The sequence below is a fragment of the Rhodovulum euryhalinum genome (genome assembly GCF_004342445.1).
Lineage (GTDB): Bacteria > Pseudomonadota > Alphaproteobacteria > Rhodobacterales > Rhodobacteraceae > Rhodovulum > Rhodovulum euryhalinum.
Genome location: NZ_SLWW01000016.1, coordinates 1 through 56,150 on the forward strand (window position 1 = coordinate 1; position 56,150 = coordinate 56,150).

General features: G+C 66.5%; 52 protein-coding genes and 1 tRNA gene (1 of these 53 running past the window's edge). 24 read left to right on the forward strand and 29 right to left on the reverse strand.

The annotated features are described in order from the left end of the window. Window positions 1–205 precede the first annotated feature (205 nt). The gene (locus EV655_RS16170) at window positions 206–910 is read left to right on the forward strand and encodes a DUF1194 domain-containing protein (protein WP_132546452.1); all 705 of its coding nucleotides are present in this window, start codon (window positions 206–208) and stop codon (window positions 908–910) included. A 54-nt stretch (window positions 911–964) separates the two neighbouring features. Beyond that, on the forward strand, window positions 965–1,675 hold the full coding sequence (locus EV655_RS16175) for a DUF5765 domain-containing protein (protein WP_165905377.1): 711 nt from the start codon (window positions 965–967) through the stop codon (window positions 1,673–1,675). Here EV655_RS16175 and EV655_RS16180 read toward each other — a convergent pair. After that, entirely contained in the window at window positions 1,672–2,061 is a 390-nt protein-coding gene (locus EV655_RS16180; protein ID WP_165905378.1) for a c-type cytochrome, read from the reverse strand. The genes EV655_RS16175 and EV655_RS16180 overlap by 4 nt on opposite strands. A gap of 115 nt (window positions 2,062–2,176) precedes the next feature. On the opposite strand from EV655_RS16180, the gene EV655_RS16185 reads away from it, so the two are divergent. After that, on the forward strand, window positions 2,177–3,136 hold the full coding sequence (locus EV655_RS16185) for a phosphotransferase (RefSeq protein WP_132546399.1): 960 nt from the start codon (window positions 2,177–2,179) through the stop codon (window positions 3,134–3,136). 30 nt (window positions 3,137–3,166) lie between these two features. On the opposite strand, the gene EV655_RS16190 is transcribed toward EV655_RS16185, so the two are convergent. From EV655_RS16190 to proS, 3 genes are all read right to left on the reverse strand, one after another. Then, window positions 3,167–3,844: an ABC transporter ATP-binding protein gene (locus EV655_RS16190; RefSeq protein ID WP_132546400.1), complete on the reverse strand. Its 678-nt coding sequence runs from the start codon at window positions 3,842–3,844 to the stop codon at window positions 3,167–3,169. After that, complete coding sequence (locus EV655_RS16195) at window positions 3,837–5,123, reverse strand: lipoprotein-releasing ABC transporter permease subunit (protein WP_132546401.1); 1,287 nt, start codon at window positions 5,121–5,123, stop codon at window positions 3,837–3,839. Before EV655_RS16195 ends, EV655_RS16190 begins: the two co-directional genes overlap by 8 nt. 139 nt (window positions 5,124–5,262) lie before the next feature. Then, window positions 5,263–6,654, reverse strand: a complete 1,392-nt coding sequence (gene proS / locus EV655_RS16200) for a proline--tRNA ligase (RefSeq protein ID WP_132546402.1) — start codon at window positions 6,652–6,654, stop codon at window positions 5,263–5,265. Between the two features lie 129 nt (window positions 6,655–6,783). On the opposite strand from proS, the gene EV655_RS16205 reads away from it, so the two are divergent. Genes EV655_RS16205 through EV655_RS16220 form a run of 4 tightly spaced genes read left to right on the forward strand, consistent with a single transcriptional unit; the run spans window position 6,784 to window position 12,385 of the window. Next, window positions 6,784–7,884 (forward strand): AI-2E family transporter, encoded by a 1,101-nt coding sequence (locus tag EV655_RS16205; protein ID WP_132546403.1) that lies wholly within the window; start codon window positions 6,784–6,786, stop codon window positions 7,882–7,884. Window position 7,885: 1 nt separating this feature from the next. Next, window positions 7,886–8,572 (forward strand): P-loop NTPase family protein, encoded by a 687-nt coding sequence (locus tag EV655_RS16210; protein ID WP_132546404.1) that lies wholly within the window; start codon window positions 7,886–7,888, stop codon window positions 8,570–8,572. A gap of 42 nt (window positions 8,573–8,614) precedes the next feature. Continuing rightward, window positions 8,615–10,783 (forward strand): RNA degradosome polyphosphate kinase, encoded by a 2,169-nt coding sequence (locus tag EV655_RS16215; RefSeq protein ID WP_132546405.1) that lies wholly within the window; start codon window positions 8,615–8,617, stop codon window positions 10,781–10,783. Between the two features lie 54 nt (window positions 10,784–10,837). Then, window positions 10,838–12,385: a Ppx/GppA family phosphatase gene (locus tag EV655_RS16220; protein WP_132546406.1), complete on the forward strand. Its 1,548-nt coding sequence runs from the start codon at window positions 10,838–10,840 to the stop codon at window positions 12,383–12,385. 16 nt (window positions 12,386–12,401) lie between these two features. Here EV655_RS16220 and EV655_RS16225 read toward each other — a convergent pair whose 3' ends face one another. Further along, window positions 12,402–12,743, reverse strand: coding sequence for an AAA+ family ATPase (locus EV655_RS16225; RefSeq protein WP_132546407.1), 342 nt, complete (start codon window positions 12,741–12,743; stop codon window positions 12,402–12,404). 137 nt (window positions 12,744–12,880) lie between these two features. On the opposite strand from EV655_RS16225, the gene EV655_RS16230 reads away from it, so the two are divergent. Beyond that, entirely contained in the window at window positions 12,881–15,184 is a 2,304-nt protein-coding gene (locus EV655_RS16230; protein WP_132546408.1) for a Tex family protein, read from the forward strand. Between the two features lie 316 nt (window positions 15,185–15,500). Beyond that, window positions 15,501–16,742, forward strand: coding sequence for a PAS domain-containing protein (locus EV655_RS16235; RefSeq protein ID WP_132546409.1), 1,242 nt, complete (start codon window positions 15,501–15,503; stop codon window positions 16,740–16,742). Window positions 16,743–16,763: 21 nt separating this feature from the next. On the opposite strand, the gene EV655_RS16240 is transcribed toward EV655_RS16235, so the two are convergent. The 5 genes from EV655_RS16240 to scpA all read right to left on the reverse strand — a co-directional run bounded on the left by EV655_RS16240 (window position 16,764) and on the right by scpA (window position 21,889). Then, window positions 16,764–17,795 (reverse strand): endonuclease/exonuclease/phosphatase family protein, encoded by a 1,032-nt coding sequence (locus EV655_RS16240; protein ID WP_132546410.1) that lies wholly within the window; start codon window positions 17,793–17,795, stop codon window positions 16,764–16,766. After that, on the reverse strand, window positions 17,792–18,475 hold the full coding sequence (locus EV655_RS16245; RefSeq protein WP_132546411.1) for a molecular chaperone DjiA: 684 nt from the start codon (window positions 18,473–18,475) through the stop codon (window positions 17,792–17,794). The genes EV655_RS16240 and EV655_RS16245 overlap by 4 nt, the downstream gene beginning before the upstream one ends. Before the next feature lie 9 nt (window positions 18,476–18,484). Next, entirely contained in the window at window positions 18,485–19,003 is a 519-nt protein-coding gene (locus tag EV655_RS16250) for a GNAT family N-acetyltransferase (RefSeq protein ID WP_132546412.1), read from the reverse strand. Continuing rightward, the gene (locus tag EV655_RS16255) at window positions 19,003–19,620 is read right to left on the reverse strand and encodes a VOC family protein (protein WP_132546413.1); all 618 of its coding nucleotides are present in this window, start codon (window positions 19,618–19,620) and stop codon (window positions 19,003–19,005) included. The genes EV655_RS16250 and EV655_RS16255 overlap by 1 nt, the downstream gene beginning before the upstream one ends. A 136-nt stretch (window positions 19,621–19,756) precedes the next feature. Beyond that, window positions 19,757–21,889 (reverse strand): methylmalonyl-CoA mutase, encoded by a 2,133-nt coding sequence (scpA, locus tag EV655_RS16260; protein WP_132546414.1) that lies wholly within the window; start codon window positions 21,887–21,889, stop codon window positions 19,757–19,759. A gap of 101 nt (window positions 21,890–21,990) precedes the next feature. On the opposite strand from scpA, the gene EV655_RS16265 reads away from it, so the two are divergent. Further along, on the forward strand, window positions 21,991–22,467 hold the full coding sequence (locus tag EV655_RS16265) for a DUF4174 domain-containing protein (protein ID WP_132546415.1): 477 nt from the start codon (window positions 21,991–21,993) through the stop codon (window positions 22,465–22,467). Between the two features lie 55 nt (window positions 22,468–22,522). Here EV655_RS16265 and EV655_RS16270 read toward each other — a convergent pair whose 3' ends face one another. From EV655_RS16270 to EV655_RS16290, 6 genes are all read right to left on the reverse strand, one after another. Next, window positions 22,523–24,523, reverse strand: coding sequence for an acetyl-CoA carboxylase biotin carboxylase subunit (locus EV655_RS16270; RefSeq protein ID WP_132546416.1), 2,001 nt, complete (start codon window positions 24,521–24,523; stop codon window positions 22,523–22,525). Window positions 24,524–24,655: 132 nt separating this feature from the next. Then, on the reverse strand, window positions 24,656–24,859 hold the full coding sequence (locus EV655_RS16275; protein WP_132546417.1) for a hypothetical protein: 204 nt from the start codon (window positions 24,857–24,859) through the stop codon (window positions 24,656–24,658). Between the two features lie 313 nt (window positions 24,860–25,172). Further along, on the reverse strand, window positions 25,173–25,532 hold the full coding sequence (locus EV655_RS16280; RefSeq protein WP_132546418.1) for a hypothetical protein: 360 nt from the start codon (window positions 25,530–25,532) through the stop codon (window positions 25,173–25,175). 69 nt (window positions 25,533–25,601) lie between these two features. Beyond that, the gene (locus EV655_RS19045; RefSeq protein ID WP_279389348.1) at window positions 25,602–25,730 is read right to left on the reverse strand and encodes a hypothetical protein; all 129 of its coding nucleotides are present in this window, start codon (window positions 25,728–25,730) and stop codon (window positions 25,602–25,604) included. Window positions 25,731–25,929: 199 nt separating this feature from the next. Continuing rightward, complete coding sequence (locus EV655_RS16285) at window positions 25,930–26,397, reverse strand: DUF6497 family protein (RefSeq protein WP_243645112.1); 468 nt, start codon at window positions 26,395–26,397, stop codon at window positions 25,930–25,932. A gap of 51 nt (window positions 26,398–26,448) precedes the next feature. Next, window positions 26,449–27,981 (reverse strand): acyl-CoA carboxylase subunit beta, encoded by a 1,533-nt coding sequence (locus EV655_RS16290; protein WP_132546419.1) that lies wholly within the window; start codon window positions 27,979–27,981, stop codon window positions 26,449–26,451. A gap of 217 nt (window positions 27,982–28,198) precedes the next feature. Between EV655_RS16290 and EV655_RS16295 the strand changes: the two genes are divergently transcribed. The 3 genes from EV655_RS16295 to EV655_RS16305 all read left to right on the forward strand — a co-directional run bounded on the left by EV655_RS16295 (window position 28,199) and on the right by EV655_RS16305 (window position 31,470). Next, entirely contained in the window at window positions 28,199–29,455 is a 1,257-nt protein-coding gene (locus EV655_RS16295) for a multidrug effflux MFS transporter (RefSeq protein WP_132546420.1), read from the forward strand. Window positions 29,456–29,528: 73 nt separating this feature from the next. Then, window positions 29,529–30,932 (forward strand): helix-turn-helix domain-containing protein, encoded by a 1,404-nt coding sequence (locus EV655_RS16300; RefSeq protein WP_132546421.1) that lies wholly within the window; start codon window positions 29,529–29,531, stop codon window positions 30,930–30,932. A 58-nt stretch (window positions 30,933–30,990) separates the two neighbouring features. Next, complete coding sequence (locus EV655_RS16305; protein ID WP_132546422.1) at window positions 30,991–31,470, forward strand: SRPBCC family protein; 480 nt, start codon at window positions 30,991–30,993, stop codon at window positions 31,468–31,470. A gap of 10 nt (window positions 31,471–31,480) precedes the next feature. On the opposite strand, the gene EV655_RS16310 is transcribed toward EV655_RS16305, so the two are convergent. From EV655_RS16310 to EV655_RS16320, 3 genes are all read right to left on the reverse strand, one after another. Next, entirely contained in the window at window positions 31,481–31,726 is a 246-nt protein-coding gene (locus EV655_RS16310; protein ID WP_132546423.1) for an HP1242/YdcH family protein, read from the reverse strand. Between the two features lie 87 nt (window positions 31,727–31,813). Further along, window positions 31,814–32,380, reverse strand: coding sequence for a hemerythrin domain-containing protein (locus EV655_RS16315; RefSeq protein WP_132546424.1), 567 nt, complete (start codon window positions 32,378–32,380; stop codon window positions 31,814–31,816). Window positions 32,381–32,422: 42 nt separating this feature from the next. Continuing rightward, window positions 32,423–33,340, reverse strand: a complete 918-nt coding sequence (locus EV655_RS16320; RefSeq protein WP_132546425.1) for a DMT family transporter — start codon at window positions 33,338–33,340, stop codon at window positions 32,423–32,425. 165 nt (window positions 33,341–33,505) lie between these two features. Between EV655_RS16320 and EV655_RS16325 the strand changes: the two genes are divergently transcribed. Beyond that, a complete protein-coding gene (locus EV655_RS16325; protein ID WP_165905379.1) occupies window positions 33,506–34,906 on the forward strand; it encodes a GGDEF domain-containing protein in 1,401 nt (466 codons plus the stop codon). A 9-nt stretch (window positions 34,907–34,915) separates the two neighbouring features. Here the strand turns inward: EV655_RS16325 and EV655_RS16330 are convergent, their stop codons facing one another. Together EV655_RS16330 and EV655_RS16335 are read right to left on the reverse strand one after the other, a co-directional pair. Further along, window positions 34,916–35,656: a YebC/PmpR family DNA-binding transcriptional regulator gene (locus tag EV655_RS16330; protein ID WP_132546427.1), complete on the reverse strand. Its 741-nt coding sequence runs from the start codon at window positions 35,654–35,656 to the stop codon at window positions 34,916–34,918. A gap of 97 nt (window positions 35,657–35,753) precedes the next feature. Further along, a complete protein-coding gene (locus tag EV655_RS16335; RefSeq protein WP_132546428.1) occupies window positions 35,754–36,953 on the reverse strand; it encodes a pyridoxal-phosphate-dependent aminotransferase family protein in 1,200 nt (399 codons plus the stop codon). Between the two features lie 279 nt (window positions 36,954–37,232). Here EV655_RS16335 and EV655_RS16340 point away from each other — a divergent pair, with 279 nt between their 5' ends. Genes EV655_RS16340 through EV655_RS16350 form a run of 3 tightly spaced genes read left to right on the forward strand, consistent with a single transcriptional unit; the run spans window position 37,233 to window position 40,505 of the window. Continuing rightward, window positions 37,233–38,906 (forward strand): ABC transporter ATP-binding protein, encoded by a 1,674-nt coding sequence (locus tag EV655_RS16340; protein WP_243645115.1) that lies wholly within the window; start codon window positions 37,233–37,235, stop codon window positions 38,904–38,906. A gap of 47 nt (window positions 38,907–38,953) precedes the next feature. Further along, window positions 38,954–39,712 (forward strand): CAF17-like 4Fe-4S cluster assembly/insertion protein YgfZ, encoded by a 759-nt coding sequence (gene ygfZ, locus EV655_RS16345; protein ID WP_132546429.1) that lies wholly within the window; start codon window positions 38,954–38,956, stop codon window positions 39,710–39,712. Further along, the gene (locus tag EV655_RS16350; protein WP_132546430.1) at window positions 39,705–40,505 is read left to right on the forward strand and encodes a fructosamine kinase family protein; all 801 of its coding nucleotides are present in this window, start codon (window positions 39,705–39,707) and stop codon (window positions 40,503–40,505) included. The genes ygfZ and EV655_RS16350 overlap by 8 nt, the downstream gene beginning before the upstream one ends. 43 nt (window positions 40,506–40,548) lie before the next feature. On the opposite strand, the gene efp is transcribed toward EV655_RS16350, so the two are convergent. Beyond that, window positions 40,549–41,112, reverse strand: coding sequence for an elongation factor P (efp, locus tag EV655_RS16355; protein ID WP_132546431.1), 564 nt, complete (start codon window positions 41,110–41,112; stop codon window positions 40,549–40,551). A 214-nt stretch (window positions 41,113–41,326) separates the two neighbouring features. Between efp and EV655_RS16360 the strand changes: the two genes are divergently transcribed. Continuing rightward, on the forward strand, window positions 41,327–41,647 hold the full coding sequence (locus tag EV655_RS16360) for a DUF6280 family protein (RefSeq protein WP_132546432.1): 321 nt from the start codon (window positions 41,327–41,329) through the stop codon (window positions 41,645–41,647). A gap of 63 nt (window positions 41,648–41,710) precedes the next feature. Here EV655_RS16360 and EV655_RS16365 read toward each other — a convergent pair whose 3' ends face one another. The 3 genes from EV655_RS16365 to EV655_RS16375 all read right to left on the reverse strand — a co-directional run bounded on the left by EV655_RS16365 (window position 41,711) and on the right by EV655_RS16375 (window position 44,539). Next, complete coding sequence (locus EV655_RS16365; RefSeq protein ID WP_132546433.1) at window positions 41,711–42,358, reverse strand: hypothetical protein; 648 nt, start codon at window positions 42,356–42,358, stop codon at window positions 41,711–41,713. Between the two features lie 82 nt (window positions 42,359–42,440). Next, on the reverse strand, window positions 42,441–43,823 hold the full coding sequence (locus EV655_RS16370) for a TolC family outer membrane protein (RefSeq protein WP_132546434.1): 1,383 nt from the start codon (window positions 43,821–43,823) through the stop codon (window positions 42,441–42,443). Between the two features lie 62 nt (window positions 43,824–43,885). Continuing rightward, on the reverse strand, window positions 43,886–44,539 hold the full coding sequence (locus EV655_RS16375; protein ID WP_132546435.1) for a protein-L-isoaspartate O-methyltransferase family protein: 654 nt from the start codon (window positions 44,537–44,539) through the stop codon (window positions 43,886–43,888). A 155-nt stretch (window positions 44,540–44,694) separates the two neighbouring features. Between EV655_RS16375 and EV655_RS16380 the strand changes: the two genes are divergently transcribed. Together EV655_RS16380 and EV655_RS16385 are read left to right on the forward strand one after the other, a co-directional pair. Continuing rightward, a tRNA-Cys gene (locus EV655_RS16380) sits at window positions 44,695–44,768 on the forward strand. Between the two features lie 256 nt (window positions 44,769–45,024). Further along, window positions 45,025–46,416, forward strand: a complete 1,392-nt coding sequence (locus EV655_RS16385) for a site-specific integrase (RefSeq protein ID WP_243645113.1) — start codon at window positions 45,025–45,027, stop codon at window positions 46,414–46,416. A gap of 99 nt (window positions 46,417–46,515) precedes the next feature. Here EV655_RS16385 and EV655_RS16390 read toward each other — a convergent pair whose 3' ends face one another. Genes EV655_RS16390 through EV655_RS16405 form a run of 4 tightly spaced genes read right to left on the reverse strand, consistent with a single transcriptional unit; the run spans window position 46,516 to window position 52,175 of the window. Next, window positions 46,516–47,967 carry a hypothetical protein gene (locus EV655_RS16390; RefSeq protein WP_132546437.1) on the reverse strand — a complete coding sequence of 484 codons (1,452 nt, stop codon included), beginning with the start codon at window positions 47,965–47,967 and terminating at the stop codon, window positions 46,516–46,518. Window positions 47,968–47,989: 22 nt separating this feature from the next. Then, on the reverse strand, window positions 47,990–48,781 hold the full coding sequence (locus EV655_RS16395) for a hypothetical protein (protein WP_132546438.1): 792 nt from the start codon (window positions 48,779–48,781) through the stop codon (window positions 47,990–47,992). Further along, a complete protein-coding gene (locus tag EV655_RS16400) occupies window positions 48,781–50,196 on the reverse strand; it encodes a restriction endonuclease subunit S domain-containing protein (RefSeq protein WP_165905380.1) in 1,416 nt (471 codons plus the stop codon). The genes EV655_RS16395 and EV655_RS16400 overlap by 1 nt, the downstream gene beginning before the upstream one ends. 8 nt (window positions 50,197–50,204) lie before the next feature. Continuing rightward, window positions 50,205–52,175 (reverse strand): type I restriction-modification system subunit M, encoded by a 1,971-nt coding sequence (locus EV655_RS16405; protein WP_207902009.1) that lies wholly within the window; start codon window positions 52,173–52,175, stop codon window positions 50,205–50,207. An 877-nt stretch (window positions 52,176–53,052) separates the two neighbouring features. On the opposite strand from EV655_RS16405, the gene denD reads away from it, so the two are divergent. The 4 genes from denD to EV655_RS16425 form a co-directional block, all read left to right on the forward strand. Then, entirely contained in the window at window positions 53,053–54,039 is a 987-nt protein-coding gene (denD, locus tag EV655_RS16410; RefSeq protein WP_132546441.1) for a D-erythronate dehydrogenase, read from the forward strand. 37 nt (window positions 54,040–54,076) lie between these two features. Then, complete coding sequence (locus EV655_RS16415; RefSeq protein WP_132546442.1) at window positions 54,077–55,045, forward strand: TRAP transporter substrate-binding protein; 969 nt, start codon at window positions 54,077–54,079, stop codon at window positions 55,043–55,045. 68 nt (window positions 55,046–55,113) lie between these two features. Continuing rightward, window positions 55,114–55,611: a TRAP transporter small permease gene (locus tag EV655_RS16420; RefSeq protein ID WP_132546443.1), complete on the forward strand. Its 498-nt coding sequence runs from the start codon at window positions 55,114–55,116 to the stop codon at window positions 55,609–55,611. Further along, on the forward strand, window positions 55,608–56,150 hold the beginning of the coding sequence (locus EV655_RS16425) for a TRAP transporter large permease (RefSeq protein ID WP_132546444.1). Its footprint extends 741 nt past the window's final position; 543 of the gene's 1,284 nt are visible here — the first part of the coding sequence; the start codon lies at window positions 55,608–55,610; its stop codon lies beyond the right edge, outside the window. Before EV655_RS16420 ends, EV655_RS16425 begins: the two co-directional genes overlap by 4 nt.

Genomic DNA, 56,150 nt, shown 5'->3' on the forward strand with positions numbered 1-56,150 from the left:
GACGGTGATATGGCGGGGCTTCTCCCGCCTCGCCGACCTCGTCGAAGGTGCCCGCCTCGCAACGCCCCCGGCGGATACTTGTGGGTAACTGCAAGAGGGTCGGTGCCAACCCACCACCCCGCCTACCGTGGGTTCACACCCGCCCTACCCTCCCCCCATCCCCGCCCTACCTCCTGAGGGACACCGACCCGACGGAGCCCCCATGTTGCGCCCGCTTGCCCTTGCCCTGACCCTCGCCGCCCCGGCCCTGGCCGAGGACGTGGATCTGGAACTCGTGCTGCTGGCCGATGCCTCGGGCTCCATCGACATGGCGGAAATCCGGTTCCAGCGGCAGGGCTATGCCGAGGCGATCACCGACTCCGCCGTGCTGGCCGCCATCGCCAACACCGCCTATGGCCGGATCGCGGTCACCTACGTCGAATGGGCCAGCGCGGGCGAAGAGGATGTCGTCGTGCCCTGGACGATCATCGCCACCCCCGAGGACGCCGCGGCCTTTGCCGCCGCCCTGATCCCGCCGCCCCGCATGGCCTTTGGCCGCAACGCCATCGGCTCGGCGCTGCTCAAGGGCAAGGAGCTGATCGAGACCAACGAGATCGAGGGCTGGCGCAAGGTGATCGACTTTTCCGGCGACAGCGCGAACAGCTGGGGCGGCCCGCCGGTGGCCGAGGCGCGGGCAGAGGTGCTGGCCGCGGGGATCACCATCAACGGGCTGCCGATCCTCTGCCGGTCGTGCAACGGCCCCGCGCAGGGCGACCTGGAACGGCTTTACCGCGAGCGGATCATCGGCGGCCCCGGCGCCTTTGTCGTGGTGGCCGAGACCGATGCCGGGTTCGCCGAGGCGGTGCGGCGCAAGCTGATCCTGGAAATCTCGGGGCGGATGCCCCAGACCGAGATGGCGCGCGCCGAATAGCCCCTTGCCAGCGTCCGGGCCCCCGGCAAGATTGCACACAGGGAGGAACCGCCGATGTGCTGGAATACCGGGGTGACGGTGACGATGGTGGGCCTGGGCGCCGCGGCCACGGTGATCGCGGCGCGGCGCGGCGAACCCGCGGCGATCTGGGCGACGCTGGGCTATTTCACCTTGATGGAGACGTTGCAGGCGGCGGGCTACGCGGTGGTGGACCAGTGCGGCGACCCGGCGAACCGGACGGTGACCCTGCTGTCCTATCTGCATATCGCGTTCCAGCCGTTCTTCATCAACGCCTTTGCGATGGCACTGGTGGGCCATGCGGTGCCGCCCGCCACGCGGCGGGCGGTCTGGGCGATCTGCGCGGCCTCGGCGGCGGTGATGGTGTTTCAGTTGGTGCCGGTGCAGGCGCTGGGGCGGTGCATGCCGGGCGAGGTGCTGTGCGGACCGGGGCTCTGCACGATCTCGGGCGAGTGGCATATCGGCTGGGAAGTGCCGCTGAACGGGCTGTTCTCGCCGCTGTCGGATGCGCTGGGATTCTCGGCGAATTTCCCGACCTACCTGATCGCGGTCTTTCTGGTGCCGCTGGCCTATGGGGCCTGGCGCTTCGTGCTGTTCCACGCGGCGTTCGGGCCGTTCCTGGCCACGCTACTGACCGACAACCCAAACGAGATGCCGGCAGTGTGGTGCCTGTTCTCGATCGGGCTGGTGCTGGTGGGGATGTGCCCGCCGATCCGGCAGCGGATGGCGGGGCCGAGGGCGGCCTAGCGCTGGACGCTTTCCAGCCAGAGCGCGATGGCGGCGATCTCGGCGGTGGTGCGGATCTCGTCGCCGGTGGGCGCGGTCAGCGCCACGCCCTCGCCCCGCATCGAGAAGCCGTAGACCGGCATCGGCCCGCCATGGGCAGTCAGTTCGGTGCGCCCGTCGATCACCGCGACGACGCGGGCCAGCGGGAAGCCGTTCCCGTTCTGCGCGGCCAGCAGGGTGAGGTCGGGCATGGCCACCGTCAGGATCGAGGCCATCGGCCCGTCGCCGCGCGCGTCCAGCCCGTGACAGGTGGCGCAGGACTGCCGGAACAGCGCGATCCCCGAGGGCGGTTCGGCGGCGGCAGGCAGGGCAAGACACAGGGCGAGGGTGGCGGGCAGGATGCGCATGGCGGGCCTCCGTTTCGTTCGCGGACAGCCTAGCGCGCGTTCCGGGCGAAACACCTTGACCACGATCAACCAACGGCCCCTTGACGATCCCCCGGCCCCGGCAGAGAGTTCGCCCATGACGCGAGACCTGAGCGATCTGGAGCACCTTCTCGACGCGGCCGAGGTGTTGCGCGACATCCAGGCGCGGCGGCCCGCGATCGCCCTGTTTCACAGCGAGATCGCGCTGTCCGCGACCGGCCGGACGGCGGTGTTCCGCGGCCACTATGACGGGGCCCCGGCGGTGCTGACGCTGTTCCACGGCGAGGATCACGCAGAGCGGGCGCGGCGGCAGAAACGCGCGCTCGAAAGGCTGGAGGCGATGCTGGCGGACGGGCCGTTCCGGATCGCGCCGCTGGTCGGCTCGTGGCCCGGCGAGGGCGTGACGGTGACCGCCGATGTCGCGGGCGAAAGCCTTGAGGCGGCGATCGCGGCGGCGGCCACGCCCGGCGAGCGCGACGCGCTGCTGAGCGACGCCGGCGAATGGCTGGCCCGGATCGTGGCCGCGTCGCAGCGCCAGGTGGTCTTTGGCGGGCGGCACTGGGCCCAGGCCGCGACCCGCAAGCTGGGCCGGGTCGGTGCGCACCAAGGCCGGCCGCTGGCCGATGCACTGGCCACGCGGATCGAGGCGCTGTTGCCCACGGTGGCGGGCAAACCCGTGACCCAGGCCCAGTCCCATGGCGACTTCCGGCCCGCGACCCTGGTGCGCGCCGACGGGGCGCTGTGCGGGATCGGGCTGCAAAGCCTGCATGCGCTGCCGGTGGTGCGCGATCTCGCGCGGTTCCTGGTGGCCCTGCACCTGGCCCATCCCCGGCCCGGCGGGCGCCAGCGGTTCGGTGTCGGCGCCAAGGATATCGAGGCGCTGGCCGCGCCGCTGACGATCCTGGACCGGCGCGAGCGGGCGCTGCATCTGCCCTTTTTCATCGGGATCGAACTGGCGGACGTGCTGGGCCGCGGCGACTTGGGCCCGGCCGAGGAGGCGGCCGTGCAGGGCGCGGTTTCGCATTTCCTGAAAGGCGAGGCTGCCCCGTTGCTGTGACGGCGCGCCGGGACCGGGCCGCGCCGGGTCTCAGCCCAGCCGTCCATCCTGCAGGTGCAGCACGCGGTCCATCCGCGCGGCAAGGTCGAGGTTGTGGGTGGCGATCAGCGCGGCCAGCCCCGTGCCGCGGACCAGGTCCATCAACGCGGCAAAGACCCGGTCCGAGGTCGCGGGATCCAGGTTGCCGGTGGGCTCGTCTGCCAGCAGCAGGCGCGGGGTGTTGGCCAACGCCCGGCAGACCGCCACGCGCTGCTGTTCGCCGCCCGAAAGCGCGGCGGGCCGGTGATCGGCGCGAGCCGCGATGCCGACGCGCGCCAAAAGATCGCGCGCACGGGCCTCGGCCGCGGCGCGCGGGGTGCCGGCGGCAAGCTGGGGCAGCACGATGTTCTCGGCCGCGGTGAATTCGGGCAGCAGGTGGTGGAACTGGTAGACGAAGCCGATATCGGCGCGGCGCGCCGCGGTGCGCCGGCGGTCGGAGGCGCGGGCCATGTCCTGCCCCGCGATCCGGACGGTGCCCGCATCGGGCGTGTCCAGCAGCCCCGCAATATGCAGGAGCGTGGACTTACCCGCCCCCGAGGGGGCGACAAGGGCCACGACCTCGCCGGGCGCAAGCGTCAGCGAGGCGCCGCGCAGCACCCGCACCTCGCCGGGCTGGCCGAGGTTGTAGCCTTTCTCCACTCCGTCCAGAACGAGGACCGGCTCATTCATAGCGCAGCGCCTCGACCGGGTTCATCCGCGCTGCACGCCGGGCGGGAAAGATGGTGACGACGAAGGACAGGCCAAGCGACAGCAGGACGGCAGACAGCACGTCGCGCGCTTGGAGCTTGGCCGGCAATTCGTAGATGCCGCGGATCGACGGATCCCAGACCCCGCCGCCCGACAGGTAGTTCACCGCCGAGAAGATCGGGTCGATCCAGATCGCGAAGAGGCAGCCGAGGATCACCCCGAAGGCGGTGCCGATCAGCCCGACAAAGGCGCCGCAGATGAAGAAGACGCGCAGCACCGCGCCCTCGGTCAGGCCCATGGTGCGCAGGATGCCGATGTCGCGGCCCTTGTTCTTGACCAGCATGATCAGCCCCGAGACGATGTTCATCGCGGCGATCAGCACGAGGATCGACAGGATGATGAACATCACGTTGTCCTCGATGTCGAGCGCGCGAAGGAACGATCCCGAAGCGTCGCGCCAGGACCAGAGCAGCGCCCGCTCGCCGCCCGCGGCGAGCAGTTGCGGGGTCAGATCGTCCACCCGCTCGGGGTCGTCGACCATGACCTCGAACTCGTCGGCCACGCCCTCGCGGTTGAAATAGCTCTGCGCCTCGGCAAACGGCATGTAGACCCGCGTGCGGTCGATGTCGTAGCGCCCGGCGCTAAAGACATAGACGATTTCATAGGCGTTCACGCGGGGGCTGGTGCCGAAGGGCGTCTTGACGCCATCGGGCGAGATCAGCCGGATGCGGTCGCCCACCCCCACGCGGAGGTCCCGCGCGACGCCCGACCCGATGGCGATGCCCTCGGGGAACCGCGCGATGTCGCCCAGCGCGGTATCGGGATCGGCGATGCGCGGGATCGTGGCCAGATCCGCGGGAGCGATGCCGAAGACCTCGACCCCGGAATTGCCCGCGGTCGAGGCGGCCATGACCTGGCCCTTGACCAGCGGCGCCACCCGGGTGACGCCCGGCACCTGGCGCAGCCGCTCGGCCAGCGCCTCGTAATCCGGGATGGTGCGGGTGCTGAGCCCCTGGTCGGTGACGTAGGTCGAGGAATAGACGGTGACATGGGCGTTCGCGCCGAGGATCGTGTCGACGAACTCGGCCCGGAACCCGGCGCGGACGGACAGCGTGGCGATCAGCGCAAAGACGGCGAGCGTGATGCCGATCAGGCTGATCCAGGTCATCACGCTGACGCCGCCCTCGGCGCGGCGGGCGCGCAGGTAGCGCCAGGCGATCATCCATTCGAAGGGGGCGAAGGGGGCGGTGCCGTTGGCCAAGGGCATATCCTGTCGGTTGCGCGGGCGGACAGTGGGGCCGCGGACGGGTGGCGTCAAGCGGGGCGGCGCTGCGGGCGGCCGGGGGCGCTGCCCCCGGACCCCCGGGATATTTCCAGCCAGAAGAAGGGGGAAGCGGCGATCAGAGCCAGGTGTGGAAGCTGGATTTCGCCATCGGTTCCCAGTGGGGCGCGCCGTGATGCGGTGCGTAGATCCGGGCGACGCGGGCGACCGCGGCCTCGGGGCTCATCTCTTCGCTGGTGCCGGTGCGGCGGCAGGTGAGTTCGACCACGCCGGATTTCAGGCCGCGCGGGCCCACGGTGATGCGCCAGGGCAGACCGATCAGGTCCATCGTGGCGAATTTCGCGCCCGCGCGTTCCTCTCGGTCGTCGTAGAGCGGATCGAGCCCCTTTTCGGTCAGCGCCTTGTAGAGCCCGGCGCAGGCGGCGTCGGCCTCGGGGTCGCCCTGTTTCAGGTTGACGATGCCGCAGTGGAAGGGGGTCACGCCCTCGGGCCAGATAATGCCGTTCTCGTCATGGCTGGCCTCGATGATCGCGCCGACCAGGCGGCTGACGCCGATGCCGTGGCTGCCCATGTGGACGGGCAGGCGTTCGCCCTTGTCGTTCGTGACGACGGCACCCATCGGGTCGGAATACTTGGTGCCGAAATAGAAGATCTGGCCGACCTCGATGCCGCGCGAGGACTTGCGCCGCGCCTCGGGCACCTGGGCGAAGATCGCCTCGTCATGGGTTTCGTCGGTGCGGGCGTAGGGCGTGGTCCATTCCTTGACGATGGCGGCACATTCGGCGCGGTCGTCGTAGTTCACCTGCCGGTCGCCCAGCGTCAGGTCGAGGATCGCGCTGTCATAGAACACCTCGGACTCGCCGGTATCGGCGAGGACCAGGAATTCGTGGGTATCCTCGCCGCCGATCGGCCCGCTATCGGCGCGCATCGGGATCGCCTTCAGCCCCATGCGTTCATAGGTGCGCAGGTAGCTGACCATGTGGCGGTTGTAGGCGTGGATCGCGGCATCGCGGTCGATGTCGAAATTGTAGCCGTCCTTCATGTAGAACTCGCGCCCGCGCATCACGCCGAAGCGGGGGCGGATCTCGTCGCGGAACTTCCACTGGATGTGATAAAGCGTCAGCGGAAGATCCTTGTAGCTGCCGACATGGGCGCGGAAGATGTCGGTGATCAACTCTTCGTTGGTCGGCCCGTACAGCATGTCCCGCCCGTGCCGGTCGGTGATGCGCAGCATCTCTTCGCCGTAATCGTCGTAGCGGCCGGATTCGCGCCACAAATCCGCCGATTGCAGCGTCGGCATCAGCATCGGGATATGGCCCGCGCGGATCTGTTCCTCGTGCACGATGGCCTCGATCTTCTTGAGCACCTTGAAGCCCATGGGCAGCCAGGAATAGATGCCCGCCGACGCCTGCTTGATCATGCCGGCGCGGAGCATCAGGCGGTGGCTGGCGATCTGGGCCTCGGCGGGCGTCTCCTTCAGGACCGGCAGGAAGTAGCGGGACAGGCGCATTTTCGACCTTTTCCTCGTGAATTCGCGTCTCCGACCCCTTATGTCATCGCGCAGGGCCAGACAAGCGCCGCGCTTGCGCCGCCGCGCCCTGCGGGCAACGAGAGAGATTGACAAGAGAGGAGAGGCCCGATGGCCCTGCCGGTCCGGGAACAGGTGAAATACTGGGGCATCGCCGCGGCGGTGTTCCTGATCCTGTTGTGGTTCCTCGGCAATGTGATCATGCCCTTCATCGTGGGCATGGCGGTGGCCTATTTCCTGGACCCGGTGGCCGACCGGCTGGAGCGGGCGGGGCTGTCGCGCGCGGGGGCGACCGTGACGATCACCGCCGGGGCGCTGGTGGCCTTCGTGCTGGCGGCGCTGCTGGTGCTGCCGACGCTGATCCAGCAGGCGATATCGCTGGTCAATGAAGCGCCCGCGATCGCGCGCCAGTTCCAGACCTTCCTGGTCGAGCGGTTCCCCTCGCTGAACGACAATGGCTCGGCCGTTTCGAGGGCGCTGGCGGCGATCGGCGACACGGTGCAGTCGAAGGGCGGCGAGGTGCTGAACGGCGTCCTCGCATCGCTGGCCAGCGTGGTGAACGTGGTGGTGCTGGTGGTGCTGGTGCCGGTGATCACCTTCTACCTGCTGCTGGACTGGGACCGGATGGTGGCCGAGGTGGACAAGCTGTTGCCGCTGGATCACGCGCCGCAGGTGCGCAGGCTGGCGGGCGAGATCGACCGGACACTCGCGGGGTTCATCCGCGGCCAGGGCACGGTCTGTCTGATCCTGGGGATCTATTACGCCGTGGCGCTGAGCATGGTGGGGCTGAATTACGGGCTGATCGTGGGGTTCATCGCGGGCCTCATCTCGTTCATCCCCTATGTCGGCGCGCTGGTGGGCGGCGGGCTGGCGCTGGGGCTGGCGCTGTTCCAGTTCTGGGGCGAATGGGGCTTCATCGCCGCCACCGCCGGCGTCTTCGTCGCGGGGCAGGTGATCGAGGGCAACGTGCTGACACCGAAACTGGTGGGCGGCTCGGTCGGGCTGCACCCGGTCTGGCTGATCTTCGCGCTGTCCGCCTTCGGGTCGGTCTTCGGCTTTGTCGGCATGATGGTGGCGGTGCCGGTGGCGGCCGCGCTGGGAGTGCTGACCCGCTTTGCCATCGCGCAGTACAAGGACAGCCGCCTCTACAAGGGAATCGCCTGGCTGCGCGAGCCGGAGGCCGGGGCGGATGACGACGAGGACGCCGCCTGACATGATCCGCCAGCTTGCCTTCGACCTGCCCGTGCGACCGGCACGGGGGCGCGCCGCCTTCTTCGTGGCGCCCGCCAACGACCTTGCCGTGGCGCAGATCGAGGCGTGGCGCGACTGGCCGGGCGGCAAGCTTGCGCTGATCGGACCCGAGGCGTCGGGCAAGACCCATCTGGCACATGTCTGGGCCGAACTGACCGGCGCCCCGGTGGTTCAGGCCGCCGCCCTGGACGGGACCGACCTGCCCGCCCTGGCCGCAAGCGGCGCTGTTGCGGTCGAGAATGGGGACCGGATCGGCGGCGACGGCCCGGCCGAGGCAGCCCTGTTTCACCTGCACAACCTGATGCAGGCGGGCGGCGGGGCGCTGCTGCTGACCGCGCGGACTCCGCCCAGGGACTGGGCGATTGCGCTGCCCGACCTGGCCAGCCGGATGCAGGCCACCGCCACCGTCCACCTCAGCCCGCCCGACGACGCCCTGCTGGCGGCGGTCCTGGTCAAGCTGTTCGCCGACCGCCAGCTTGCGGTGAAGCCCGAGTTGATAGGCTATCTTGTCGAGCGGATGGAACGGTCCTTTGCGGCGGCCGCGGAAACCGTCGCCGCGATCGACCGCGAGGCGCTGGCGACCGGGCACCGGCCGGGCATCCGGCTGGCGCGCGCGGTGCTGGACAAGACCGGGCCCGAGGGCCGATAACCGTTCATAAAGCCGTCACATCCCCCTTTCATAAGCGCCGCCATGACCCAGGCCGATTTCCTGAAAGCTCCGTTTCCTGCCCCCGTCGAGATCCCCGAGGCCCAGCGCACGGGGCCCAGGCGCTTCTTCAACCGCGAGCTCAGCTGGCTGGGCTTCAACTGGCGCGTCCTGGAAGAGGCCGACAACCCGCGCGTGCCGCTGCTGGAACGGGTGCGCTTCGTGTCGATCTCGGCCACCAACCTGGACGAGTTCTATACCGTCCGGGTGGCGGGCCTGCGCGAACTGGCCAAGAAGGGCAACACCACGCCCGCCGCCGACGGGCTGACGCCGGCCGAGCAACTGGTGCTGATCGACCGCGACGCACGGCGGCTGTTGCAGGCGCAGCAGGCCAGCTGGAACCGGCTGAAGCGGCTGATGGAAGAGGCGGAGATCCACCTGCTGACACGCTCGCGGCTGACCAAGGGCGACCGGGCGCATCTGCACGATCATTTCCTGCAAAAGGTCTTTCCGGTGCTGTCGCCGCTGGCGATCGACCCGGCGCATCCCTTCCCCTTCATCCCGAACGAGGGGTTCTGCCTCGCGTTGCAGCTGGAACGCGAACGCGACAACCACCCGCTGCAGGCGCTGTTGCCGATCCCGCACCAGATCGACCGGTTCATCCGGCTGCCCGCGCGCGAGGGGCAGGCCCGTTTCCTCCCGCTGGAGGAACTGCTGCTGATCCACCTGTCCTCGCTGTTCCCGGGCTACCGTGTGCTGGGCAGTTGCACCTTCCGGGTGCTGCGCGACAGCGATCTGGAGGTCGAGGACGAGGCCGAGGACCTGGTGCGCGAGTTCGAGGTCGCGCTGAAGCGCCGCCGCCGGGGCGAGGTGGTGCGGATGAAGATGTCCTCGGGCGCGCCCGAGGAATTGCGCAGCGTCATCATGCGCGAACTGCATATCGGCGAGGAAGAGGTGATCGAGGTGCGCGGGCTGATCGGGCTGGCGGACCTTGCCGAACTGGTCATCGACGACCGCCGCGACCTGTTGTGGGAAAGCTTCACGCCGCGCGTGCCTGAACGGGTGCAGGACCATGACGGCGACATGTTCGCCGCGATCCGGCAGAAGGACATGCTGCTGCACCACCCCTACGAGACCTTCGACATGGTGGTGCGATTCCTGCAGCAGGCCGCGCGCGACCCGAACGTGGTGGCGATCAAGCAGACGCTCTACCGGACGTCCAAGAACTCGCCCATCGTCGAGGCGCTGTGCGAGGCGGCGGAGGACGGCAAGTCGGTGACGGCGCTGGTGGAACTGAAGGCCCGCTTCGACGAGGCCGCCAATATCCGCCAGTCGCGGCGGCTGGAACGGTCGGGCGCGCATGTGGTCTATGGCTTCATCAACTACAAGACGCACGCCAAGATCAGCACGGTGGTCAGGCGCGAGGGCGAGAACCTGGTGACCTATACCCATTACGGCACCGGCAACTATCACCCGATCACCGCGCGCATCTATACCGACCTGTCGCTGTTCACCTGCGATGCCGCACTGGGGCGCGATGCCACCAAGGTGTTCAACTATATCGGCGGATACGCGGAACCCGAGGGCATGGAGAACCTGTCGATCTCGCCATTGACGCTGAAATCGACGCTGCTGGAGCGGATCGCCCAGGAAGCCGAACACGCCAGGCAGGGCCGCCCGGCGCGGATCTGGGCCAAGATGAATTCGCTGATCGAGCCCGACGTGATCGACGCGCTGTATGCCGCGTCGACCGCGGGGGTGAAGATCGATCTGGTGGTGCGCGGCATCTGCGGCATCCGGCCTGGCATAAAGGGGCTGTCCGACACCATCCGGGTCAAGTCGATCATCGGCCGGTTCCTGGAACATTCCCGCATCGTCTGTTTCGGCAACGGCTATGGCCTGCCCTCGCCCAAGGCGCGGGTCTACATCTCGTCCGCGGACTGGATGGGGCGCAACCTGAACCGGCGGGTGGAAACGCTGGTGGAATGTACCAACCCCACGGTCAAGGCGCAGATCGTCGACCAGATCATGGCGGCAAACCTGGCCGACGAGGCCCAAAGCTGGGTGATGCAGGCCGACGGGCGGTTCGTGCGGGCCAAGGCGGCGCCCGACGCGTTCAATTGTCACAGATTCTTCATGGAAAACCCCTCGCTCTCGGGCCGCGGGACGGCCGGGGCGGCCGATGTGCCGCGGCTTGCCCACGTCGACGATTGACGGGGCTGGACCGGATTGGCAAACTGCCCGCGCGCCACGGGAAGTAAACTGCAGATGGACGGCAGCGCCGACAACCGCCCAGACGCATGGGACCCCTTCGGCCGCCCCCTTTTCGGCGGCCCCGAGGCGCGGGCCCTGTCGCGTGTCGGTGTGGTCGATATCGGGTCGAACTCGGTTCGGCTGGTGGTGTTCGACGGCGCGGCGCGCAGCCCGGCCTATTTCTTCAACGAAAAGCTGATGTGCGGACTCGGCGCGGGGCTGGGCGAAACCGGGCGCCTGTCGCCCGAGGGCAAGCGGCGGGCGCTTGGCGCGCTGAAGCGCTTTGCGCTGCTGGGCGAGGCGATGGGGGCGGCACCGCTGACGGTGGTGGCCACCGCAGCGATGCGCGATGCCGAGGACGGCCCCGAATTCCGCCGCCAGATCGAACGCGAGACCGGGCTGAAACCCTGGGTGATCGACGGCGCCGAGGAGGCGCGGCTGTCGGCGCAGGGGGTGCTGCTGGGCTGGCCGGGGGCCGAGGGGATCGTCTGCGACATCGGCGGGTCGTCGATGGAACTGGCCGAGTTGCGCGGCGGGCGGGTCGGCAAGCGGGGCACCTCGCCGCTGGGGCCGCTGAAACTGCGCGACGTCCCGGGCGGCCAGAAGGGGCTGGCGCGGTTCATCGCCGACGAGATCGAGACACTGGCCAGCGGGCTCGACTGCACGCCGGGGCGGCTGTACCTGGTGGGCGGGTCGTGGCGGGCGATTGCCCGGCTGGACATCGAGCGGCGAGGCTATCCGCTGACGGTGCTGCACGAATACCGGATGACGCGGAAATCGCTGGCCGCCACGATCGAGTGGATCGAGGCGAACGATATCGAGGCGCTGCGGCTGCGCACCGGAACCTCGGTCGAGCGGATGTCGCTCGTGCCGCTTGCGGTGCAGGTGCTGAAACGGCTCGTGGCCCATCTGAAACCGCGCGAGATCGCGGTATCGAGCTATGGCATCCGCGAGGGTCTGTTGTACGAACAGATGCCCGCAGATCTGCGCGCCCGCGACCCGCTGGTCGAGGCCTGCCGCTTTGCCGAGGCGAGTTCGGCGCGGTTCCCGGGCTTTGGCAAGAGGCTCTACAATTTCGTGCTGCCGCTGTTCGGCGCGGCGGGGCCCGAGAAACGCCGGCTGATCAAGGCGGCCTGCCTGCTGCACGATACCACCTGGCGGGCGCATCCGGATTACCGGCACGAGGTCTGTTTCGACACGGCGACCCAGGCCAATCTGGGCGGGCTGGAACATTGGGAACGGGTATTCCTGGGCGTGTCTCTGCTGCACCGCTACAAGAACAGCCGCGCGGGCAGCCGGTTCGAGCCGCTCTTCGCGCTGCTCGACCCCGAGCAGATGCGCCAGGCCGAGGTGCTGGGCAAGGCGATGCGCTTTGGCGCGATGTTCTCGTCCGACGCGCCCGACGCGCTGGCGGAACTGAGGCATTTCCCCAAGAAGAAGCGGCTGGAACTGATCCTGGACGCCCGGGCCGAGGCGCTGTTCGGCGAGGTCGCCGAGGCGCGGTTCCTGTCGCTCGCCAAGGCGCTGGGGGTGGAGACGGGCGTGCGGGTGCGCCGGCACTGACCGGCGGGTCCAGACTTCAGATCTCGATATCGCCTTCCGGCAGGGGCTGTGGCAGCGGGGCGTCAGGCTTGCGGCGGATGATGATGTCGCCGTTCGGCAGCCGTTCGGGCAGTTCGTAGGCGTCGAAATCATCGACGATCTCGATCAGCTTCTTCATCGCGGGCTGCATGTTCTGCGCAAGATCGCGCAACGCCGGTTCCAGCTCGTCCCCGAGACCGCGGAAGAACAGCCGCAACCCCTCGCCAAGAAGATCCATCCCCTCGCGCATGTCGCCATCCGGCGCGGGCGTGGGTTCCTGCGCGGCGGCGGGGCCGTGGGCGAGAAGACCGGCAAGAAGGAGGGCGGCGATCCGGGTCATGCATGGCAATATAGGATGACTTCGACGCCTTTTGAAGCGCGAGGGCCTGCCGGGCCATCCGGTGCCGGCGACAGCCCCTTGGCGGCCCCGTCGGCCCCCGCTATCAAGGCCGCCCGCCCCATCCGAGGAGCCCGCCCATGACCGCTGCCGAGACCCGCATCGCCCGCACCATCGCCGCCGAGATCGGGGCCCGGCCCCAGCAGGTCGATGCCGCGGCCGGGCTGCTGGACGGGGGTGCGACGGTGCCCTTCGTGGCACGGTATCGCAAGGAGGTCACCGGCGGGCTGGACGATACCCAGTTGCGCCTGCTGGCCGACCGGCTGGCCTATCTGCGCGAGATGGAGGCGCGGCGCGAAACGATCCTGAATTCGATCCGCGAGCAGGGCAAGCTGACCGACGCGCTGGCCCGCGCCATCGCGGGGGCCGAGACCAAGGCCACGCTGGAAGACATCTACCTGCCGTTCAAGCCCAAGCGCCGCACCAAGGCGATGATCGCCCGCGAAAACGGGCTGGAGCCGCTGTTGCGCGCGATCCTCGACGACCGGCGCGCGGTGCCCGAAACGCTGGCGGCGGGCTATCTGTCGGAGGCGGTGCCCGACGTCAAGGCGGCGCTGGCGGGCGCGCGCGACATCCTGGCCGAGGACCTGGCCGAGAACGCCGGACTTCTGGGCCGGCTGCGCGCCTTCATGCAGGACGAGGCGTTCATCGCCGCCAGCGTGGTACCCGGCAAGGAGGAGGCAGGCGCTAAGTTCTCGGACTATTTCGACCATCGCGAGAAATGGGCCGGCATCCCGGCGCACCGGGCGCTGGCCATCCTGCGCGCGTCCAGGGAAGAAATCGTCACCATCGAGATCGCCCCCGATCCCGAAACCGGCACCCCCCGTGCCATCGGCATGGTCGCGGCCGAGATCGGCATCACGGGCGATGGTCCCGGCGACAGATGGCTGCGCGAGGCGGCGGGCTGGACCTGGCGGGTCAAGCTGAGCCTTGCGATGTACATGGACCTGCTGGGCGAATTGCGCCGCCGCGCCCATGAAGAGGCGATCAACGTGTTCGCCCGGAACCTGAAGGACCTGCTGCTGGCCGCGCCTGCGGGCGCGCGCCCGACGCTGGGGCTGGACCCCGGCATCCGGACGGGGGTCAAGGCGGCGGTGGTGGATGCGACCGGCAAGCTGGTCGAGACCGCGACGCTTTACCCGTTCCAGCCGAAGAATGACCTGAAGGGCGTCCAGGCGAAGGTGATCGAGATGATCCGCCGCCATGGTGTCGAACTGGTCGCCATCGGCAACGGCACCGCCAGCCGCGAGACCGAACGGCTGGTCGCGGACACGCTGCGGCTGTTGCCCGAGGGCGGGCCACGGCCGGTGACGGTGGTGGTGTCCGAGGCGGGCGCCTCGGTCTATTCGGCCTCGGAACTGGCGGCGCGGGAATTTCCCGATCTGGACGTCAGCTTGCGCGGCGCCGTGTCCATCGCGCGGCGGCTTCAGGATCCGCTGGCGGAACTGGTCAAGATCGAGCCGAAATCCATCGGCGTCGGCCAGTACCAGCACGATGTCGACCAGCGCCGCCTTGCCCAGACGCTGGAGGCCGTGGTCGAGGACGCGGTGAACGCGGTGGGCGTGGACCTGAACACCGCGTCGGCGCCGCTGCTGGCGCATGTGGCGGGGCTGGGTCCGTCGCTGGCGCAGTCCATCGTCGCCCATCGCGATGCCAATGGCGCGTTCGCCTCGCGCAAGGCGCTGCTGAAGGTCGGCGGGCTGGGGCCGAAGGCATTCGAGCAGGCGGCGGGGTTTCTGCGCATTCAGGGCGGCGCCGAGCCGCTGGATGCCTCGTCCGTCCACCCCGAGGCCTATGGCGTGGCCCGCCGGATCGTGGCGGCCTGCGGGCGCGACCTGCGCGAGATCATGGGCAACGGCGCGGCACTGAAGGGATTGCGCGCCGAGGATTTCGTGGATGACCGGTTCGGCCTGCCCACGGTGCGCGACATCCTGGCGGAACTGGAGAAACCCGGCCGCGACCCGCGCCCGAGCTTCAGGACCGCCAGCTTTGCCGACGGGGTCGAGGACATCAAGGATCTGAAGCCCGGCATGGTGCTGGAAGGCACGGTGACCAATGTGGCGGCCTTTGGCGCCTTCGTCGATATCGGCGTGCATCAGGATGGGCTGGTGCATATCAGCCAACTGGCCGACCGGTTCGTCAAGGACCCCCACGAGGTCGTCAAGGCAGGCGACGTGGTGAAGGTGCGGGTGGTCGAGGTCGACATTCCGCGCAAGCGCATCGGCCTGTCCATGCGCAAGGACGCCGAGGCAGGCGAGAATCGGCCCGCCGGGCCCGACCGGCGCAGTACCCCGGCGCAGCGCGGCGAGCGGGGGCGGCCCGGGCGACCGGAGACCGGCGCCCTTGGCGACGCGCTGAAGGCCGCACTGAGGCGCAAGGACTGAGCGGCGGTGCCCCCCGCACCCTTTTGGCGAGTTCGAGACTTGAAATGCACGTCACGAGATTGACGTTACGCCGCGTAAACACGATGATCAAAGTCGCGTCGAATCGCGGGCAAGTGCCTTAGATTCGGCCGAATTTGCCGATACTCCCCGAGGGGTTGCCGCGTGATTCGATGACGATGCGACGCAATGGCCACGCCGGAACGACCTTTACCGGGCGGATCTGGAAGGGGTCCACAATGCGGATCGCCGATGTGGCGGGCGGTTCCTTTCGGGAAGTCTACAGGAATTGCATGTTGAAACGATCGAGGGCCGTGAAATGAACCTCGTGGCCAGGCGTGGCGATGCCGCGGACGAGAACGAGGTTCCGTTCGAGATCGACGAGATATTCTATTCGCGGACCGATTCACGGGGCGTGATCGTGGCGGGCAATTCGGTGTTCCGGCGCGTCTCGGGATATGACTGGCCGCGGCTGATCGGCGCGCCGCACAAGATCGTGCGCCACCCCGACATGCCAAAGGCGGTGTTCTGGCTGCTGTGGGAGACGATCCGCGCCGGACAGCCGGTGGGTGCCTATGTCAAGAACCGCGCGCAGGACGGGCGCCATTACTGGGTCTTCGCCGTGGTGATGCCGATGCAGGACGGGTTCCTGTCGGTGCGCATCAAGCCGAGCAGCCCGATCTTCGAGCGCATCCGCGAGGAATACGCGGCGCTGCGCCAGCGCGAGCTGGACGAGGATCTTTCGCCCCAAGCCAGCGCGCAGATCCTGCTTGCGCAGCTGGGCGAGCTTGGCTTCGGCAGCTATTCCGATTTCATGGCGCAGGCCCTGGGCCGCGAGATCGCCGCGCGGTCCGAGGTATCCGGGACGCGGGGCATGGGCGGGCTGCGCGACCTTGAAACGGTCGGCCAGAACCTGACATCCGCGGCGGTGGAGCAGCAGGCGCTTGGCCGCACCTATCGCGACCTTCAGTCGATCCCGACGAATATCCGCATCTTCGCGAACCGGGTCGAGCCCGCGGGCGGCCCGCTGACCGCGATCGCCGAGAACTACCGGACCGCATCCCAGGAAATCTTCGATCGGCTGCGGGCCTTTGCCGGGCAGGATGGCAATCTCTGCGAACGCATGTCCCGCGTGGTGAGCGACGGGATGTTCCTGCTGGGATGCGCCGAGGTCCAGTCCGAACTGGTGCGCCAGTTCGGGATCGAGGGCAATTCCGTTGGCCCGAACGACAAGGCGGCCGAGATGGCGCTTCTGAGCACCAAGGAGGCAGCATGCGCCGCCCGCGCCCGGGCGGGCCTGGCCGAGGCGATGCGGGTCGCCCACACCTTGTCGCAGACCTGCCAGGAGATCCGCCGGATCGTGCTGGGCCTCGACTCGATCCGGGTCATGGGCCAGGTCGAATGTGCGCGGCTGCGCGACAACGGAACCGGCCTTGTTGCCGCGATCGACGAGCTTGACCATTTTCACAGCGAGATCAAGGCGCGGCTGGACACGATCGCCAAGCTGTCCGATCAGATCCATGGCGGCGCCGGACGGTTCCTGGAACGGCTGTCCGCCTGACCGCGGCCGGCCCAGCCGGCGCTAGAGCGCAATGTCGAGGCTGACCGGGAAATGGTCCGAGGCGGCCAGCAGCGCCTCGCGCAGTTCGGGCACGCGGTAGAGGCCGGGGTCATCGAACGGGTGCCAGATGCGCCAGCGCGGGCCGAGCGCGCAAAGATCGGACGAGACCATCACGTAGTCGAGCAGCGCCGAAAGATAGCGCCCCTCGGTCGCAATGAAGAAGCGTGCGGTCGCGGGCTGGGCGGCAAACAGCCCCTGCAGCGCCTGCCTTGCATGGGGGTCATGCAGCCGCATCCCGGGCGGCGCGTCCAGCCCCATCACGATCTCGACCCCCGACCGGCCGAACAGTTTCTCGTATTCGTCAAGCCCGGGGCCGTCGTTGAAATCGCCGAGCACGATCAGGGGGTCGCTTGCGGCCAGATGCGCCTCGATCCGCTGGCGCAACCAGATGCATTGCGCCAACTGCTTGCGGCGGTTCTCGATCGAGATGCGGATGACCTCTTCGGGCGTGGTGGCGCCGTGGGGGGCCTTGGACTTGACGTGCACTCCGATCATGCGGAAGGCGAAACCGCCCGCGGTCCGGACCGCCAGTTCCAGCGGCGGCTTGGAAAACCGGATCAGTTCGGGCGCGGCATCCACGTCGACATCAAGCCGGAACACCCCGTCGAAGCGCGGCGCGCCGGTAGCCCCCTTCTTGCCGGTCGGATCGCCCTGCGGGTCGTGGCGGGCCGTCAGCCGGTCGGGGTCGTAGAGCAGCGCGATTTCCTGCTGGGTGTCGTTCGGAAAGCCGGTGAGGGCACGCCGTGCGCGCAGGTCCATCACACGGGCGAAGGTTTCAAGCGCCGTGGCGGTCGTGCGGCGGCCGTTATGGTCGGGGGCCTCGATGATCATCACCGCGTCGGCGTCGAGCGCAGTGAAGACGATGCCCAGCGCCTCGATCTGGGCGTGGCGGGTGACGTCCTGCCGGCCCGAAGGGTTGTCGTCGTCCAGCAGGTTGCCCGCATCGTCGAACAGGCTGTTGAACCATTCGACGTTGTAGGTCGCGATCCTCATGCGGCGCGCTCGGCGACGATCTGTTCCCAGGCGGCGTTGACCGCGATCAGCCGTTTCTCGGCCAGCCGGATCGCCTCTTCCGGCACGCCGCGGGCCTGCATCCGGTCGGGATGGGTCTCGCGCACCTCGGCCCGCCAGACCTTGCGGATGGTGTCCAGATCGTCGCCGGGCTCGACCCCCAGCACGGTATAGGGATCGGGCGCTGCGTCGGGCACGAAGCGGGCGCGGAGTGTACGGAACTGCCGCTCGGTCAGGCCGAAGATCTCGGCCACGCGTGCGAGGAAGGCATCCTCGGCCGGATGATAATCGCCATCTGCCAGCGCGATGAAGAACAGCCCTTCCATCAGGTCGCAGAGCGGGGCGCCCTCGCCCCGGAACATGCCAGCGATGCGCCCGGCATACTCCTCGAAGCCAGCCACATCCTGCCGGGCCAGGTCGAAGACGCGGGCGGCGTTCGATTCCTCGGCGCGGGGGATGGTGAACACCTCGCGGAAGGCGGCGACCTCGTTGCGCGTCACCCGGCCGTCGGCCTTGGCCATCTTGGCGCCCAGCGCGATCACCGCGATGGTGAAGGCAACCGTGCGTTCGGGTGGCGTGCGCAGCCGGTCGAAGACGACGGCCAGGCTTTCCCCCGTGGCGAGGGCCGATACGGCGGCGGCGATGCGGGACCAGAGCGACATGGCCCGATCCTAGCCCGCGGCGGGACCGGTGTCAGGTGCGGCGGAAAGCACCTTCTGCATCAGCACGAGATCGAGCCAGCGCCCGGCCTTGCGCCCCACCTGCGGCAGGCGCGCGAGTTGGGCATAGCCGATCGCGGCGTGAAAGGCGACGCCGTCCGGGTTGGCGGCGCTGACCCCCGCGATCATGCAATGGACACCGGCCGCGGCGGCATGGGTCTCCAGCCGGGCCATCAGCGCGCGGCCAAGCCCCCTGCCCCGGCCTTCGGGCGCCAGAAGGATCGTGTGCTCCATGCTATGGGCATAGCCCACGCCCGTGCGGAACTGACCATAGGTGGCAAAGCCGAGGGTCGCGCCACCCTCGACCGCCACCAGAAAGCCATGCCCGGCCATGGCCCGCGACTCGACCAGGGCGGCAACCTCGGCGGGGGTCTTCTCGGCGGAATTGAAGGTGACGAAGGTGTCGCGGATGAACGGGTTCCAGATCGCCGCGAGGGCAGAGGCATCCGCGGGGGTGGCGGGGCGGATCATCATTCCAGCACCCGCCGTCCCGAGGGCGTGTCGATCAGCGCGCGCAGCGCGGGCGCGGGGCCCTGGTGCAGCGCGATCAGCGGCTCGCCGATCAGGCCGGTCAGGGCCTGGCGCAGCGCGTCCGCGCGCGGATGGACCAGTTCGAGCCCCGCGAGGCGGCAACCAGTCTCGGGCAACAGCGCCGCCGGATGCGCGCGGCCCTGCCACGCGATCAGCGCCGGAAAGAGCCCGTCAAAGGGCAGGCGCCCGTCCTCGGGCACGGCCATCCGCCAGCGCAGATCGCCGCGTGCCAGATCCATCGGAACGCCCGCGCCGGGCGGCGCAAGGGCGAGGGCGGCATCCAGATCGTCGCACCGCGCGATCCAGGTGGTCAGCCGGGGCGGCCCGGCGAACCGGTCGAGATCGAACCAGCGCGGCCGGCCGGGTGCGGGGGCCGCGGGGTCGATCGCGATCACCTCGAGATAGAGGCCAGGCCCCAGCCGCAAGAGCCGGTTGTGGGTACCCATCGCCGGATGCTTGCCGCCGGGAGAAAGACGCACCTCAAGCCGGTCCTCGACCGCGGCGACGCCCGCTTCGAGGGTCTGGGCCGAAACGGCAAGATGATCGAGCGTCAGCATGGCCTGCGGCCCTCCTCCGGGTCATCGTCGATGGCATGACATCCCCGGCGGGGCCGGGCAGGCAATGGCGCGAAAGGCCCGTGACGCTGCGTCACGGGCCTCCGGGACAGGACCGGTCCGGCCCGGCGGCGTCGCGTCAGGCCCGGGCCTCGCGGATCAGGCGCAGGATGTCGTTGGCGGCGGCGGGAATGTTCGTCCCCGGCCCGAAGATCGCCTTGACACCAGCGGCCTTGAGGAACTCGTAATCCTGCTGCGGGATCACGCCCCCGCAGATCACGATGATGTCCTCGGCGCCCTGCGCCCTCAGCGCCTCGATCAGCTTGGGCGCCAGCGTCTTGTGCCCGGCGGCCAGCGAGGAAACGCCGATCACGTGCACGTCGTTGTCGATGGCGTCGCGCGCGGCCTCTTCGGGGGTCTGGAACAGCGTGCCCACATCGACGTCGAAGCCGATATCGGCAAAGGCCGTGGCGATCACCTTGGCGCCGCGATCATGGCCGTCCTGGCCCATCTTGACCACCAGCATCCGCGGGCGGCGCCCCTCTTCCTCGGCGAAATCCTCGACCGCCTTCTGGATCGCGGCAAAGCCCTCGTCGCCCTCGTAGGCCGCGCCGTAGACGCCCGACAGGGTCTTGACCTCGGCCCGGTGCCGTCCGAACACCTTTTCCATTGCCATGCTGATCTCTCCCACGGTTGCCCGCGCCCGGGCGGCCTCGACCGCGAGGCGCAACAAGTTCCCTTCTCCGCTGGAAGCGGCCTGTTCCAGCGCGGCGAGCGCGGCGTCGCAGGCCGCTTGGTCGCGGCTTGCGCGGATCGTGGCCAGCCGGGCGATCTGGCTGTCGCGCACCTTGACGTTGTCGATGTCGAGGATGTCGATCGGGTCTTCCTTGGCGAGGCGGAACTTGTTGACCCCCACCAGGACCTCTTCGCCGCGGTCGACAGCGGCCTGCCACCTGGCGGCGGCCTCTTCGATCCGAAGCTTGGGCATGCCGCTGGCCACCGCCTTGGTCATGCCGCCCATCTGGTCGACTTCCTCGATCAGCTTCCACGCGGCCTCGGCCAGGTCGGCGGTCAGCTTCTCGACGTAGTAGGACCCCGCCAGCGGATCGACGACCTTGGTCACCTTGGTCTCGTTCTGCAGGATCAGCTGGGTGTTGCGCGCGATCCGGGCCGAGAATTCGGTGGGCAGCGCGATCGCCTCGTCGAAGCTGTTGGTGTGCAGCGACTGGGTGCCGCCGAGCACCGCGCTCATCGCCTCATACGCCGTGCGCACGATGTTGTTGTAGGGGTCCTGCTCCTGCAACGACACACCCGAGGTCTGGCAATGGGTGCGCAGCATCAGAGAGCCGGGGTTCTTCGGCTCGAACTCCGACATGATGCGGTGCCACAGGAAGCGCGCGGCGCGGAGCTTGGCGATTTCCATGAAGAAGTTGGTGCCGATGGCGAAGAAGAACGACAGCCGCCCGGCAAAGGCGTCCACATCCAGCCCGCGCGCCAGCGCCGTCTTCACGTATTCCTTGCCGTCGGCCAGCGTGAAGGCCAGTTCCTGCACCAGGTTCGCGCCGGCCTCCTGCATGTGGTAGCCCGAGATCGAGATCGAGTTGAACCTGGGCATGTCGGTCGAGGTGTATTCGATGATGTCGGCCACGATCCGCATCGAGGGTTCGGGCGGATAGATATAGGTGTTCCGCACCATGAACTCTTTCAGGATGTCGTTCTGGATGGTGCCCGAGAGCAGCGCCCGGTCGACGCCCTGTTCCTCGCCCGCGACGATGAAGCTGGCCAGAACCGGGATCACCGCGCCGTTCATCGTCATCGAGACCGAGACCTGATCCAGCGGGATGCCGTCGAAGAGGATCTTCATGTCCTCGACGCTGTCGATCGCCACGCCCGCCTTACCCACGTCACCCACCACGCGCGGATGGTCGCTGTCATAACCGCGGTGGGTGGCGAGGTCGAAGGCAACGGACACGCCCTGCTGCCCGGCGGCCAGCGCCTTGCGGTAGAAGGCGTTACTCTCCTCGGCGGTGGAAAAGCCCGCATATTGCCGGATCGTCCAGGGCCGGCCGGCATACATCGTCGCGCGCACACCGCGGGTGAACGGCGCCTCGCCGGGGACGGATCCCATATGCGGCAGGTCAGCGATGTCGTCCTCGGTATAAAGCGGCTTGACGGCGATGCCCTCGGGCGAGTCCCAGGTCAGATCCTCCAGGCTGCGGCCCTTCAGTTCCTTGGCGGCCCTTTCGGCCCAGCGCGCGGTCTTGTCCGTCATCGGATCGTCCTTCTTTCCCGTTTCATCCCCGCGCATCCCGCACGGGTTCAATCTTCGCTTTCCGCTCCGAGGCGCCTATATGTGTCGCGTCAGGAGGGTTCATGAAATACCGTCTCGCATCCTTGGCCCTGGCGGCCATCACCGTCCTTGCCCTGCCCTCCGGCGCGGTCGAGGAGGCCTCGGCACTGGCACGCTGGCAGGAGGACCACAAGGTCGTGCTGGATGCGCGCGATGTCACGCTGGCAGAGTTCCAGTGGATCGCGCGGCCGGTCGTGGTGTTTGCCGACAGCCCGGCCGATCCGCGATTCCGCGAGCAGATGGAGTACCTGACCGCCCGGATGGACGAGCTGGCACTGCGCGACGTGGTGGTGATCGTCGACACCGACCCCGCCGCCAGAACCGAGTTGCGCCTCGCATTACGGCCACGGGGCTTCATGCTGGCGATCCTCGGCAAGGACGGCCGCGTGAACCTGCGCAAGCCGGCACCCTGGGACGTGCGCGAGATCTCGCGCTCGATCGACAAGATGCCGCTGCGGCAGCAGGAGATCCGCGACCGGCACGGCGCCCCGCCCGGCTGAGACCCGGCCACCCCGGCAGAGAGCCGGGGCGCGGGATGCGGGAGCGGGGCGTGGATCATTCGAACTCCATGATCACTTCGTCGACGGCGAGACTGTCGCCGGGCCCGGCCTTGATGCTCGCGACGATGCCCTTCTTCTCGGCGCGCAGGATGTTCTGCATCTTCATCGCCTCGACCACGCAGAGCGCCTGGCCTTCCTGCACCTCCTGCCCCTCTTCCACATCGATGGTCACGATCAGCCCGGGCATCGGGCAGAGCAGGAATTTCGACGTGTCGGGGGGCAGCTTCTCGGGCATCAGGGCGGCCAGTTCCGCCTGGCGGGGGGTGTAGACCGCCACCTTGATGTCGGCGCCGCGGGTGCGGATGCGGTAGCCGTTAGGCGACTTGCCGACCTTGAGAACCAGCGGTTCGCCATCGATCTCGAGCCGGGCCAGCGACTGGCCGGGCGTCCAGTCCGAGGTGACGCGATGGGAATCGCCCTCGGCAAAGCGGATGGTCGAACCCTGGCGGTCGGCATCGATGGCGATGCGGAACCGCTCGCCCTGGACCACGACCACCCACTCGGTGCCGACGGTGCGTTCGTGGTTGTCCATCGTGCCCGAGATCCGCGCGCGCCGGATCTCGGCCACGCGGAACATCGCGGCCGCGGCCGCCGCCACGCGGCGCAGTTCTTCCTTCGGCAGGCTCACGCCGCCGAAACCGTCGGGATATTCCTCGGCGATGAAGGCGGTGGTGATGTTGCCCGAACAGAACCGCGGGTGATCCATCACCGCCGAAAGGAACGGCAGGTTGTGGCCGATGCCCTCGACCTCGAAGGCGTCGAGCGCGGTGCGCATCTCTTCGATGGCCTGGTCGCGGGTCGGCGCCCAGGTGCAGAGCTTGGCGATCATCGGGTCGTAGTACATGCTGATCTCGCCGCCCTCGTAGACGCCGGTATCGTTGCGCACCACGGCCGCGTCATGCGCCGATTCCGCCGGGGGCCGATAGCGCGTCAGCCGCCCGATCGAGGGCAGGAAGTTGCGGTAGGGATCTTCGGCGTAAAGCCGGCTTTCCATGGCCCAGCCATTCAGCTTCACATCCGTCTGGCCGAAGGACAGCTTTTCGCCCGCCGCCACGCGGATCATCTGTTCGACAAGGTCGATGCCGGTGATCAGTTCGGTGACCGGATGTTCCACCTGAAGCCGGGTGTTCATTTCCAGGAAATAGAAGTTCCGGTCGCCGTCGACGATGAATTCGACGGTCCCCGCGCTGGTGTAGCCCACCGCGCGGGCCAGCGCGCAGGCCTGTTCGCCCATCGCGCGGCGGGTAGCGGCGTCGAGGAAGGGGCTCGGCGCCTCTTCGATGACCTTCTGATTGCGGCGCTGGATCGAACATTCCCGCTCGCCCAGGTAAAGACAGGTGCCGTGGGTGTCGGCCAGCACCTGAATCTCGATATGGCGCGGCTGGGTGACGAATTTCTCGATGAATATGCGGTCATCGCCAAAACTGTTGGCGGCCTCGTTCTTCGACGACTGGAAGCCCTCGCGCGCCTCCTGATCGGACCAGGCGATGCGCATGCCCTTGCCGCCGCCACCGGCGGATGCCTTGATCATCACCGGATAGCCGATCTGCTGGCTGATCTTGACCGCCTCGTCGGCATCCGCGATCAGCCCCATGTAGCCCGGCACGGTCGAAACACCGGCCTCGGCGGCCAGCTTCTTGGACGTGATCTTGTCGCCCATCGCCTCGATCGCGCTGGCGGGCGGGCCGATGAAGGCGACACCGGCCTTTTCGAGCGCCTCGGCGAAGAGCCTGTTCTCGGACAGGAAGCCATAGCCGGGATGCACGGCCTGCGCGCCGCTTTGGCGGATCGCCTCCATGATCCTGTCGATCACGATGTAGGACTGGTTCGCGGGCGGCGGTCCGATATGGATCGCCTCGTCTGCCATCGAGACATGCAGCGCGTGGCGATCCGCGTCGGAATAGACGGCCACCGTCTTGATGCCCATCTTGCGGGCGGTCTTGATGACCCGGCAGGCGATCTCCCCCCGGTTCGCGATCAGGATCTTGTCGAACATCTACGTCCTTTCCAGCCATCGGCCGGGCGGCGTCCGCCCCGGCATTCGAAAAAACAAGGGCCACCGGGGCGCGCAGCCCAGATGACCCTTTCACATCGTGTCGCGGCAGGTCCGAAGACCCGCCGGATCAGATCAGTTGCACACGCCCGCGTCGTCGCACAGCGCGCCCGCGGCCGCCCCGGCCGCGGCCCCCGCGAGGGGATTGACGTCGAGCACTTCGGCCACGACTGCGCCGCCCAATGCGCCGACAGCCGCCCGCTCCTGATCGCGGGACATGTTGCACGCGGAAAGCGCGACGATTGCGGCCAATGCCGCCAGAACCTTGAGATTAAGCATCCTACTCCGCCTCCGATGGGTTTGTCATTGCGACGCGATATTACAGTGAAGACCGCCAGCACAAAGCGGAAATCGCGGTCGCAGGCGGCGCGTCGCCGCAGTCCCGGAAAAGGGGTGGGCCTGACCCAAGAATATGGATCAGGCCCGGGGGTTGGGGAAGGGTAACGGTAGTACCAAACGCGGGGGCGAAGGGGTATCGCCTGATCGCGTCCAAAGTCAGGATTCCAGACTTGCGGGAAAAAGAAAAGCCCACAACGGAGAGGCGAGTTGATTTTGGCTGATTCCCGCCCATCTGCCAGGCGGCTGAGCAAGTTCATGCCGATCGTCCCCTGCCGATGATCGAAGGGAAAGCAACGCGGGCGCGGTCGACATCTATCCGGAGCAGCGCCTCGTAGCTTTCGGGGTCGAAGGGATCCTCGGCGGGGACAACCTCGCGGCCGAAGAACCACGAAAGCCGTCCCGCATCCAGGTTGCCCCGCTCGAACGGTTCGTCGCCGAAATGCTCCCACAGCGCGGCAAGGAATCCCTCGTCGGCGCGCCGGTCCGCGGGACGGCGGTCGGCGAAGCGTTCGCGCGCGATCAGCCGGACGGCGCCGTCCTTGTTGGCGCGGCGGATGGTGAACTGGAAATCTGTGCCGGGAAGGCGGCCGGGAAAGCCCCTGTGCTTCAGCATCGCGCAGCCTCCCGGACCAGGGGTCGCGCAGGGGGATTCGGGGCGGGCCAAGCCCGCCCCGAGACCATGTCAGTACTTGGTGGACGTCGGCTCGGCCACGACGGGCTGTTCGACGTACACGACTTCCTCTTGCTGGGCACAGGCCGCAGCAAACGCCACGACGGACAGCGCCACGAGGGCCTTGATGCTCTTGGACATCCGGAACTCCCTAATATTGCGGGGGTCGGTTGAAGACCTGCCCCGATCACGTTGAAGGTCACGCTTTCGCGACCAGCCAGAATCATAGACCAATCCAGATGCTTTGCACATGCCGCGCAAGCGGATGCTGCGGGATGTGACTCAAAAAGCGCAGCTTTCCGCCCGCCTTCGAATCGGCGTGCAAGGTGTTGCGGCATCGTCAGAAACCCTCCCACACACAGCGGCCATCCTCGGGGCGGAAGGCCTCGAAGAACTGGGTGGCCTCGGGCGCGGGCGCGCCGAAGTCCACCGGGCGGTCCATCAGCGTGATGACGACCTGCGCGATCTTGGGCCCGATCTCGGCAAGCCGCGGCAGGGCGTAGGTCTCGCACAGGTATTCCATGTCGCCCGCGGCCAGTTCGAACGGCATCGCGCCCCCCTCGCGGGCGATCTGCGGCGCGAGGAACCGGAAGCGCAGGGTCAATCCCTCGGGACCCGGCTCGCCAGTGATCGTGTCATGGTGGGTGACCGGCTGGCCCGAGGGCACGTCGATCAGCCCCTGCGCCGAAAGGGAGGATGCGGCCAATGCCAGCGCCAGCACATGGGACACGCATCCCGCCGCCTTTCCCCACCGGGAAAAGGGCGCGACAGGGCGCGAGACGCCTTGGGTCATCTGGAAATCGGGCATCGGGCCACCTCCGTCGCCGGCCGGCGCCGTGGGCACCGGCCGATCCTGGGCCTAGAGCGGGATGTTGTCGTGCTTCTTCCAGGGCATCGGGCGCTTCTTGTTGCGCAACGCCGCGAAGGCGCGGCAGACGCGGCGGCGGGTCGAACGGGGCTGGATCACCTCGTCGATGAAGCCGCGCTCGGCCGCCACGAACGGGTTGGCAAAGCGGTCCTCGTAATCCTTGGTGCGGCGCGCGATCTTGTCGGCATCACCCAGTTCCGAGCGATAGAGGATCTCGGTCGCGCCCTTGGCGCCCATCACCGCGATTTCCGAGGTCGGCCAAGCATAGTTGATGTCGCCCCTGAGATGCTTGGAACTCATCACGACATAGGCGCCGCCATAGGCCTTGCGGGTGATCACAGTCACCTTCGGCACGGTGGCCTCGCCATAGGCGAACAGCAGCTTGGCGCCGTGCTTGATGACGCCGTCATATTCCTGCTTGGTGCCGGGCAGGAAGCCGGGGACGTCGACGAAGGTCAGGATCGGGATGTCGAAGCAGTCGCAGAACCGCACGAAGCGGGCGGCCTTGCGTGCGCTGTCGATGTCCAGCACGCCCGCCAGCACCATCGGCTGGTTCGCCACCACGCCCACCGAGCGGCCTTCGAGCCGGATGAAGCCGGTGATGATGTTCTTGGCAAATTCTTCCTGGATCTCGTAGAAATCGCCCTCGTCCGCGACCTTGAGGATCAGCTCCTTCATGTCGTAGGGCTGGTTCGGGTTGTCGGGGATCAGCGTGTCCAGGCTGGCATCGACACGCTCGGGGTCGTCGAAGAACGGGCGCACGGGCGGGGCCTGGCGGTTGTTCAGCGGCAGGAAATCGACCAGCCGGCGCACCTCGTAAAGCGCCTCGACATCGTTCTCGAAGGCGCCGTCGGCGACCGAGCTCTTCTTCGTGTGGGTGGAGGCCCCGCCCAGTTCCTCGGCGGTGACGACCTCGTTGGTCACGGTCTTCACCACGTCGGGGCCGGTGACGAACATGTACGAGGAATCGCGCACCATGAAGATGAAGTCGGTCATCGCCGGCGAATAGACCGCCCCGCCCGCGCAAGGCCCCATGATGACGCTGATCTGCGGCACCACGCCCGAGGCCTCGATGTTGCGCTGGAACACCTCGCCATAACCCGCAAGGCTGTCGACGCCTTCCTGGATGCGGGCTCCGCCCGAATCGTTGATGCCGATCACGGGGGCACCGTTCTGCATCGCCATATCCATGATCTTGCAGATCTTCTGGGCATGGGTAGCCGAGACCGACCCGCCCAGCACGGTGAAGTCCTGGGAAAAGACGTAGACCTGGCGGCCGTTGACGGTGCCCCAGCCGGTGATGACGCCATCACCGTAGGGGCGGTTTTCTTCCATTCCGAAATCGGTGCAGCGATGGGCCATGAACATGTCGAACTCTTCGAACGAGCCCTCGTCGAGCAACAGGTCGATACGCTCGCGCGCGGTCAGCTTGCCCTTGTGGTGCTGGCCCGCGACCCGTTTCTCGCCGCCCCCCTGACGGGCGATGTCACGGCGGCGTTCAAGCTCGTTCAGGATGTCTTTCATCAGCACTGGACCCCTTGCGGAAATTTGCGGCAACCTAGCGATACCGGGTCGGGGTTCAAAGCCCAATTCGGTTAATTTGCAAACTATTGACAGGGTGTGTTCCGCAAATTGCAAACCTGCAAACTCCGGCGGCGTGATTTCGCCCATTCGCAAGGGCGGACCTCGGCCGGGTTTTGACCGGATGGACAAATTATTGACCAGGGCGTAATCCGAAACCATGTCCACGCGACCCGAGGTGCGGTTTCTCGACCGTACGACCCCGCCCCACATCCTGACACTCGTGCTGCTCGCGGGGCTACCGGCGCTGTCGATGAACATCTTCCTGCCGTCGCTGCCGATCATGGCCGAGCATTTCGGGACCGACTACCGGCTGATGCAACTGTCGGTGGCGCTGTACCTGGCGGTGAACGCGGTGCTTCAACTGGCGATCGGCCCGATTTCGGATCGTTACGGGCGGCGCCCGGTGCTGCTGGTCTCGACGGCGCTGTTCCTGATGGCAACGCTTGGCTGCATCCTTGCCCCCAATGCCACACTGTTTCTTGCGTTCCGCATGGCGCAGGCGGTGATCGTGACCGGCATGGTACTGTCGCGCGCGGTGGTGCGCGACATGGTCGAGGACGCGCAGGCCGCCTCGATGATCGGCTATGTCACCATGGGCATGGCGCTGGTGCCGATGGTCGGCCCGGCGGTGGGCGGCCTGCTGGACGAGGCGTTCGGGTGGCAGGCAAGCTTTGGCGCACTGCTGCTTTGCGGCGCGCTGGTTCTGGCGCTGATCTGGGCGGATCTGGGCGAAACGGCGACATTCCGCAAGGTCAGCCTGGCTGGCCAGTTCCGCGAATATCCCGAGCTTCTGCGCTCGCGCCGGTTCTGGGGCTATGCGCTGGCCGCCAGCTTTGCCTCCGGCGCATTCTTCGCTTATCTGGGCGGCGCGCCCTTCGTGGGTTCCGAGGTGTTCGGCCTGCCGCCCGCGGCGCTTGGCCTTTATTTCGGGATCGCGGCGCTTGGCTACATGGGCGGGAACTACCTGTCCGGGCGGTATTCGGTGCGGGTCGGGATCAACGGGATGATCCTGTACGGCACCCTGGTCGCGGGCTCCGCGCCGCTGGTGTCCATGGCGCTGTTCGCGCTCGGGGCGACACATCCGCTGGCCTTCTTCGGGGTGATGGCGCTGGTCGGGCTTGGCAACGGGATGACGCTGCCGAACGCGACCGCGGGCATGCTGTCGGTGCGCCCGCACCTGGCGGGCACGGCCAGCGGGCTGGGCGGCGCGATCATGATCGGCGGCGGCGCGGGGCTGTCGGCACTGGCAGGCGCGCTGCTGGTTCCAGGCACCGGGGCCTGGCCGCTTCTGGGGATCATGCTCACAACCTCGCTGCTGGCGGTTCTTTCGGTGCTCTATGTGCGCCGGATCGACCGGCTGGAGGGGCCGCTGGACGCCACCCCACCCCCCAAGTCACGCCCTCCGCGGCTCTGACCCGGACTTGCGCGACCAGTTTGCAAACGATACGGGACGCATTGCGAACCTGCAAATCAGACGGATACCGCCGATGACCACGCGCAAACTCTATGCTGGCGTGAAACTGCGTGAAACCCGCGCCCGGCTGGGGCTGACGCAGAAGGATTTCGCGGCGCGGCTAGGGGTCTCGCTGCCCTATCTGAACCAGATGGAGAACAACAACCGGCCGGTGTCGTCCACGGTGCTGCTGGCGCTGGCTTCGGAGTTCGGTTTCGACGTTACGGAACTGTCCTCGGGCGATGCCGAACGGCTGATCTCGGACATGCGCGAGGCGCTGGCCGACCCGGTTTTCGGCGAACTGGCCCCGCCGCTGGCGGATCTGCGGCTGGCCGCGTCGAATGCACCGGCACTGGCGCGCGCCTTCCTGGAACTGCACCGCGCCTATCGCCAAAGCCACGAAAGGCTGGCCTCGCTGGACGAGGCGTTGGGGCGCGAGGACTCGGCGCTGCACCCCTCACCCTGGGAAGAGGTGCGTGATTTCTTTCACTATTGCGATAATTACATTGATGCAGTGGACCGCGCCGCGGAACGCTTTGCCCGCGCGGGCGCCGGGCCGGACGACCCCGAACGGCGTGCCGCCGATGCCTTGGAAGCGGCCGGCATCACCCTGAAATCCGAAGATATTCCCGGGGTGCGGACCTATGACATGCAGAGCCGCACGCTGATCCTTTCGGCCCGGCTGACCGGCGCCACCCGGCGTTTCCAGCTGTTGCATCAGCTTGCACTTGTAACACAATACCAGCTTCTGGAGGCGACGCTGGATCTGGCCCGGTTCCAGAGCCCCGAGGCGCGCGACATCGCGCGGATCGGAATGGCGAACTATTTCGCCGGGGCCGCGCTGCTGCCCTATACGCGCTTTCTCGACGCGGCGCAGGACACACGGCACGACCTGGAATTGCTGGCCGACCGGTTCGGCGCCTCGGTCGAGCAGGTGGCGCATCGGCTGTCCACGCTGCAACGGCCCGGCGCCAAGGGGTTGCCGTTCTTCTTCGTTCGGGTCGACCAGGCGGGGACGATCACCAAGCGCCACTCGGCAACGCGGCTGCAATTCGCGCGCTTCGGCGGGGCCTGTCCGCTGTGGAACGTCTACCGCGCCTTCGAGACGCCGGGGCGGTTCCGGCGGCAACTGGCCGAGACGCCGGACGGGGTACGCTATTTCTGCCTCGCCTGCGACGTGACCAAGCCGGGCGGCGCGTGGGGGGCGCCGGTGCGCCGATTCGCGATCGGGCTTGGCTGCGAGATCCGGCATGCCGACCGGCTGGTCTATGCCGACGACCTGGACCTGACGAATTCCGCCGCGTTCGAGCCGATCGGCATCTCCTGCCGGATCTGCGAGCGGCGCAATTGCCACCAGCGCGCGGTTCCGCCGCTGGAACGCCGGCTCAGCGTCGATCCCAACCGGCGCGGCGTCCTGCCTTACGAGGTCGCGGAATAGCTTTGACGATTCCCCTGCGCGGCCCGTAAATGAGGGCGGGAAGAACAGGGAGGAATTCATGGAACTCACGGGCAGCCGCATCATTGCGGCCGACCGGGCGGTGGTGTGGGAACGCCTGACCGATCCGGACACGTTGAAGGCCTGCATCCCAGGCTGCGAGGAACTAGACGGCAGTATCGCGGACGGGTTCGAGGCTATGGTCAAACAGAAGATCGGCCCGGTCAAGGCGACCTTCAAGGGCGCCGTCACGGTGTCGGACCTGGTGGAAGAGCAGAGCTACAAGATCTCGGGCGAGGGCAAGGGCGGCGTCGCGGGCTTTGCCAAGGGGCGCGCGGATGTGCGGCTGCAGGATGCCGAAGACGGCGGCACGGAACTGATCTACGATGTCCATGCCGAAGTGGGCGGCAAGCTCGCGCAACTCGGCTCGCGGCTGATCCACGGCACGGCGCGGCGGCTGGCCGACCAGTTCTTCGACAATTTCACGGCCGCCGTCGAAGGCCCCGCCGAGGAACGGCAAAGCGAGGCCGCCGAAAGCTGAAGGCTGCGCGTCAGGCGGCGGCGGTGCGCAGGATGCGGGCGATCTCGTCCTTGAGATGCATCCGCGTCTTGCGCATTTCGTTCAGGTGCAGATCGTCGGTCGGCTCGATATCGGTCTCGGCCCGGTGCACGGCGCCGTTGATGTCGTGATATTCGTCGAAGAGGCGCGCGAAATGGGCGTCCTTCGCCTTGAGCTCGTGCATCATGTCCGCCTGGTCGGGGAACTCCTCGGCAAGCTCGTGCGGCGTGTGGGACATTCCCGTCTCCTTTTCCAGTTATGTTCGGATCGACCGTAGGAACCCTGCGGATCGGCTGTCCTTGACCCCGATCAAACCCGGACGGGTTCAGACGCCAAGCGCCTCGCCATGGGTCAGAAGGATCGGCACGACCAGATCCTCTTCGTCGACCAGGTGGCGGTAGAGGAACCGGCCGAACCCGGCGAGTGTCCCGTCAAGCATCCCGGCGCTGTCCCGCAGGTCGGCCGGCTGTGCACGGATCAGCCGCCGGGTCGCCTCGGCGAGGCCGTGCAGGTGCCCGTCGAGCGCATGGTGGTCACCATCGAGGATATCGAAGCCGCGCGCAAGGCGGGGCTCCGCCGCGACGAGGCGGGGGAAATAATGCTTATCCTCGATCTGGTGATGGCCGTGCAATTCGCCCAGCAGGATCTGCGCATAGCGCGCTGTGTTGCGAACCGCCCGGTCGGGCGCGGCGCTTCGGTCGAGGATTGCCCGGCTTTCGAGCCCGATCCGGTCGATGAGCATGCGGAACATCAGATGCCGCTCCAGCCAGAACCGGGTCAGGCCGTCGTACTGCGCATGGCTTTGCCACAGATCGCGCGGGTGTTCGTCAAGCAGCACCCGCAGCGCATCGGGCAGGCCCGCGCGGGTTTCGAGTGTCAGGGCATCGGTCATGTTGCGTGAGCTAGGCGGGCGGCGCCGGACGGCAAGGCGGCATCACAGCTTGGTCGCGTCGGGCGGCGGGGTGATGGTCCGGCGATTGAGCACTGCCTCACGCCAGGTGATGAAGACGACAGCCCCCACGATCATCGCGCCGCCGGCGATTACCCAGCCGTCCACCGACTCGCCGAACACCAGCCAGCCGAGGAGCGCGGCCCAGACCAGCTGCAGGAAGCTGACAGGCTGGGTCACGGTCAGCGGCGCCGCGCGGAAGGCAAGCGTCATTGTATAGTGCCCGGCAGTGGCGAAGGCCGCGACGAGAAACAGCCAGAACACCTGCGAGAGTGTCGGGGTGACCCATACCGCGACAGCGAGGGGGGCAAGCGCGATCGTCACCGAGACCGACAGCATCGCGACGACCACCGCCGCCGAGTCACGCTCGCTCAGCCGCTTGGCCATCAGATAGGAGGCGCCGAAGAAAAGCGCGGTGAACAGCATCGCGAGATGGCCGTCCGACACCTCGCGGAAGCCGGGGCGCAGAATCACCAGCACGCCCAGAAACGCCACCACGATGGCAAGGACGCGGCGGGCGGCAAGCCTTTCGCCGAAGACAAGCGCCGCACCGATCGTCACGTAGACAGGGTTGAGATAGTTCATCGCGGTGACCTCGGCGATCGGGATGCGGGTCATCGCGTAGAACCAGCAGATCACCCCCAGCGCATGCGCGAGCCCGCGCCAGGCGTAGAGCCTCAGCGCGGCCCGGCCGATCCCGGCACGGACCAAGGGGCCCAGCATTGGCGCCAGGAAAACAAGCCCGAGCACATAGCGCAGAAAGGCGGCCTGCGCGGCGGGCATGCCGGTTCCGACATGCTTGACCAGCGCCGTGACCGCCACGAAATTCGCGCCGGTCAACAGCATCCACAGAACTCCCGCGAGGGGCCTGTGACCCCGGGATGCGTCCGCGCCGTGCACCATGGCGCGACTTCACCCCAACCATGCCGCCAAGGCAAGGGGGCGCCCGCCCCGTGGATCCGTTCCCTCGGCATTAGCGCGCCGCAGGCTGCGTCAACGCCGTGTTAACATCTCGTTTGCCATATTGGATCGGAATGCGGGGCGTCATCCGCGACCATGGGGCATCCGATGAAAGAAACCTGGCATCCGCCGGCCCGCGCGTGGGAAGAGGACGATCTGCTTCAGACCACCCCGCGCTTCGTGCTGGTGCGGGCCGCACCCACAGTGCGCCGTTTGCTCGCCCTGTTCTCGTTCCTGCTGGCCGCGGTGCCGGCCGTCGGTCTGGTCGCCGACATTCCCATCCTGTTCCGCCCGGCGCCCGGCGACAGGGGAATCGACGCGCTGACGCTGGGCGCACTGGCAGCACTCGCGCTGGCGGTGATGATCCAGCGCCCGTTTGCCCGCAGCGGGCCTGTCGAGCGGGGCCTGCTGGTGCTGGCAGGGGGGATCGCGATCGGCCAGCTTCTCGGGCTGTTCCAGACCGTGCCCCATGACGCGGGGCCGACCGGCGAAAGCGCAGCGATCGGGATTCTGGCGCTGACCAGCGCACTTTCGCTGCGGCGCAGGCGCCCGGCCTGGCCCGCGATGCTGCTGGCCGGGACGGCGGGCATGATCTGCCTGACGGCTTTCCTTGGCTATGCGATGGGAATCGGCCGGCTGCAGGGGGCGCTGTCGCCCTTCGCCATGCTGATCATGGGGCCCCTGGTGCTGGCCGCGCAGATCAGCCAGGCCCGGCGCCCGGCCCTGCGCGCGCTGTTCCGCGACGACCGGCTGACCCGGGTGTTGCGGTTCGAACTGGCGCTTGCGGCACTGGTGCCGACGAGCCTGGCCATCGCCATCTTCCGGTTCGAGCAGTCTGGCGCCAGCGCCGCCGACGCCTTCTTTACCCAGGCGATGATCCTGTTCTGCTGCACGGGCGTGCTGGTGACGGGGCGGATGCGCGACCGGCTGGAGCGCGAACGCCGCGAGCTGTCGCGCGAGTTGCAGCGCGCCTCGCTGATCGACCCGTTGACCGGCCTCGCCAACCGGCGCGGCACGCTGATGATGGCCAGCCACGCGATCCACGCCGCAGAGCGCAACGGGCGCCCGGTCTCGATGGTGATCTGCGACCTTGACCATTTCAAGGCGGTGAACGACCGGCTGGGCCACGGCGTCGGCGACCGGGCGCTGCAGACCGCGGCGATGCTGCTGGCCGGCCGGCTGCGGATGTCGGACATCGCCGGGCGTTGGGGCGGCGAAGAGTTCCTGTTCGTCCTGCCCGACACGCCGCTTGCGGGCGCCGAGGCGGTCGCCGAGATCTTGCGCCACGCGCTTGGGGAAGAGCTTCGGATCATGCCCTCGGGCGACATCGGCACCGGCCCCGGCGGCAAGGCGCTGACCGCCTCTTTCGGGTGCGCCGCGCTTGACACCTCGCGGCCCGACGGGTTCGAACGCGCGCTCGACGCGGCCGACCGGGCGCTTTACGCGGCCAAGCGCAGCGGGCGGAACCGGGTGGAAAGCGCGCCTTTGCCGATGGCCGGGGTCGGCTGAAGCCCGCGCCTAAAGCTGGGCCAGAACCTCGTCGGTCGCCTCGAAATTCGTGGTCACGCGCTGCACGTCGTCGTCATCCTCGAGCGCATCGACAAGCTTCATCAGCTTCTGCATGCCGTCGAGATCCAGTTCCGTCGTGGTGCCGGGCTGCCAGATCAGCTTGGTCGACTCGCTCTCGCCCAGGGTCGCCTCGAGCGCCGCGGCCACCTCGCCGAGATCAGTATCGGCGCAATAGATCACGTGCCCCTCCTCGGAGCTTTCCACGTCCTCGGCACCCGCCTCGATCGCGGCCATCATCACGCTGTCGCCATCGCCCACGCCGGCGGCATAGCGAATCTCGCCCTTGCGCTCGAACATGAAGGCGACCGAGCCGGTCTCGCCCAGGTTGCCGCCATACTTGGTGAAGATCGACCGCACGTTGGACGCCGTACGGTTGCGGTTGTCGGTCATCGCCTCGACGATCACCGCGACGCCGTCCGGGCCGTAGCCCTCGTAGCGGATTTCCTCGTAGGCCTCGCCCTCGCCGCCGATCGCCTTCTTGATCGCGCGCTCGATATTGTCCTTGGGCATGGACTGCGACTTGGCTTCCTTGATCGCCAGCCGCAGCCGGGGGTTCTTGTCGGGATCCGGGTCACCCATCTTGGCCGCGACGGTGATCTCCTTGCTGAACTTGGAGAACAGCTTCGAGCGAACCGAATCCTGACGGTTCTTGCGATGCTGGATGTTCGCCCATTTCGAATGGCCTGCCATGGAACCCCTCTGCGAAGGCTGAATTCGTCGGAACGCTCTATAGGCCACCCGGGGTCGTGGCCGCAAGGCCGGGTGGCCGCGACAGCGCGGCCGGGACCTAGCGCCCGGCAATCACGGCGGCGGCGGCCTCCAGCCCGCCCGGCCCATGCGGCAGGTCCAGCGCGAGGAGCCCCGCCTCGATCGAGCCAAGCGCGCCCAGAACCATATGGGCGTTCACATGGCCCATATGGGCGATGCGGAAAAAGCCGTGCCAGGCCGGATCGCCCGGCGCCGCCATGCCAAGGCCGATCCCGAGGGTGACCCCCGCCGTGTCGGCCAGCCATTCGCGCAGGGCGGTGGCGTTCGGCGGCACGATCCGGACCGAGGTCACGGCGTGGCTGCGATGGTCCGGGGCGGTCACGTTCAGTTCGATCGAGCCCGCGCGCCCCCAGGTGTCGAACGCCGCCCAGACCGCGCGGGCCAGCCGCGCGTGACGCGCCCAGGCGGCCTCGATCCCCTCTTCGTGCACCAGCATGTCCAGCGCGGCCCGGAGCCCGAACAGGTGGTGCGTGGGCGCGGTGCCCCAGAAATACTGGTAGAATTCCTCGGGGTCGGCGCGCATCCGCCAATCCCAGTAGCGCGTCACCAGATCGGCGCACACCCTCGCCGCCTCGGCCCGCTCGTTGAAAAAGACGAAGCCCAGGCCCGGCGGCACCATCAGCCCCTTCTGGCAGGCAGAAATCATCACGTCGGCACCCCATTCGTCCATCTCGAACCGGTCGCAGGCCAGCGAGGCGATGCAGTCGACCATCAAGAGCGCCGGGTGCCCTGCCGCATCCAGCGCCGCGCGCACCGCAGCCACGTCATTCCGGACGCTGGTCGCGGTGTCGACATGGACCAGCGTCACCGCGCGGATCGCGTGGGCGCGGTCCTCGGCCAGCCGCGCGGCCACGCGGTCGGGATCGACGGGCGAACGCTTGCCGAAATCGAGAACCTCGACATCGACGCCCATCGCCTCTGCGGTCTCGGCCCAGCCGTGGCCGAACCGGCCGGTGGCCAGCGCCAGCATCCGGTCGCCGCGCGACAGGGTATTGGCGATCGACGCCTCCCAGACGCCGTGGCCGTTCGAGATATACATTGCCACCTTGTGCCGGGTGCGGGCCACCGCGCGCAGGTCGGGCAGAAGGCCCGCCAGCAGGTCCACCATCGCGCCGCCGTGGATTTCGGGCGCGGGGCGGTGCATCGCCTGCAGCACCCGGTCGGGGATGACCGAGGGGCCGGGAATCGCAAGATAGGGGCGGCCGTGGGACAGGGGCATGCGGGCACTCCGAAAGCGTTCGCGCCCGTGTTAGGTCCGGGCACCGGGGGCGTCAATCGCTTGTCAGCGCGCGGCTTTCGGGCTAAGCCCGGCGCGACAGGCCGCCCGACCGGCGCGCCGCCCGCCAACAGCCCCGGCCCAGCGCCCTTGGACAGATCCCCCCCCATACCGGCGCCGGACGCGCCCCCCCGGACCCCCGGCGAGGTGCAGGGCGACTATCGCTCATCGCGGCTTTTCGGGCGGCTCTGGCGCGGCTACCTGCGCCGGCACAGCGGCCGGATGGCTCTGGCCTTCGCCCTGCTGACCATCGAGGGCAGCACGCTGGGCCTGCTGAGCTGGATGCTCAAACCGCTGTTCGACCGGGTCTTCGTCGGCGGCGAGGGCGATCTTGTTCTGTGGGTGGGGCTCGGCATCTTCGGGCTGTTCGTGATCCGGGCGCTGACCTCGATCGCCAACCAGACGCTGCTGACCAGCGTGGCGATGAAAAGCTCGACGGCGATGCAGGTGGACCTTGTGCGCCACCTGTTGCGGCTTGACGGGCAGTTCTTTCAGGACAACCCGCCCGGCGCGCTGATCGAGCGGGTGCAGGGCGACACCCAGGTGGTGCAGCAGATCTGGACCACCGTGATCGTCGCCATGGGGCGCGACATCATCTCGCTGATCGCGCTGTTCTTCGTCGCGATCTCGGTCGCGCCGACCTGGACGGCGATGGCGGTGGTGGGCGTGCCGCTGCTGATCCTGCCCACCGCGCTTGCCCAGCGCTATATCCGGCGCAAGGCGATGCGGATGCGCGAACAGGCGGGCGACCGGACCACCAGGCTGGACGAGATCTTTCACGGCATGGTGCCGATCAAGCTGAACCGGATGGAGGAGTATCAGCTTGGCCGGTTCGACCGGATCGTGCACGCGATCGCTGCGGCACAGGTCAAGATCCGCGCGATCCAGTCCACGGTGCCGGCGATGATCGACATCGTGACCGGGCTTGGCTTCTTTCTCGTGCTGCTGGTGGGCGGGCGCGAGATTCTGGCGGGCGAGCGCACGGTGGGCGAGTTCATGAGCTTCTTCACCGCGATGGCGCTGACCTTCCAGCCCTTGCGCCGGCTCGGCAATGTCTCGGGCACCTGGCAGACTGCGGCGGCCAGCCTGGAACGGCTGTACCGGCTGTTCGACATGCCGCCGCGGATCGTGTCGCCCGCCCGTCCCCTGCCCCGCCGCGACGCGGACTCGACCGAACTGGTGATGCGCGACGTGAGCTTCGCCTATGGCGACGCGCCGGTGCTGCGCGGGCTGAACCTGGTGGCACGGGCGGGCGAGGTGACCGCACTGGTCGGGCCGTCGGGGGCGGGCAAGACCACCGTCTTCGGCCTGCTGACCCGGCTGATCGACCCGCAGTCGGGAGAGATCACGCTGGGGGGCACGCCGGTCGGCCGGATGGACCTGGCCGAGTTGCGCGGCCTGTTCTCGGTGGTCTCGCAGGAAGCGGCACTGTTCGACGAGACGATCCGCGAGAACATCGTGCTTGGCGGTGCGGTCGACGAGACGCGCCTGGCCGAGGTGCTGCGATCCGCCCATGTCGCCGATTTCCTGCCGAACCTGCCCCGGGGACTGGACAGCGCGGCCGGGCCGCGCGGCTCGAACCTGTCGGGCGGCCAGCGCCAGCGGGTGGCGATCGCACGCGCGCTGTTGCGCGACGCCCCGATCCTGTTGATGGACGAGGCGACCTCGGCGCTGGATGCGCAGTCCGAGCAACTGGTGCAGCAGGCCCTGGCACGGCTTTCGCAAGGGCGCACCACGCTGGTAATCGCCCATCGGCTGGCGACGGTGCGCAATGCCGACCGGATCCTCGTGATGGACAGGGGCCGGGTGGTCGAGGAGGGCACCCATGACACGTTGCTGGCCGGGGGCGGGCTGTATGCCAGCCTCTACCGGCTGCAATTCGCCTCGGAGGGATGACAGCTTCGCCCTATATCCTGGTAAGGACCCAATGAAGGAGGACAGCCATGCAGGGCGAAGCCGCCAGCGACCGAACGGTTCTGAAGATCACCGGCGAGGATAGGGAACATTTCCTGCAAGGTCTGGTGACCAATGATGTCCGCGGGATCGACGGACGGCTGGTCTATGCCGCTCTGTTGACACCCCAAGGCAAGTATCTGGCCGATTTCTTCCTGACCGGCCATGGCGACGCAATCCTTGTCGACGTCGAAACCGGCCTTGCCGAGGCCCTGATCCGGCGGCTGTCGATGTACAAGCTGCGCGCGAAGGTGGCCATCGAACCCGCCGGGCTGCACGTGCTGCGCGGTCTTGGCGAACCGCCTGCGGACGCGCTGCCCGACCCGCGCGACCCGGCGCTTGGCTGGCGGGCCTATGCCGCCGAACCCGGGCGCGAGGGCACGACCGACTGGGACGCGATAAGGGTGGCGCATTGCATCCCCGAGACCGGCATCGAGCTGATCCCGGACGAGACCTACATCCTGGAGGCCGGGTTCGACCGCTTGCACGGCGTCGATTTCCGCAAGGGCTGCTATGTCGGCCAGGAGGTCACCGCCCGGATGAAGCACAAGACCGAGCTCAAGAAAGGGCTCGCGACGGTGCGGATCAAGGGCGCGGCACCGGTGGGAACGCCGATCCTGGCGGGGGACAAGCCCGCGGGGGTTCTGTTCAGCCAGTCGGGCGGGCAGGCGATTGCCTATCTGCGATTTGACCGCACGGCCGGGCCGATGCACGCAGGCGCGGCAATCCTGACGCTGGACGATGGCTGACCGGGCGGCGATAGAGGCGCTTTTGGGCGCACCGGTCGCCGGGATGGCGCCGCTTCATGGCGGTGACCTGTCCGAAGTGGTGCGGGTGACGATGGCGGATGGCGGCAGGGTCGTTGCCAAGACCGGGCCGATGGTGGCACGCGAGGCGCGGATGCTGGCGGCGATGGCACGGGCGGGTGTGCCCTGCCCGGCCGTTATCGCGGTCGCGGACGATCTGCTGGTGATGGCACATCTCGACGAGACGCGGGCCAGGGCCGCAGGCTGGGCCGCGCTGGGCATCGCCTTGGCGCGGCTGCATGCGGTCGAGGGCACGGCCTACGGCTGGGACGAGGATTACGCCTTCGGTGCCGCGGCGCTGCCCAATGCGGCTTGCGGCGATTGGCCGGAATTCTGGGCCGCGCGGCGGCTGCTGGCCTGGCCCGAGGCCCTGCCTGCCGACATCGCCGCACGCGTGGACCGGCTGGCCGCCCGCCTGCCTGACCTTCTGCCCCGCCGCCCGCCTTGCGCGCTGCTGCATGGCGACCTGTGGGCGGGTAACGTGCTGTTCACCGCTGGCGGCGCGGCGCTGATCGACCCGGCCTGCTATCACGGGCATGCCGAGGTGGATCTTGCCATGCTGCACCTCTTCGGCCGGCCAGGCCCGGACTTTGCCGCCGCCTACGGACCGCCCGAGACAGGCTGGAAGGACCGGCGGGGAGTCTACCAGCTCTGGCCCGCGCTGGTGCATCTGCGGCTGTTCGGCGGAGGCTATCGGGGGATGGCCGAGGCGTGCCTTGCCACCGTGGGGGCCTGACCTCGAAACGGGTAGCCCTGCCCCTTGCCGGTGCCGCGCCCGGTCAGGCGCGTTCGGAATATTCCATCGTGTCGGTGTTCACGACAATCTCTTCGCCGGGGCCGACGAACGGCGGCACCATGATGCGCACGCCATTGTCCAGCACAGCGGGCTTGAAGCTGTTGGCCGCGGTCTGGCCCTTGACCACCGGCTCGGTCTCGACGATCCGGCAGGTGACTTTCGGCGGCAGCGTGGCGTTCAGCGCCTCGGCTTCGTGGTACTCGACCACCACGGTCATCCCGTCCTGCAGGAAGGGCCGGCGCTCCCCCAGGATGTCGGCCGGCAGTTCGATCTGTTCGTAGGTCTCGGTATCCATGAAGACCAGCTTGCCATCGGTCTCGTAGAGGAACTGCTGGTCCTTGTTCTCCAGCCGCACCCGCTCGACCTTGTCGGCACTGCGGAAGCGCTCGTTCAGCTTGGTGCCGGTGCGCAGGTTCTTCATCTCGACCTGGGCGAACGCGCCACCCTTGCCGGGCTTGACATGGTCCACCTTCACGACGGACCACAATCCTCCATCATGCTCGAGGAAGAACCCGGGACGGATTTCGTTACCGTTGATCTTGGGCATGGGAGATCCGTTAATGAAAGGTTGAACGAGGATCGCGCTCACCTATATCTTGTCGTTCTTGGGCCGACAATACGACTAGATCCGGTAAGGTTTGTGTGTTAGCCATGCACTCAGCGCATGGATGGTATTCGAAAACGGAAATACCGAATCGAAGCAAAACCGTCATATTCGGCCGCGCGCCCGAAACGCAAGAGCAAGAATAAAGGACGACGAGATGGCCGATTTCGTTGATGGCACGGCTTTCAACCACGAACAGGGGAACCGTGCCCGAAAACTGTTCGCCGCGGTGGTGCTGGCCGCCCTGGACGATGCAATCGCGGACGACAAGAAATATGGCAACGGACCGGAACAGATCGCCCGCTGGGCGCGCTCGCGCGATGGCCGAGAAGTGCTGTCCTGCGCCGGGATCGACCCGAACGAGCGCGTCGTCAACGGGCTGATGGAATTCGTGTCGCGCGGCGTGCGCACCTCGGTCGCGCTGTCCCGCGAGGAAAGCGAGCGCCGCCAGTTGCAGGCCGAGGCGGAAGCCGCCTGATCCGGGCGATACCGGACATCAAAGCGCGCCCCTCGGGGCGCGTTTTTCGTTGCGGGGGCGCCGCTAGTCCAGATCCCGCAGCGCCAGCGCGCGGTTGATCTCCCGGCGCACCAGCTTGCGCATGTTCAGGGTGATGCGCTCGCCAAGCTGGCCCTGAAGTTCTTGGCGCAGGATCTCTGCCACCAGGTCGCGCAGCATCTCCTTGTCGACGACTATCGTCCCGGCCTCTTCCGCGGCGGCATCCGCCCTTGGTCCCGGGCCACTGTTGGCGGCCGCGGCACGGCTGTTCCGGTCACGTACGTCCCCGTCCGGAGTGGAGGCGGGCGACCGTTCGGCACCGGAGGCGGCCCAACCGGTCGCGGCAAGCGGCGGATCGGTGCCGTCGGGCTCCCAGTCGCCGTCGCAACCTGCCACCGCGGCCTCAAGTTCGGCGATCCGCTGCTCAAGCGTCGCGGCATCGGCAGCGGCGGCCGCGGCCGCTGCCGCCGCGGCATCCGGTTCAACTGCCGTATCCGGCACAACCTTGCGGGACACGTCCGCGGCCCACCCCGCGGACCCAGCCGCGGCGACGCGCAGCGCGGGCGTCAGGATCAGGCGGTCCGGCGCGGCATCAATTCGGCCAGGCCGCACCGCGACGGCCTCGTCGCCGACAAGGCGGCGGATCGAGGTAAGAACCTCGTCGACATCGCGGGGTTTTACGGGTTCGGACATGGGAGGCTCGATGGGGGGCTCGCGTCTCGCTTTACCGGCAAGCCTAGCCCCATGCGACCCGTTAGACAACAACTCCGACCCGTCAGTTGCGCCCGATGCCTTCGAGAACCTTGTCGAGCTTGCGTCCCTGAAGGCTCTTGGCCGGAGCGTTCGACACCGCGTTGTAATAGGCGCGCGGGTCGTAGGTCGGGATGCCAAGCCCCAGATGCTCGACCGTCAGCAGCCCCATCGACGACAGCACGCGGTAGATCGCGACATACTGGTCGGCCTCGGCCTGCACGCGGGCGGTGCGGGCGTCCAGCAGTTCCTGTTCGGCGTCAAGAACGTCAAGCGTCGTGCGCGCGCCAAGGCGGGCCTCTTCGCGCGTGCCCTCGAAGGCAAGCTGCGCGGCCCGGATCTGGCCATCGGTCGCCTCAAGCTGGGCGCGGGCGACGGCAAGGCTGGACCAGGCATTGCCGACCTCCTCGTCGATCAGCCGGACGGTCTGCAACAGCGCGGCGCGCGACTGCTGGATGTTCACGCGGGCCTGCCGCTCGGCCGCGTAGAGCGCGCCGCCCTGATAGATCGTCTGGGTCAGCGACAGCCCGACCGAACCGTATTCGCCGCCATCGTCCTCGGCGGTAACGCCCGCTCTGGCGCTGATGCTCGGACGCATCGCCGCCTTGGCGCGGGCAAGGTTCAGCTCGTCCACCGTCACCTCGTGCTGGGCACGGACGATGTCGGGATGGCCCCTGACCGCGATCGAACGGGCGGCATCCGTGCTCTCGGGCAGGGCCGGGAACCGGGGGATGCCGGTCAACGCACCGGGATAGCGGCCAATTGCGCGCTTGTAGGCCTCGCGCGCGACGGCAAGGCTGCCCTGTGCCGCCACGAGGTTCGAGCGCGAGGCCGCAAGCCGCGACTGCGCCAGCGAAACGTCGGTGCGGGTCACCTCGCCCACCTCGAAACGGTCCTCGGTGGCGCGCAACTGCTGGGTAATGAGACGGACGTTGTTCTCGGCCAATGATACATTTTGGATGGCGGCAAAGACGTCCATGTAGGCCTGAACCGCGGAGAGCAGCACATCCTGCTCGACCCCGAGCAGCGCCGCGCGGGTGCCAAGAACGGATTCCCGGGCCGCGTCTATCGCCAAGCGGTTGTTGCCGCCATCATAAAGCGTCAGCCGCGCGGTCAGTTCGGCCGAGGCGGTGCTGGTATAGCCGCCCTGGGTCGGGCTGCGCCTGTTACCGTCCTGATAGCTGCCATTGATGGCGAATTCGATGATCGGCCGCAGCGCCGCCACGGCCTGGGCCACCCCTTCGTCCGCGGCACGCAGCACGGCGCGGTTCTGTTCCAGGAGGTGCGAATTCTTGTAGGCGTCGATCAGCGCGTCGGTCAGGCTCTCTGCCCTGGATGCCGCCACGCCACCGGCAAGGACCGCCGCGCTCAGCGCCGCGGTGGTCAGAAGTCGAAAGAAACTGCTCATTTTTATAGCCTCTTTGATGCGGCTGCTTGCCTGCTCCGCGTTTGCCTGTCGCCCAGCCTCCCCTAGAACTGGAACTCGTGCGCGCGTTCAAATCCCGGCAATACCGGGGCGCTTGCATTGAAGATGAACCGCCAACTCAGCGCGCCCTCGACCTTGCGGCCGATTCGCGCGACGCCAAGCGTGTCTTCCATGAACAGCGCCACGATCCGGCCCCCCTCCTTGAGCTGGTCCGCGATCGCGGCAGGGATCTCTTCCACCGCGCCCTCGATCACGATCGCATCATAGGGCCCGTGGCGCGGTGCGCCCTCGGCCAGGGGCGCACGTTCGACGGCCACATTGTCCGCCCCCCACTCGCCCAGCAGCGCCTCGGACTCCTTGGCCATGGCCGGGTCCTCCTCGACCGCGACGACGGCATCGGCCATCCGCGCCATCACCGCGGCCGAGTAGCCAAGACCGCAGCCGAGATCGAGAACGAGATCCCCCGGCCCGAGGTCGATCGCCTCGAGCATCTTGGCGAAGGTGCGGGGTTCCAGGATCGTGCGGTTGCGGCCAAGCGGAAGGTTCTCGCCGATATAGGCGGCACTGCGCAGCGCGGCCGGCGCGAACTCCTCGCGCGGGACCGCCAGAAGCGCCTCGATGATCGGCAGGCGCGTCACGTCCGACGGACGCACCTGGGTGTCGACCATGGCCTCGCGAAGGGCGTCATAATCAGGCATTCGGGTGAACTCTCCGGTTCGGAATTAACCTAGCTTGGTGATGCCACATAACCCCGCTTCCGGCAATGCCCGCAGGCCGCTGCGGCCGTGACTATGGCAAGCGGGGAACATCTCTTGCGGGGGCAGGAACGTTGCGTTATGTCCGTGCTCGGTCAGGCGAGTTGGCGGAGTGGTTACGCAGCGGATTGCAAATCCGTGTACGCCGGTTCGATTCCGGCACTCGCCTCCATTTTCTTCTAAATCATAGGGTTAGCGGCTGAACGGTCGGGTGTGACACAAAGTGGGACACACGCCCTATGATGCTGTCATCCTATCTAAGCCCTTCTCGGCACGGTGTTTATTACTTCCGCTGGCCTATCCCTCCATCTCAAGAGGGAAAGCGCGCCACTGTTCGCATCTCCCTGCGAACCCGTTGCCCTGACAGGGCTGGCGATCTTGCCCGTTATCTTGCATCCTGCGGGCGAATACTCGGGGATAACAGTGCGTTGGCAGGACTTCGGCAAAGCGAGATACGCGACAAAGTGCAGGCGTACTTCAAGGCGCAACTGGACCAGTATCTTGACTGGCTGGACCGTCGCGGCCTGTCTCAGAACGCCTTGGCCGATGTTCGCGAGGAAATGCTTGACCATGAAAGCTATGTGGACATGGAGAGCGCGAACCCGCAGTGGCTACCCGTGGCCCGGTTCAAGCGAACCATGGCCGTTTCGGACGCAGAATGGGACGCCAGCCTGCCCCGGATCGCGATGGAGCTTCGCAAGGGGCGGCGCGACCTTCTCAGGCGCGTTCTGGAAGCCGCTGAGCGCCTTGAGCATTATTCGTATGACGACGCCCCGGCCATCGCTCCTGCCGCTCCTGCGCCCGCTCTGCCAGCGTCATCGCCCTTGGGCGCAGCGGTGGATGATTTCATCGCTGAGCATTCCCGCCAGTGGGCCACGAAGACCATCGGGCAGAACCGGGCCTATCTGAACATCCTTGTCGAATACTTCGGGCCAGACAGGTTGCTTGGCACGATCACGAGGCAGGACGCGAACGAGGTCAAGAAGGTGTTGCAGGCGCTGCCCGCCAGCCGGAACACCAAGCCCAAGTTGAAGGCCATGCCGTTGATGCAGGTCATCAAGGAACCCGGACACAAGAAGATCGCGCCCAAGACGATCAACAGCCATATCCAGATGTTCAAGATGTTCTTCGACTGGGCCGAACGGCACGGCTACGCACCGCATACCCTGTTCGACAAGATGAAAGTCGCCAAGGCGAAGAACAGCGAAACGGAACGCAAACCCTTCGCACAAAACCACGCGCGTCTGATCTACACGGAGTTGACGGACAACCCGTCCGGGCTGGTGCGCAAGGACAGCCACAAGTGGGGGATGCTTCTAGGCATGTTCACCGGGGCACGGCTGAACGAGATATGCCAACTCGACATTGCCGATGTGCAACGGGACGGGGACACATGGTTCCTGAACATCACCGACGAAGGCGACGACAACAAAAGCGTCAAGTCGAAAGCAGCGCGGCGCAAGGTGCCTCTGCACTCCGAGTTGATCCGCCTTGGCTTTCTCGACTTCGTGGAAGGTCGCAAGACCGGCACGCGCCTATTCCCCGATTACAGCTACAGCGCCAATGGCGGCTACGGTCGCAACTTGGGCAGATGGTGCAACGAGAGTTTCTTGCCCAAGCTGGGCATCAAGCAACCGGGCCTTGTCTTCCATAGCCTGCGGCACACGGTCGTGACCCGACTAGGCCAAGCCAACGTACCGGACCCGCAAATTCAGTGCATCGTCGGCCATGCCCGCGAAGGCGTGACGCAGGAGGTGTATTTGCGTGAGGGGTACACGCTTTCGCAGTTGAAGGAAGCGATAGAAACCTTTCGGGTCTGACCAGAAGCGCCGTTCCTTATCGTTACCGGTAATGAGGGAGCGGCGCTGACGGCGCGACCGAGAGGATATATCCCGCTGTTCCCCTTATTCATATAAAAATCAGTCATTTATATGATCTCCACACATATAGGGGGGACGCTCGGGTTGTTCTGTTTCCTGCAAGGCGCGGAATGCCTGCAATCGTCCTTCATGACCTTTTGGATAAAGCAACGCTGCTATGTCCACGCCCACTGCTTTACCTGTTACCTCGGGTGCTTCACCAAGCCCCAAGTCGAAGTCAGTTGCTCCGGCTACCCCGAACATGTCTGAAAAAGTGGCTGTCATGACGTCCGTCAGGATATCCTGCATTCCGTGATGCACGATGAAGCTGTCATGCACCGGCAGGCACGCATAGCCCATTGCTGCGAAGTGCATCATGACGGCTTCCGCCAAGTCGCTGTCCTTGCGCTGCAATCGAAGTCCGACGCCGGAAGCGAAGTAGTGCTTGAACTCGGGGAAGCTGGCAACGACGAACCGCTTGAAGTCATTCCAAGCCCGCCCGGTGATCTCTGGTGAGTAATCGTCGATCTCGCCTATCTTGTTCACGCTGTCTGCGTTCAGAAGCGCATTGAAAGTCAGCTTGACCAGTTTCCGTTCGGCCTTGTTGCCTGGCTTCGTCACACACCGCTGATAGGGGTCATCGGGAATGGGAAATCTCTCTTGCGCGTATAGCATGGCCGCGTGGAGACCGGAGTAATCCACCTCAACTGTGCGCTTCCCATCTATCAGAATGTAGGGCCGGAACTTGCTCGGGATGCTGATCCACCAAGCCCCGTAGAACCGGCCCCCTTGTTCCCAATCATCGTTGTTGAAGACGCGATAGACGGTGCGTGCAGCGAAGTCAAATGGCTGGCTGGCCTCGTCGTCCCGCTCACCCCGCAAGCCGTCCTTGGCTTGGCTGATCTGGTCATCTGTTAGCGCCAAGTCCGCCCAATGGCTTTCGAGCATGTCGTTGATAACGCGGAGCCGGTCTCGCGCTTCATTGGCGAACTGAACATCGCCGTATTCGACCAGCTTCTTGTCCGCATCCTTGAGCCGTATGCCTTCCGCGTTCCGATGACGGCGCAGTGCAGCCACGGAAGCCCCGGCCTCGTGAAGTCCTGCCAATAAGGAAGGCGATGCTTGATAGCGCGACGTGCGGCTTTTCTTGCCTGCCGGGTCGTGCCAGAAGGTCCGCGTGCGAACAATCAACCCGGCCTTCTCAAGACCCGCCATTGCGTCTTGGAATGTTCGGGCGGTCAGAAATGATGGGCCATAGCGGCTATTGGCCCAATCTTGCAGTGTTGTCGTTCCCGACGCTATGCCGACTTCCAACGCCGGGTCGCTTTCGTGAGCGCGGTACAGGTCCAGCACGATTGCCTTGATTGCGGCCTCAAAGCTGGCTTGCGCAGTGTCCCGCCGTCGCCGTGGTCGAACCTCCCTGCTGGTCATGTCCTTACAAATGCGGTCGAGGAACGCGGCAAGGTCCGGGCTGTCGGTGGTCCAGTGGGGATCGAACGGACGGTCGCTCATGGCCGCGTATCTATCTGTTTTTCTATCCAGCGTCCGCGAAGGCCAAAAAGTCCTTCAGGAGCCAATATGCGGGTTCGTAGCAGCGCAAGGCGGTCTCATTCGGCACCAACTCACCATGTAACAGGCTGTTGCGCATGTCATAAAGCACACGCACCAAACCTGAAAACAACTCCTGCTCGGTGCATCTGAACGGGACACTTCCTATCGGCAACTCGTCAGCATCACCTGCGGTTAAGTCCAGCAATGGGCATGGGTCCGCAGCGTTGTAGGTGGCTTGCAGGAAAGTCCTTCGGGTCTGACTGAGCTTTGTGAATTTGCCGTAGGTCACAAGCTCATCAATGTTCCACTCCCCTTGCTCGAACTCGAACGCAACTTTGTCGTCGCGCTTGATTTCACTTCGCCATTTCTTATTGGTGCGGTGAACTAAGAATTGATCTTTATTGTGCTGCCGCTTTTGCGGCTTGCCCTGATTTAGCACCCGAACCGAACTCAGTCGGATCGTGTATATCGTTCCTGTCTTCGGATCAGTTTTGTTTAAGTCGTAGTCCGAAAGTCGCTCATGCAAATCAGCGATGTTGGCTTTGAACTTTTGCGCCCGGTCGTTGGTCTTATTCTTGTTCAGCAGTGGGATTGCTGTATTGCGTACCAGGTTATCTTGTGTCGTGACGTAGGACAGGCCGTCGGCATCACTTGAACTGCCGCAGCCATGCCGAAACCAAGCATTGAATGCAGCCCAAGACTTCACGAAAGGTCCGATGTAGTCGAACTGCGCTTGGTCCCGCCACTTCCGGGCGGCTTCAGGTTCCAGCGCCATCAGCTTGCCCCCTCTGCTTTGTCGAGGAAGGCCATCGCGGCGTCTTCGCCGTCTTCAATGGCGATCTCCACGCCGCGCTTGGCGGCTTCGAGAAGCTGGCGAGCCTTGTAGCGGGCGGCGAAGCCTTCCTGAACGATGGTGGTGATCTGATCCGATACCCCCGCCACGGCGTCGGGAACAGGGATGGACAGCAAGTCGCCTTCGCTGAAACGCGGGTGCTGCGATCCGTCCTGACACCATTTCAGGATGGTCTGTGCCGGGGTCGCGCGCAGGAACACCATCAGCGTCTCGGGGGATATATCGCGCCGTCCCCGCTTGGGCCGCAGCACGATGAACTCCGACGATCCGACCGAGGGGATATCATCGCCCGTCCGGACCACAGCGATTTCGCGCAGATAGGCACGCAGCCGCGATATGGCCAAGTCGCCGTCTTTGAAGGTCTTCTTGATACTACCGATCTCGCCTGCCGCCTGCGGTTCTTTCTCCGCGTCCAGCAAGGGCACCAGCGCGTCGGTCACGTCGTAGTTGCGCACCAGCATGTCGGGCGGGGCGCGGTCGGGCACGAATATGTCGCGGATGCTGTCCACGCGGTCGCCCAGCACCCGGCCCGGAAGCGCGGCGAGCGACTGCCGAACCTGTTCCTTGGCGGGCATGAAATACTGTGCATCCAAGCGCCCGGCGGCGAAGGCATCGCTGGCGCGGGCGGAGTAGTTGAGCGGTTCAGGCGGCGTCCAGTCGGCAAGTCCGAGTGCTGCAAGCAGGGTGTCTTCGGCGCGCTGCAACTGCGTCCCCGACGCTTCTTGCGTGGTGCGCGCGTTCAGCACTGTTTGCGAAATGCGCTTCTCGAACTCTGGCGAAAGATGCGGCACCCACAGTTGATCCATATCTTCTAGGATCAAGCCTTTCTGGACAGCCCCACGGGTGAGCCGTTCGATTTGGTTTTGACCATGCTCTGAACGAAGAAATACAGCCAAGAACTCCGGTGTTACCTTGCGCGGCCTCAGTATTGCCAGCTTACAGGAACAAGTCGCTGGCCTTTCAGACGCAACAAGGCTTAATTCGCCAATCGTGCCAATAATCGACAGCAGAACATCGCCCCGCTTGAGGTATGATCTCCGCATATATTTCCGGTCATACGCTTCGCGCGTGATATGGATGGGTGCAGCCGTTTCCACGAAAAAGCGGTTTGTCACATCCTGCCCACGATAATAGGGCACGCCTTCATCAACGAAGTCCTCGCTGATGGAGAAGTGATTTCCGTCAGAAACGTGCGTCAATTGAGCCACGCTTTCGCGTTGCCACTTTTCAATGAGTGCAGCAGAGCGGAGAAAGCGTCTCTGAAAGAACTCAGCGTCGATGCGTGAGGTTCTTTCAAGCTGCGTTGCTCTGGCAATCGAGGCTTCCAGCCCCTCCAACAGTGCGCTCAGGCGGTCACTGTCGAAGGGGCGTGGCGAAAAAAACTGAACTGCTCCTGTGCCGCGAACTCTTGGAAGGCTTCGGCTATCCCGTCCCGTGTCAGCCCTTCGTGATTGTAGAGATCATGAGCCACAATGAAGTGTCCGTGCGTATCGCGCATGAGTGTTCCGTCTTCGCGGCGCACATAGACTTTCTCACCCGAGTTATTGACGCTTTCCACCTGCTGCGTGGCGAAGAAGATGTTGTAGTCATCCACCTTCGGACATAGCGGCCCTGCGGCGGGATCGTCGTTCCACTTCTGCACGAATAGCACGCTGGTCTTGGTGCCCGTGTGCGGCTTGAAGGTGTTGGGGTGCAGCCCCACCACGGCGAGGATGCGGCAGCGTTCCATGATGAACTCGCGCACCCGCTGGTCGGACGAGTTGTTGAACCGGCCCTGCGGCAGCACGACGGCCATGCGCCCGCCCGGTTTCAGGAAGTCCAGATTGCGTTCGATGAACAGCAAGTCGCGCCCCACTGCGCGTTCCAGCTTGCCCGTCTTCTTGTGTGCAAGGTCATAGGGCGATAGCATGTCGGACTGTTTGATATCGCCTGCGAAGGGCGGGTTGGCCATTAGCACGTCATATCCGAAGGAGCGATAGTCCGTCTGACGCGGATTGGCCCGCAGTTTGCGTAGCCGTCGCCAGCCGTCGCCGTAAGTGTCGGACCACTCGTCCTGCTTCACGGTCTCGTCCCACTTGGTCCAATCCAGCGTGTTCAGGTGCAGCACGTTGGTTTCGCCATCGCCTGCGATGAGGTTGAGGCAGCGCGACACGCGCACCGACTTTTCATCGAAGTCGATAGCGAACACCTTGTCGCGCACGTAGTCTTCGCAGCGCGGCGGCTTCTGGTCCATCGTGAACAGGTGGCTTTCCTCTAGCCCCAGGTCCGCCATGATCTGACGCCAGACGTGGAACATGGTGTGCACGGTGAAGCCTGCCGAACCGCAAGCGGTGTCGATGACGGTTTCATGCTCCTGCGGATTGAGCATCTTCACGCACATGTCGATGACCCAACGCGGCGTGAAATACTGTCCCTTCTCGCCCTTCGACGACTTGTTGACGAGGTATTCAAATGCGTCGTCGATCACGTCGAGATTGGAGTTGAACAGCTTCCATTCTTCCAGCGACCCGACGCAGACTTGAAGGTGATCCGGTGACAGGCGAATGCGTTCATCCTCAAGAAACACGCCGGGCCACTTGCGCTTCGCTTCATCAAACAGGTCTTGTATGGCGCGCTTGAGTTGCGCGGCGGTGTTGGTGTTGCGGAAGCGCAGGTAGGGATGCTTGCCCCGATGCGTGGCCATCTCGTCATACAGCTTCGTGAAGATCAGCTTGAAGACTTCCTCAAAGACATCAACACCAGCATTGGCCAGCACTTCGTTTTCCATGTCCACGATCAACTCGCGCAGGGACCGGGCCTTGGACCCTTCGCGTTCCCGCTCGTTCTCTTTGTCGATAAGGGTCTGAATGGTCCATGGTTGATCGACGATATCTTCAATCGTCTGCGCCGCCCGTGGCAGGTGGTGAATAGGGACAAAGTAGTTGGGGTTCTTGCGGTGCCAGACCTCGGCCAGAATGCCATTGCTCCATACGGCCAAAGGTGCGCCCGTGGCATGGGTGTAGGAGCGCAGTTGCTCTTTGCCGTCCCGTAGCTTGGCAGCTTTCACTTCAATGATGATGTAGGGAACCGTGGGCCGGTCAGCGTCGAAGACGACGATATCGGCACGCTTGGAACTGTCGCGTCCAAATGTGATGGGGTACTCGACTTGAATGCGCGATGGTGCATAGCCGTATTGGTCAATGAGCCGAGCCAGCCAAAGCTGGCGCGTCCGTTCCTCTGGGCTTAGCTGCACCGATTTATTGCGAACAAGGCAGTTGACGTAGGGCTTTGTCGCACCCCTTACTTCGCGTTCTTCTGCCCGGCTATCGAGTGCCATGTTTTCATCCTCTGAAAAGAGAACGAACTCGCTAAACTCATTGGTTACTTTGTTCATAGGTGCCCACTCGACTTTCTAGCGGCGCTTTGGCCCGCGCACTTCATCTGCTTGTGTAGCCCAGAGTTGGCGTCTGGACAAAGGGCAACGTCAAGATTTTGTGGCAGATTTTTTCGTGCCCCTATCCACTACCATCGCCGCGCGGTTATCCCCCGTGCCCCCGCCCCTGCAACGGGGTCACCCCGGTAGGCGTAACCAGCACGTGCGGTAGGACGAAGGGACCGCTAAGGCGGCATTCGGGCCACCTGTAGGAGGAAGGGAAGCCCCCATGACAACACCCGGCGGTTGACAGGAACACAACCCAGACAGCATAAGTGTGACACGAAGTGCGACACACAACTCAACCTCGCACTCGATTTTTCAAGCCTTCCAGTGGCTTAGAAAAATGGTAGCGGGTCCGGCACTCGCCTCCATTTACTTTCAATGGGTTGCGCTTCACGATCCATTGCAGCACTTCTGCGTCCACGTTTTTGTTCACGCTGCAGCGGCGTTGCTGCGGAACTCCGTCCTGATCCGATCTTGGCGGTCGTGATCTCATGCGCGCGACAGAGCAGGCTTCCATCATCCAGAACGGGATCGGCTGGCCGGCGCAGGGCGAGATCACCGAGCGAACGGGGCCCCGTACTGGGATAGCGAAAGCCCCTATATGATCCGATGATCCGGAATACCGCTGGTGCGGGCGGATCGAAGACGGACCCTACATCTGGACGCGGATGAATGACCGCCATGCGCGGACAGCACCACCTTGACAGAGGCGATTGACGCCTCGCGCTTTGGGTGACAGCGTGCAGGTGCGCTTGCACGGGGGAGGACGCTGGGCGTGCGGATTGCGGTCACCGGCGCTGCCGGGTTCATTGGCAGAATGGTCGTCCGGGCGCTGGCCCAGCGCGAGACGATCACGCTGGACGGGGCACAGCGGCGCATCGCGGCGATCCTTGCCACCGACATAGCGGCCGAACCGCTGGCCGAACTTGCCGGGCTCCGCCGCGTCCATGTATTGCCCGGGGCGTTGTCCGATCCGGCGACCCTCGGGCGGATCGCCGAAGACGCGCCCGATCTGGTGATTCACCTCGCCGCCGTGGTCTCTGGTCAGGCCGAGGCCGAATTCGACCTCGGGATGGCGGTGAACCTGCAGGGAACGATCGACCTTGTGAACGCCTGCCGCCGGATGGCGCGGGCGCCGGTTCTGGTGTTCTCGTCATCGGTCGCGGTGTTCGCCTGCGCCGCCAATGACCTGATTTCCGAAGACACCCTGCCCGCGCCGCAGTCGTCCTACGGCACGCAGAAGCTGATGGGCGAACTGCTGATCCGCGACGCCACGCGCAAGGGGTTCATCCGCGGCAGGTCGCTGCGCTTTCCGACGATCTCGGTGCGGCCGGGGGCGCCCAACAGGGCGGCGTCGAGTTTCGCCAGCGGCATCATCCGCGACCCGCTGGCGGGGCTGCCCGCCACGCTGCCGGTGGGCCGCGACGTGCGGTTGCACCTCGCCTCGCCCGCCAGGGCGCTTGACCACATCCTGACCGCCGCGGCGCTGGCGCAGGGCACGCTGCGGGGCGAGACGACGATCACCCTGCCGGGAATCAGCGTCGGCGTGGGCGAGATGCTGGACACGCTGACCTGCCTTGCCGGCCCCGAGGTCGCCGCGCGCGTCCGCCCCGTGCCGGAGCCCGGAATAGAGGCGATGGTCGCAAGCTGGCCGGGCGGAATCGACACGCCCCGCGCCCGCGCGCTGGGCTTTGTGCCCAACACCGATTTCGCAGACCTGGTGCGGGAACACATGGACCGCATGGCCATGCCTGCGCCCTGAAAGACCCCAACGAGAAACCACGGGAGGAGACCACCCCATGAAACATGCCGTTATCGGTGCCATCGCGGCCATTACCCTAGGCACGGCCGCCGAGGCCCAGCAGAACGTCGTCGTCGGCCATTCGCTGTCGCCCACATCGCATTATGGCGTCGGCGCACAAGCCTTCATAGACACGCTGACGGACCTGTCGGGCGGCGCCTTTACCGGCGAACAGGCGCCCGCGGGCCAGTTGGGCGGCGAGCGCGACATGATAGAGGGGCTGCAGATCGGCTCGATGGACGTGGTCATCACCTCGACCGGGCCGCTGGGCAACTTCGTACCCGAGATCTATGCCCTCGACCTGCCGTTCCTGTTCCGCGACTACGACCATGCGCGCAAGGTGCTGGACGGCGAGATCGGGCAGGAACTGCTGGACAAGATCGGCGAGAACAACCTGGTCGGCCTCGCCTGGACCGAGAACGGCTTCCGCCACGTCACGAACTCGCAACGCGCGGTCCGCACGCCCGCGGATCTGGACGGGCTGAAGCTGCGCACCATGGAAAACAAGGTGCATATGGCCGCCTTCCAGGGCATGGGTGCCGCGCCCACGCCCATGGCATTCCCGGAACTCTTCACCGCGATGCAGCAAGGCGTGGTCGACGGGCAGGAAAACCCGGTCACCGTGATCACCGCGGCGAAGTTCTGGGAGGTGCAGAAATACGTCTCGCTCACCGGCCATGTCTATTCGCCCGCCGTCGTGCTGGCATCGCCCGCGCTCTATGACGGGCTGACGGATGAGCAGAAGAGCTGGTTCCAGCAGGCCGCCAAGGCCTCCGCCGCCGCCTCGCGTGCCGAGGTGAACCGGCTGGAGGAAGCCGGGATCGCGCTGATGCGCGAGAACGGGATGGAGGTGATAACCGATATCGACAAGGCACCCTTTGCCGAACTGGCCGAAAAGTCGTCCTATTCGGTCTATACCGATCAATACGGAACAGAGATGATCGACCGCATCAAGGCAGTCGAATAATCACCGCACGCAAAGCATCGGACCGGCGCGCCCCCTTGCGCCGGTCCTTTTGCCGGCAGGGAGAGCCGATGACCCATTTCCTGCGGATCGAGGCGGTCACCACCCGTATCGCGCTCTGGCTTGCCATCCTGTTCCTAGTGCTCGCCACGGCGCTGGCGCTTTACCAGGTGACGACGCGCTTCGTCTTCGGGCATCCCTCGACCTGGTCCGAGGTGATCACCCGCTCGGCAATGATCTGGTCGGTGTTCCTGGGCGCGGCGCCCGCGTTCCGCCAGGGCGCGATGATCTCGGTCGAGATCGTCCAGAGCGTCCTGCCGCGACGTCTGGGCCAGGCGCTTTATCAACTTTCGATGGCCCTGACGCTGACCTTCTTCGGCATCCTGTTCTGGCAAGGCTGGGCGATGACCGGCCGGGTCGCCAGGCAGAAGCTTGCCGCACTGGAGATTTCCATCGCCTGGGTCTATGCCGCGCTGCCGGTGGGGTCGGCCTTCATCCTGCTGGCGGTCGCGGGCTGCATGATCCGGGCATTCCGAGCCGACGAGGACCCGCTCGGGGCACCCACATGAACGCCGCGCTTGCCCTCTCACTCGCGATCCTGTTCCTGCTCGGCGTGCCGATCGCGGTGGCCATCGGACTGGCCTCGGTGATCGGGATCGAGGTGCAGGGGCGGCTTCCGCTCCTGCTGGTCGCGCAGCGGATGTTTACCGGCATCGACAGCTTTCCGCTGATGGCGATCCCGCTGTTCATCCTCGCGGGCAACCTGATGTCGGCGGGCGGCATCTCGCATCGGCTTGTGGAATTGGCGAAATCGGTGGTGGGGGGCATCCAGGGCGGGCTGGCCGCGTCCTGCGTGCTGACCTGCATGATGTTCGCCTCGGTCTCGGGTTCGTCGGTGGCCACGACCTTTGCCATCGGCGCGATCCTGATTCCGGCGATGGTGCGCCACGGCTATCCGGCGCCGCTGGCGGCATCGGTACAGGCCAGTTCGGCGGAACTGGGTGTGCTGATCCCGCCCTCGATCCCGCTGATCCTTTACGGCGTCTCGACCGACACCTCGATCGGCCAGCTCTTCCTGGCGGGCATCGGCCCGGGGCTGCTGGTGGCG

Excerpts from the sequence above, each read along its gene's own strand:
- EV655_RS16175 (WP_165905377.1), top strand. The coding sequence starts at position 965 with ATGTGCTGGAATACCGGGGTGACGGTGACGATGGTGGGCCTGGGCGCC.
- EV655_RS16180 (WP_165905378.1), bottom strand. The coding sequence starts at position 2,061 with ATGCGCATCCTGCCCGCCACCCTCGCCCTGTGTCTTGCCCTGCCTGCC.
- EV655_RS16185 (WP_132546399.1), top strand. The coding sequence starts at position 2,177 with ATGACGCGAGACCTGAGCGATCTGGAGCACCTTCTCGACGCGGCCGAG.
- EV655_RS16190 (WP_132546400.1), bottom strand. The coding sequence starts at position 3,844 with ATGAATGAGCCGGTCCTCGTTCTGGACGGAGTGGAGAAAGGCTACAAC.
- proS (WP_132546402.1), bottom strand. The coding sequence starts at position 6,654 with ATGCGCCTGTCCCGCTACTTCCTGCCGGTCCTGAAGGAGACGCCCGCC.
- EV655_RS16205 (WP_132546403.1), top strand. The coding sequence starts at position 6,784 with ATGGCCCTGCCGGTCCGGGAACAGGTGAAATACTGGGGCATCGCCGCG.
- EV655_RS16210 (WP_132546404.1), top strand. The coding sequence starts at position 7,886 with ATGATCCGCCAGCTTGCCTTCGACCTGCCCGTGCGACCGGCACGGGGG.
- EV655_RS16215 (WP_132546405.1), top strand. The coding sequence starts at position 8,615 with ATGACCCAGGCCGATTTCCTGAAAGCTCCGTTTCCTGCCCCCGTCGAG.
- EV655_RS16220 (WP_132546406.1), top strand. The coding sequence starts at position 10,838 with ATGGACGGCAGCGCCGACAACCGCCCAGACGCATGGGACCCCTTCGGC.
- EV655_RS16225 (WP_132546407.1), bottom strand. The coding sequence starts at position 12,743 with ATGACCCGGATCGCCGCCCTCCTTCTTGCCGGTCTTCTCGCCCACGGC.
- EV655_RS16230 (WP_132546408.1), top strand. The coding sequence starts at position 12,881 with ATGACCGCTGCCGAGACCCGCATCGCCCGCACCATCGCCGCCGAGATC.
- EV655_RS16235 (WP_132546409.1), top strand. The coding sequence starts at position 15,501 with ATGAACCTCGTGGCCAGGCGTGGCGATGCCGCGGACGAGAACGAGGTT.
- EV655_RS16240 (WP_132546410.1), bottom strand. The coding sequence starts at position 17,795 with ATGAGGATCGCGACCTACAACGTCGAATGGTTCAACAGCCTGTTCGAC.
- EV655_RS16245 (WP_132546411.1), bottom strand. The coding sequence starts at position 18,475 with ATGTCGCTCTGGTCCCGCATCGCCGCCGCCGTATCGGCCCTCGCCACG.
- EV655_RS16250 (WP_132546412.1), bottom strand. The coding sequence starts at position 19,003 with ATGATCCGCCCCGCCACCCCCGCGGATGCCTCTGCCCTCGCGGCGATC.
- EV655_RS16255 (WP_132546413.1), bottom strand. The coding sequence starts at position 19,620 with ATGCTGACGCTCGATCATCTTGCCGTTTCGGCCCAGACCCTCGAAGCG.
- scpA (WP_132546414.1), bottom strand. The coding sequence starts at position 21,889 with ATGACGGACAAGACCGCGCGCTGGGCCGAAAGGGCCGCCAAGGAACTG.
- EV655_RS16265 (WP_132546415.1), top strand. The coding sequence starts at position 21,991 with ATGAAATACCGTCTCGCATCCTTGGCCCTGGCGGCCATCACCGTCCTT.
- EV655_RS16270 (WP_132546416.1), bottom strand. The coding sequence starts at position 24,523 with ATGTTCGACAAGATCCTGATCGCGAACCGGGGGGAGATCGCCTGCCGG.
- EV655_RS16275 (WP_132546417.1), bottom strand. The coding sequence starts at position 24,859 with ATGCTTAATCTCAAGGTTCTGGCGGCATTGGCCGCAATCGTCGCGCTT.
- EV655_RS16280 (WP_132546418.1), bottom strand. The coding sequence starts at position 25,532 with ATGCTGAAGCACAGGGGCTTTCCCGGCCGCCTTCCCGGCACAGATTTC.
- EV655_RS19045 (WP_279389348.1), bottom strand. The coding sequence starts at position 25,730 with ATGTCCAAGAGCATCAAGGCCCTCGTGGCGCTGTCCGTCGTGGCGTTT.
- EV655_RS16285 (WP_243645112.1), bottom strand. The coding sequence starts at position 26,397 with ATGCCCGATTTCCAGATGACCCAAGGCGTCTCGCGCCCTGTCGCGCCC.
- EV655_RS16290 (WP_132546419.1), bottom strand. The coding sequence starts at position 27,981 with ATGAAAGACATCCTGAACGAGCTTGAACGCCGCCGTGACATCGCCCGT.
- EV655_RS16295 (WP_132546420.1), top strand. The coding sequence starts at position 28,199 with ATGTCCACGCGACCCGAGGTGCGGTTTCTCGACCGTACGACCCCGCCC.
- EV655_RS16300 (WP_132546421.1), top strand. The coding sequence starts at position 29,529 with ATGACCACGCGCAAACTCTATGCTGGCGTGAAACTGCGTGAAACCCGC.
- EV655_RS16305 (WP_132546422.1), top strand. The coding sequence starts at position 30,991 with ATGGAACTCACGGGCAGCCGCATCATTGCGGCCGACCGGGCGGTGGTG.
- EV655_RS16310 (WP_132546423.1), bottom strand. The coding sequence starts at position 31,726 with ATGTCCCACACGCCGCACGAGCTTGCCGAGGAGTTCCCCGACCAGGCG.
- EV655_RS16315 (WP_132546424.1), bottom strand. The coding sequence starts at position 32,380 with ATGACCGATGCCCTGACACTCGAAACCCGCGCGGGCCTGCCCGATGCG.
- EV655_RS16320 (WP_132546425.1), bottom strand. The coding sequence starts at position 33,340 with ATGGTGCACGGCGCGGACGCATCCCGGGGTCACAGGCCCCTCGCGGGA.
- EV655_RS16325 (WP_165905379.1), top strand. The coding sequence starts at position 33,506 with ATGAAAGAAACCTGGCATCCGCCGGCCCGCGCGTGGGAAGAGGACGAT.
- EV655_RS16330 (WP_132546427.1), bottom strand. The coding sequence starts at position 35,656 with ATGGCAGGCCATTCGAAATGGGCGAACATCCAGCATCGCAAGAACCGT.
- EV655_RS16335 (WP_132546428.1), bottom strand. The coding sequence starts at position 36,953 with ATGCCCCTGTCCCACGGCCGCCCCTATCTTGCGATTCCCGGCCCCTCG.
- EV655_RS16340 (WP_243645115.1), top strand. The coding sequence starts at position 37,233 with ATGGCTCTGGCCTTCGCCCTGCTGACCATCGAGGGCAGCACGCTGGGC.
- ygfZ (WP_132546429.1), top strand. The coding sequence starts at position 38,954 with ATGCAGGGCGAAGCCGCCAGCGACCGAACGGTTCTGAAGATCACCGGC.
- EV655_RS16350 (WP_132546430.1), top strand. The coding sequence starts at position 39,705 with ATGGCTGACCGGGCGGCGATAGAGGCGCTTTTGGGCGCACCGGTCGCC.
- efp (WP_132546431.1), bottom strand. The coding sequence starts at position 41,112 with ATGCCCAAGATCAACGGTAACGAAATCCGTCCCGGGTTCTTCCTCGAG.
- EV655_RS16360 (WP_132546432.1), top strand. The coding sequence starts at position 41,327 with ATGGCCGATTTCGTTGATGGCACGGCTTTCAACCACGAACAGGGGAAC.
- EV655_RS16365 (WP_132546433.1), bottom strand. The coding sequence starts at position 42,358 with ATGTCCGAACCCGTAAAACCCCGCGATGTCGACGAGGTTCTTACCTCG.
- EV655_RS16370 (WP_132546434.1), bottom strand. The coding sequence starts at position 43,823 with ATGAGCAGTTTCTTTCGACTTCTGACCACCGCGGCGCTGAGCGCGGCG.
- EV655_RS16375 (WP_132546435.1), bottom strand. The coding sequence starts at position 44,539 with ATGCCTGATTATGACGCCCTTCGCGAGGCCATGGTCGACACCCAGGTG.
- EV655_RS16390 (WP_132546437.1), bottom strand. The coding sequence starts at position 47,967 with ATGAGCGACCGTCCGTTCGATCCCCACTGGACCACCGACAGCCCGGAC.
- EV655_RS16395 (WP_132546438.1), bottom strand. The coding sequence starts at position 48,781 with ATGGCGCTGGAACCTGAAGCCGCCCGGAAGTGGCGGGACCAAGCGCAG.
- EV655_RS16405 (WP_207902009.1), bottom strand. The coding sequence starts at position 52,175 with ATGGCACTCGATAGCCGGGCAGAAGAACGCGAAGTAAGGGGTGCGACA.
- EV655_RS16415 (WP_132546442.1), top strand. The coding sequence starts at position 54,077 with ATGAAACATGCCGTTATCGGTGCCATCGCGGCCATTACCCTAGGCACG.
- EV655_RS16420 (WP_132546443.1), top strand. The coding sequence starts at position 55,114 with ATGACCCATTTCCTGCGGATCGAGGCGGTCACCACCCGTATCGCGCTC.